Raw genomic sequence first — 54,282 nt, 5'->3', positions numbered from 1 at the left:
TCGCGGACCTTGGACAGCGCGAGCAGCTCGAACTCCCAGCCGTCGAGGTCCTCGCCCGCGAAGGACCGCGGTGCCGGGGTCGCGAGGCGCACCCGGTCGCAGTAGAAGAACGACGACGCGGTGACGTCGACGGCGCGCCAGATGAACGCGAACTCCTCGCCGTCGCCGACTTCGTACTCGAACACGCCGGAGCCGGAGCCGACCTCGGTGATGGTGCCGCCCTCGAGCGCGGTGAGCAGCGTCGCCTTCGACCGGTCGACGGCCTTGAACTTGAAGCGGTTCGACTTCGGGCCTCGCGTCACCGCGTAGGCGGAATCCCGCTTGTTGAAAACGTTGTGTTCCTTGGTGTCCTGCTTGGGCGCGAGGTCGAGGCCCTTCTGCAGACCTCCGTACGGATCCCAGGTGACGCCGGGGCTGGTGCCGGTGACCAGCGCCGCGGCGGTCAGATCGGCGGGCAGCAGGGTGCCGGCGGGCGCGCGGAACGCGTCGCCGTCCTGGTAGACGGTGGCCTTCTTCGGATCTGCGTAGTCGCTCACGAGGTTTCTCCTTCGTCAAATGAGGGGGTGCCCGGAGCTGTGTCCGGGCACGGTGGAGTGCCCCTATCCCCGGGTCCGGCAGGACACCCGGGGGTAGGGGCGATCAGGGGCCGGGACTCAGCCCGGTGGGGGACTGGCTGTCAGAGCCAGGGGAATGACGGCAGTTCGGTCATCGACATGGTCAGCTCGACACGCACCGGAGACCGGTACAGCGGGCTGTCCGGGCCGCGGGTGGTGTCGACCATGTTCATCGGCCCGTCAACCCACCGGCCACGCCACGAGCAGTTCCGGAACGGCACCGCCCTGGCCCGGCCGATGACCTCTCCGGCGAGGCCCGCAATGTCCCACGCGACCTCCTCCGGGTCCGCCGTGATCTGCATCGGCCCGGCAGCGAGGATCTCCGACTTCGGCACCCACACGTCGATCTGCACGAGCGGAGTGCGCACCATCGGGTCACCCGGGCCGCCGGTGCTCGACGATCTGCACGTGACGAACGGTCGATCGATCGTCAGCGGGACATCGCGGGTGGTGATCAGCGCGGCCGGTACCACCGCGGTGAAGTCGGCGTCCTGCATGAGGTGGTCGCGAACAGCGCCGGGCGCGAACGGGATTCGGGTCTTTCCGCTCACCGTGGCCTCCAACCCGAGTAGCGGCCGTGTTGGCTGGCCGCGTTCGTCATCACGGCATGCGGCGGGGTGTCGACGGTGCCGTACTCCTTGAACACCGCGTCCTCGTCGTTGTCGACGAGCAGGACCCGGTCGCCGTCGACCTCAACCGCGATACCGTCGCGGTACTCGCCGGTGAGCACCGGCGCGGTCGCCCGCGCCGCCTGCGCCGCCTCGTTCGCGATATCGACGCGGTCGTCGAACGAGATCGCGCGAGCTTCGGCGCGGGCCCTGTCGTGGTAGACCGTCACCCGCGCCGACACGTCACACCTGCTCGGGTTCGGCGGCGTGGTCCGGGTCGTCGACCCGGTCGGGCGGCGGCGCGGCCTTGAGGGACGCGAGGTAGGCGGGGGAGTCGATCGCACCCCACCGGCGCACCCCGTCCGCGTCGACGAACTCGACACTGTTGGACGGCAGCGCTTCGGCCTTCTTGATCCTGGCCATCAGTCATCACTCCTTCATGTCGGAGACCTGCCGCACGATCGCGGCGATGTACGCGGGACGGCGAGATCCGCGCGCGGGGCGACGAGCGCGTGGGGTGCCGACGACCTGGTAGACCAGGCCGTCGGCGTCACGGAACCGGTCACGGCGCGACGGAAATGGAGTCAGCCCCGGGTCGAGCAGCAACACGAACCCGGACACCTCGTGCCCGGCCTCGAACTCGGTGTTACCAATGTCGACGGAGGATGAGGACAACTGCCGCTGTTGCAGCAGGCCCGTCCACGGGTACTCCGTCGGCACCACCGGCACCCGGTTGCCCGTGGACGGGTCCTGCAGCGGTTCGTTCTCCCGCAACAACGTCCAGCGCTCCGGTAGCCGCGCCATCAGCCGAGACCGATCACGTAGGCGCCGCGCGAGGGCACCTTCGGCGACAGCTTCGCGATCTGCGCATCGGACATCGAGATCAGCTCGTCGGAATCGACATCGGCGTACGAAGTGGTCACCTCCGGGTACTGCACCGACCGCGTGCGCAGCCCCGTCCGCATCGCCTCGAGTGCGCCGATGACCATGTCCACACCGACGCCGATGGCGAGGGTTTGGTTCAGGTCGCCGTTCGAGAGCCGAGCATCCAGCGTCGGGACCCGGTCGCGCATCTCGGCGAGGGCCCGCGCGATGAACACGTTGGCCTGTGCGAGTTCGGGTTCGACGAGGGTTTCACCAAGCTGAGCCTGCACATCTTCGATGCCGAAGATGTCAGGCACCGACGACCTCACTGTCGCCGGTCTCGATGTTGCGGCGCACCCTCACGACCTTGCCGTCCGGCCGTGTCGCCTCGTACTCCTCGATCCGCTCGGAGGGCTTCTTGCTTGCTCGCGGCCGCGACGCCGCCGCGGGCTTGCCCTGCGCGGGCTGCGGTGCGGAGGCGTCGGGCGCCGCGGAGCCGTCGGCGGGTGCCGGCGCGCTGTCGGCGGCCGAATCGTCAGGGCTGGTCTTGGTGTTCTCGGGCATGGTGATTCGTTCCTTCCAGGTCAGGCGGCGAGGACGCCGCGCAGTCGTGCGGCGGCCTTGCCGCCGAACAGGGCCAGGCCGGTGTAGAACTCGATCCGGGTGCGGTAGGCCGGCTTCTCCTGCAGCTGGCCCAGGTCATCGACCTGAACGCCGCCGTTGGTCAGGCCGGTGACGGCGCGGTCGCCCTCGTCCTGGCCGAACTTCACGGCGTAGATCGAGGACGCGGCAGACGAGCTGCCCTGGGTCTCGGTCTGCGCGAGGATCGGCGCGCCCGCCGCGGTGGAGCCGGGGTCGAGGATCGGGATGCCGTTCCACTGCAGGACCCGCTTGCCGGTCAGATCCTCGCGGACCATCTCGACACCACCGATGCGGCGGCCGGCCGACCGGATCTTGCCCTGCACCGCGGCGTTGGCGTAGATCGCTCCGTTGGTGCCGTTCAGTCCGGGGACCTGAGCGACGAGGGAGTCGAGCAAGTCGAAGAACGCGTGGCGGGTGGTGTCGTCGGTGTTGATCGCGGCGCCATTGGTGGCCGCATCGAGGACCTGTGCGCCGACGAGTCGCTTCTTCAGGCCGTCGAAGCCCTTCGAATCGACCGCGGTGTCGCCGTTGAAGAACGTGTCCGAGAACTTGTAGGACGCGGCCTTGACCTTCATGCCGGTCTGGACCGCCCGCTGGTCGTTGAGGTCGCCGCGGGTCTGGACGATGAACCGGTCGACGTCCGCGTCGCCACCGAGGATGACCAGCGACTCGGTCTTCTGGTTCACCGTGCCGGTCGACTCGGTGTAGGCCTCGTTCACGCCACGGAACGCGACGCCGGGAAGCGCGGCCTCCTCGTTGTACGCGTAGGCGTTGCCCTGGATCGTCATCAGGGGGATGCGGTCGAGGATGGGGTTCTCCTGCACGAACGTCTCGATGACGCCGCGCTGGAGGTGGGTGGTGGACAGCTTCGCTGCCTCGACGAGAGTGATAGCCATGGCGTTTCCGCCTTCCTTGTAGGGGCCCGCCGGCTACCGCCCGCGGGCACAGATCAGTTGTTCTTCCAGGGCACGGCGCGCAGGGTGCCCATGCCGGGCGATGTCGCGCCGAGGCTGTCGCCGCCGGACGCACCGACCCCGGGGGTGTGGTCGCCGTCGTTCGGCCCCTTGAGCTGCGCTTTGATGGCCTTCGCGTCGGCCGCCATCTCCTCGGGCGTCGCGCCCCGGATCCGGTCGGCCCAGTCCTTCGGCAGCTCCGCATCCAGTGCGGCGCGCAGGCGCTGGTTCTCCTGCTCGAGTGAGCCGTTGCGCTCCTTGAGCTGACCGTTCTCGGTCAGCCGCTCGTCAGCGTCGCGCTGTCGGCGCTGGTCCTCGGTCAGCTTCGCGTCGTCGTGCTCACGGAGCTTGCGCTGCAGATCCGCGATCTGCTGCTCGGCTGCGTTCGCTCGGTTTCGTTCTGCGACAAGGGCCTTCTTCCCGCCCTCGCCGAGCGGCTCGTCGTCGTCGCTGCCAGCTCCGGTGGCGCCTTCGGTTCCGGCCGGGTCGCCCGTGCCGGATCCTGTACCGCCGGTGGCGCCTTCGCTGCCGCCGGTACCGGGGTCTCCCACGCCGACGCCGACGCCGGCGCCGAGGATCAGGAGAAGGGTGTTCGTGTGCATGTGGTTCCTCCATCGCGGAGTGGACCGCGGCGCGTCGCGCGACCGCGGTTGGACTGTCCCCACAGATCAGTGGGGAAGTGGTGGGCATGAGAAAGGCCCCGGGAGCGGATGCTCTCGGGGCCTTTCTCGTGTGCGGCCGCTAACGACCGGTGCTATTCGCCTTGCGTGTGCTTCGCGCGGCGGGCGCGGATTTCCTGCTCCATGTCGGCAGCCATCGCCAGCCACAGTTCACGGTCCTCGGGGCTGAGCTTCTGCAGCGATCGCGAGGGGGTGGTGTTGTACTCGATACCGTCGATGATCTCGAAGCCTTCCGGCTCCTGACTGGGCATCCGGGGTCGCGAGTCGGTCACTGCACCCAGCTCCCCTCCACCTGCACGGTTCCGTACTTGTCCAAGGTCACCGAGTCTACGCGTACGCGCCCGGTCACGATGAACTCCTCGCTGTCGATCATCCGGCCGACCGGGGACAGTGCAATCCCATCCGGCTCGGCGATGTTCCACATCACCGGCGCGCAATTCGCGCGCCGCGCGTACTCGAGCGCTTCGGTGAGCTGCGGGGACGTTGCGGCGTAGCGCCAGGTCTCCACCTCGCCGACGGTGTACCGGGCCAGCGCCTCCTGCGGTGTGATCCCTTCGAACCGCAGGCCGCGGTACACCACACCGGACGCTTTGGACGGCGAGCGCGACCAGGAAAGCAGCCGGGCGGCCGTGGCGTGCAGGTCGGCGCGGTAGTCGTCGATCCCGTACTTGCTGCCGTAGCCCAGTTCGTTGACCCGCTCGGCCAGCGTGCCGGAGGTGAAGTCCATGCTGTCGAACGGATCTCGCCCGGCCGCCAGGTTCTCGGTGACCTGCACGACGTGCGTGCGATCGCGGCGGACGTACTGCAGGATCGCCGTCGCCCGATCATCCGGATCGCGGATGTAGCGCCAGTCGTTGTCGGCCTTGCTGTCGGTGCGGTGGCCGTCGCGCCTGTCCTGCCGCGTGCGGTACGCGTTGGCGCCGAGATCGTCGAGGGCACGACCGTGATCGGGGAAGTCGCCGGCCGCAGTCGGTGTCCGCGGGCCGCTGGGCCCGCCGGGGCCTCCCGGTCCGCCCGCCACCGCGGGGGTGAGCGGCTTCGGTGTCACCTTCACGGCACTGGCACGAGCCGCGATGCTCGGCGACATCGGACGATTGATCGCGACGTACCCGTTCATCTGCAGCAGCCGCAGCGCCTCCTCGCGAGACTCCGCGATCTCGTAGATCGCCTCCGGCATCAGCCTCGGCGTGGTGCGGGCATTACGCCCGCGGGCCCGGATCGCGCCCCCGGCGATACCGCGTTTGGTGACGCCCTCGGTCGTGGTCAGCAGCTCACGCCCGTACACGCTCGGCTGCGGCCGCCCGCCAGCGATGTCCATGCCGCGGCGAGCGTTGACGACCTGGCTGATATCGGCGCCATCGCGGATCGCCTGCGCCCCAGCGATCGTGAAGATCTTGTCCTGCTGCGGCACCGACAGTGAGTCGAAGTAGCCGCGCGGGTCGGTGCGCAGATCGTCCGCCGTGTCCTCCCGGGACGGGATGTGCCGACAGTCGCACTGCGGGTGCCGCCGAAACCCGGTGTTGTAGCGGTACCAGCGCCCGGCGAGCACCGCGCACCGCGCGCATGACGGCGGATTCACCATCCGCACGTACCCCACGCGATCCCGCGCTGCGATGGCCATCCCGGTCGCGGCGCGATCTGCGTCGGCGACCTGCACCTGAACCCGCTCGAGCAGCGCGTGCAGCCCGGGCCCGTTCCACGCCTGCGACGCTGCAACCGTGTTCGACTCGGACGACGCCGCGACAGCGGCCTTCGTCCGGATCACCGCTCCGTAGAGCAGCGAGCCGAGCGGGCGGCCGTCCGAGGCGACCCCGAACAGCGGTGTCGGGTCGATCTCCACGTCCGGGGAAACTGGTGTGCCCAGCTCCTCGAGCGTGGTGGCCACGTACTCGTCGGCGCCAGCCGCTGCGCGCCGTTGCCCAGCGGTCAGCAACCCGGTCAGCTGGTCGACGTGATCGTCGAACCACGAGTCGAAGTCGGCCGGCGCCCGCGTTCCCCAGATTGCTTGTGCAGCGGCAAGGACGACGCGAGTGACCTGCTGCTGTTCGCGGTAGTGATCAGCTGACGCCAGAGGCAAGGTCGACATCGCTCGCCCCCTCCATCGTCGGCTGCGGTTCGAGGGACCGCATCGCGCGTTCGACGACCGCGTGGTCGAGCTGGCGTTCGCTCTCGAGCTCGGCCATCCAGGAGTCGACCTTCGTTGGCGTGGCTCCCGGGATCATCTCGAACCCGGATCTGCGCGGGAACCCTGCGCTGATCAGCTTCACGATCGCGTCGACGATCTGCGCGAAGCTGCGCGCCTCGGTCTCCGCCCACACCACCTCGGAGGCGTAGTCGTCGCCGCCGGGTGCGCCGCGGGCGATGTTCGCCAGCCGCACCGTCGTCTCCAGCGCCTCGCCGGCTCCCAGCTTGAGGTCCCCGATCAGAGACTTCAGCGTCGATTCGGCGCCGGTGAGCGCATCGCCGGACAGGTTCGCCATCCGCGAGAGCAGGTACTGCGGCGGGATCTGTCCGGTCGCGAACAGGTTGGACAGGAACTCGGAGTACACCTCGATGTAGTTCTTGAGGTTGGACTCGGGAAGGTCGAAGACCTTCGTCGCGTCGCCAGGGAACACCAGCGCACGGTCGACACCGATGCGGCCCGGAGAGTTCAGCAGCGGGATCGGATGGCCGTTCTCGTCGAACACCACGTTGCCCGCGGGGTCCTTCTTGAGCAGCGGCTGACCGGCCTCGTCGCGGATCACCGGGTCGTAGCCGGTAAACACGCGCTGCCGGTACGCCGAGAACTGCATCGCCAGCAGGGTGTTGAACCGGATCGTGTTCAGCGCATCCTGCTGCGGTATCAGCGCGTCGAGCGAGGAGTGCGGAACACCATCGGCGTCGACGTTCGCATCGGACGCCACGAACGGCACCCGCCCCAGACCGTGCCTGCCCTCGCCCGCGGCTTCCCAGGTGCTCGTCCCGGCACCGCGTTGGGTGAACCGCATCCACGAGGTCGCGTCGTACACGTACGCGACGTGCAGCGGTCCGGTCGCGTACCCAGTGGGGAGCACCAGCTGACTCGCCGCCCGCTGGTCGTTGATCGCGACCTTCTTCACCGCGAACAGCGGCTCGAACGGGTTGTACGGGTCAGGTTCTATCCACACCCGCCGGCAGTTCTCCACAGTGATGATCGGCCGCGCCGGGTTCTTCCGATTCCGGGACACGCCCCAGATCCCGCGCCCGTGCACCATCATCTGCTGGAACACGATCGGCTGGCGGGCGTCGATCTGGTTGGGCTGGATGACGTTCTTCCACACGTCCAGGTCCACCTTGCCCGTGACACCGTCCCGGAATCCGGTGGCCTGCAGACGCTGGATGGGGGAATTCATCGCGATACCCATCCAGTTCGCGATCGCCTGCTCGCGCAGCGCCAGGTACTCCGCGTTCACTCCCTCCGGCGCGAACGGCAGATCCTGCTTGCCCTCGAGGTAGTTCTGGCGACGCTGCCACTGCGGCTCCTGCGCGAGCAGCTTCGCTTCGCCGACGCGCAGGTAGTGACGAGCAGTGTTGATGTCCACGCGGCCACCACCTTTCAGTTGAATCCGTACATCGCGGTCGAGATCTGACGGCGCGGCGACTCCGACTTCCAACCCTCGGCCCGGGCATCGCACGCTGCGGTGTGCGCGAGCACCGACGCCATCGAGGGGTCGATCTTGCGGTGCTGCTCACCACCCGGCTTCCCGAGCACGTACCGCTGATGGGTGTGCGCCACCTTGACCGCGTTACCCATGGCCGTCGCGGTCAGCGGACAGCCATCGTGTGTGATCGCCCGGGTGTGCAGATCCACCAGGAACCGCTCGAGCTCCTCATGCATCGGCTTGATCCGGTACGTCGGCCACTCGACGACCCGCTTCTCGCCGTACTTCGCGGCCCACTCACCGATCTCGGTGCGCCAGTCCGGCGGGTCGAAGTAGCCGCGGTGCACGTCCCACCGCGTGTAGATCTCGTCGATCGCGGCGTGCACCTCACCGCGGGGGATCTGACCGCCCCACTCCTCGGGCTTCCAGATCGTCGGCCGGTTGCTCGGCCCGTACCGCGGCGTGAACAGCCGTCCGGACCGGGTCTCGCACCGGATCGCCGTCCAGTCGTCGCTGTCCGAGCCGTCGAACCCGACACAGATCTGCGTGCCCCGGGCGGGATTCGGCAGCCACTTGACTTCAGGCGCGGGCATAGCAGCTGTCCCACAATCCGACCGGGAGCCACGCACCGAGACCGGAGACCTCGATGTTGCCGTAGAACCGTTTGGCCTGAGACGGGTCCTTCTGCATCAGTTCCTCGATCTCCGCCTCGAGTGCGTCGAGGTCGACCCAGGTGCACCCGTCGTAGACGTACCGCAGGATCCGCCGGCGCTCGCGCTTGTTCTCCCACGACAGGCCCGCCGGTGGGCGCCGCAAAAACTTGAACACGTCCTTTGCCGTGTTCTCGAAAGTCTGTTGCGCATCGGAGTTTTCGGACGGATCCCACATGTTCGTGGTGGCGATCGAGCGGCCCTGCATACCGGCCAGGCCGCGGCGCTGCGTGTCCGCGACCTTGATCATCTTGTTTTCCTTGGTGTACAGCCCGTTCTCGTCGTGCAGCGCGAACGTGATCGGGTTGCCCAGGCGCGAGTTCGCCGACGCGGTGACCACGTCGATGCGGCACTCGTCACCCGGCAGGCGGATGAAGCCTTCGCGGATCAGCATCTGCTCCGACAGTGGCCCGTTCCGGATCATCGTCTTGAGCGGGTCGTAGACGTTGTCGACCTGGTCTTCCGACGTCGCGGTCAGCTGGATCAGCGGCGACGGGTGCGGGATGCCCTTCGGCTCGCCGGCGTGGTACTCGTGCTCGAATCCACAGCCGCAGCCCCAGTCCGCGCACAGGTACGCCTCGCCGGCCTCGGCCCAGCCCGCGAAGAGGGATGGACCGACCGCCTCGACGCACACGATCGTCGCCGTCCACGGACCTTTGCCGCTCTTCTGCGGGCCGACAACCAGTGAGCGCCGGTTGACGAACGCGGTGCCTCGCAACGGCTTGTCGGGGTTCCACTTCGCGGTCTTCTTCACCCGGTAGTGCTGAGCGGTGCAGTAGAACTGCCAGTCCGCCGACACGAAAGGCTTGCCCTTGTCGAAACCTGTCGGGACCGAGCAATGTGCCTGGATCCACGGGTCCTGCAAGTGCGCCAGCGTGGGGAAGTCGACGAGGTACTCAGTCGGCATCGGGCACCGACGACAGACGGCGACCCGAGCTCGACTTGCGCACGTTCTTCCGCTTCGCCGACTGCGCTCTGGGTGTATCCGACGAGGCGGGGTCGTCGACGAGGTCCTCGGGGACGATCACCCAGCCGTTCTCCCTCAGCCCGGCGGGGGTGAGGCCGATCTGATCGGCGAGGCGCACCGCGGCGGCGGCCGTCGCGGCCGGCGCGTCCGGAGCTTCCATCTTCACCGACCACCGCGTCCACAGCGCGATCGTCCGCCACCGCCAGGACTCCCGAATCCACTGCGACGCCTGCGGCGTCCGCCATGCCTGCTCCCACACCTCGACCTCGCGGTCCGTGGGGTCGGCGAGTGGGAACGTCGGGATTGCACCCTGGTACCCGTGCACGTCGAGCTGTCGGGCCTTCAGGTTCCGCGTATCCGAGCGCCCGGACAGCGGGTCCGCGTGCGGGCCGCTGCGATTCCGGGCACCACCGTGTGTAGTCATCGTCATCTCCTCCAGCGGCATCGCGCCGCGCTCGGGAAGTGGGGCCGGCATCGCGCCGGGTACCCGGAATGGGGGTTCGACCCCGCCCGGTTTCACGCTCCGAACTCCACCTCGCGAGCGGTGGCGGTGTTATTCCCTGGGCGGGGTCGAAGATTCAGTGGCAGTGGCCGAGGAACATCCGGATGAGTGCGGCCAGGAGCCACAGTGCGCCGATCACGCAGACCTCCGATCTGCCGATTTCGGAGTCACCTTCGACATCAGCGCTCGACTGAACTCGACTCGGCGTTTATCTCGGCGAGAACGCGCCGACCGAGCCGGGCGGTCACCTCGGGCGGGAAGTACCGGTCATGCGGGTCCAGCCTCACCATCACGCGGTCGTGTGTCGGGGCCCGCACGATCCCACCATTTTCGAACTGCATGGCGGCACTCCTCTCGGCTGAACTTCCTGCGCGCCGATGCCATATCGGCAGGTCGCGGAACGTTTTGAACCCTCCGCACCATTCAGAGCCCTCCCCCGCGGGCAGGCGCGCGCACCCCGTTTGGGGGTACCCCCCAGGGGGTGGGCTCGGCGCGTCCGGGGCGTTCGAACGCCCGTTCGAATCAGGCGCGGCGGCGGGCGGCGGTGGCCCGGTTGCAGGCCTCGTGCTCGGGGCCGGCGTACCGGCGTCGGTCCTCGTCTCGGTGTCCGAGGTCCCATGGCGAGCCGGTCGCGATCGGGCGGTGGCAGCGGGCGCAGCGGACGCGGCCCGCCTCGACCGCTGGACGCCAGCGCTCGCGCAGCTGCTGGTGGGTGTGGCCGTAGCCTCGCTCGGTCGTGGTGCCGCGGACCCTCTCGTGCTGCCGTCGGTGCTCGAGGCACATCCGCTCGGGCTGCAGTCGCGGGCAGCCATGCTGGGCGCACACTCGCATCGGCGCTCTCGGCATCGCTCACCTCCGACCCGTGAAACGACTTCGATCCGCCTGCCTGAGGGCATGACGGATCGACGAAGGACAGTATGCCTGTGGATAACTTCCGAATCAAGTCATCCTGCGACGGGAGTGTCGTCGTCGCGATCGTTGAGATCATCGACCCCGCTGTCAGCCGAGACCCCAAGCTGTCGGAGCACGCGGTCAACCTGGTCGGAGTCGGCCTGCACTTCGGCGCTCACGTTGAGTCGGCGCTGCTTCAGTGCGTGGAAGTTCCCGATCTCCTTCTTGATCGCGTCTAGGCTCTTTGCCGCATCGTGGATTGTCTTGACGTTCACCCAGGTCCGCTGCATCGTCTTGAAGTCGAGAACAGCTGGAGTCGAGCGGAGTTCCCCCTTTTCGTTACGGAAGGTCACGACGCCTTCGTGACTCTCGGAAAGGTCCGACTTCACCCGGCTCAGTCCCGAGTCCCAGAACGTGCGCCACTCCTGGCCCGGGGCGAGGTAGGCGATCGGATCTGGAATCGCGAGGGCTTTTGCCGGCCCGCCGCCCTCTGGCGCTACCTGCGGCTTTGGAGTCAGGCTCAGTCGAACAGCTGATGCGCCGGTCTGCCCAAAGTTCTTGATGACGAGATCGATCAGCTGGGCCGACGCGGCGCTCGGCTCGATGTACGCGACAACGTACGGCTGCGCGACCTCGTCGGCCAGGTCGCGGGCTTGTCTACGTGCGTGCGATGCCTCCGACAACTGGCCTTTTGCGTAGACCAATGCGATCAACGCGATGAGTGCAGTCACGATTGCTCCGGCACCCGACAGCCAGTCGGTGACCTTTGGCGCCTCTGCAGCGAGTATCAAGTTCTGTTCGTCCTCTCCTGATCGCAATGCCGATCAACCATCGCGCACTGGCAGTAGGTGTTACGCGCCGAGGGGTACATCCGCCTCATCCAACTCGAGCGGCACCCGCAGCTGGGTTGCGAGCCAGTCCCATTCGCGGCGCGCCCAGGCTGGGTGTCCGTCGTGGCGCATCCCGCACGCGGACCGGGGCGGGTTGCAGTCGACGCCGAGGCACACGATCAGCGGTTCGTCGTCCTCGTCGTCGGTGACGGGGTAGTGGATCTGCAGTGTGCGGATGCCGGGCCCGGATGCGGTGAAGCCGTTGCACCACGGGCAGATGCCGTTGAGCGCCTGGCCGTCGCGAACGTCGCCGAGCAGCCTGGCGGTGCGGTGGACGAGCGGCTGCAGTTGGCCGGTGATCCACGGGACCGTACGGTCGTCGAGTTCGTGCGCGTACCGCAGCCAGCCGGGGATGAGGTCGAGCCAGGGCCGGGGGTCGTGGCTCGCGGGGTTCGGGGGGAGCGCCTGGTCGGGCGGCGCCGCGACGACGGTGATGACGGTGCGGGCCATGTCGTCGGCGGAGGTGGCGATAGAGGCGAGCAGGTCCAGCACGCTGACGTCGGCCGGCGCCGGACGGGGGATTCCCTTCGGGCCCATCCGCTCGAGATCCTGCTCGGTGAGGACGCCTGTGCGCCGGGGTGTCTCGGCCCAAGGACGCGGCGGTCCTGGGATGCGGAGTTCGATGAGGTGGGGCCAGGCTTCGGTGAGGTAGGTCAGGTCGTCTCGGATGCGGGAGAGCTGCAGGGCAGGGGTGAGCATGCGGGCTCCTTCGAGCGGGATGTCCTGCGGTGGGCGTGTGTTCACGTGCGGGGTCGGCGGCGGCGTCCTCTGCGGCTGCGTGGGGTGTCGCGGTCACGTTGGGTGCCAGGTGGGTTCGGGTTACCGACCCGACCCGACCCGTCCCGCCCCGGCCCGGCACTTCCAGAAGCCGGAGACTGGGCTTCTGCTGGATCTGCTGTATCCGGCAGGTCGGGTGTTTGCGCAGGTGGTGGGGTGTATTTTGGTGCGCGTTCCCGGGCTGGTTGCTCGGTCGCTGCGGTGGCGCGTTCCCCGGCGGGCTGCTGGGTCGCTGCGGTGGTGCGCGTTCCCCGACTGGTGGTCGGGTCGCTGTGGGTGTTGTGGTGCGCGTTCCCCGGCTGGGTGTCGGGTCGCTGCGGTGCGCGTTCCCCAGCTGGCGGCTGGGTCGCTGCGGGAGTGGGGTCGGTCGGCTGGGTGCCGGCCGCGGCTCGGTACTGCTCGACGATCGCCTTGCGGTCGTCGGGGACTGTGCCGCGCGGGATGGCGCGGCCGCGGCGGGTGGTGATGGTGTACCCGTTGGCGCGGGCCCAGTCGTGCTGGGCGATCCAGTCGCGGGTCTTGGGGGAGAAGTAGGGCTTCGATGGCGCGGGTAGCGGCGGGTAGCGGCGGTCGGCGGTCGGGTCGTTGGAGCGGCCCGCGTTGCAGCCCTGGCAGGCGACGACCATGGTTTCGACTGTCGCGGCCTTTCCTGGGTTCCGGTGGTCGTAGGTGCCGCGCAGGCGGCCCTTGCGGGCAGTCCAGTCGACGACCTGCCCGCAGTACCGGCAGGCATCACCGTCGCGCAGGCGGACCGGGACGATCAGTTCGTGGTTCGAGTTGTCCGTTTTGCGCTGGCGCTCCCACTCGATCTCCTCGCGGCTGCGCATGTGCAGAAACTCGGGATCGTCGGTGATCTTCCACTGGCGAATACCCCCGACTGTGACCTCTTCCATCAGGCCGGCGCGCACGCAGATGTCGAGCAGGAGCGGCTCGGCGCCGTGCCCGACCGATGCGGCGACGCCGTAGGTGACGAGGTAGTCGGAGGTGTGCTGTGCGGCCAGTGTGGCGCAGAGGGAGACGAACCCGAATGCGGCGATGCGGGTCATCGCGTCGACGTCCTCGAGTTCGAACAGGGCGAGGTAGCGGGGATGGGTGGCGGCGGTGTCACCGGTCCGGAGCCACGGCATCAGCAGGCCCGTGCGTGCGGGTCAAGGTCGTTCGGGTGGTGCATGTGGCCTCCGGGCAGGTGCGCGGTGATCTGGTGCGTGGGATCGCGTGTCGGGTCCGGTTAGCGATGCTCCTGCGACGCGGCGCGCATGACAGCGCGTGTGGCACAGGGGAAGACGACGCCACACGCCTTGCAGTAGCCGTCCACATCGGCGTGCAGTCGGTTGACCGCGACGAGCTGGACGGCCATCCGCTTCATCTTCCGCGTCTTGCGGTACTCCGGGGTCGCCATCACGACTTCTCGAATCGTGCGGTGAAGGAGTCGTGCTCGAGGACGTACAGGCCGTTGGGCCCGCGGACGAGCCATTCTCCGAGTGCAACGGTGAAGTCGCGGCCGTCGACGTGGAAGGTGGCGTGCTCGAACTTGGTGACCTGGGTGGCGTTCCGGTAGACGCGGTTGACGGTGCACCCGAGCCACTGGGCGATCGTTGTTGCTTCGGAGGGGGTTTCGAGCCTGATCGCGGTGACCTTGATGGGCCTGGTGATGAACCTGGTCAGTTCCGACATGTGTTCTCTCCCTACTGGTGTGACTGGGTCGTGGCGCGGTCGCGTTCGACCGTGCGGATGCTGACGCCGAGCCGGTCGGCGATCTGTGGCGCGCTGAGGCCGGCGCGGGTGAGATCGGCGACGCGGCGGCGGCGTTCGAGGACGTCCTCGGTGACGGCGGCCTGGAAGCGTTCCCCGGCGGGGCGTTTCAGTGCCTGCGGAGCGCGGCGGGGGTCGTCGATATCGACGCCTTCCCATTCGAGCGGGGGGAGGTAGCCGAGGGTGGCGACCTTCGCGATCGTCGCCATCGATGGGCCGGGGGTTCCGGACAGTTCCTCGTAGACGTCGCGGATGGCGGCCCACTTGCGGTATGCGATGTGGCGGCGGTCGGTGAGCCCGCGGATGTCGCGGTGCGCGATGCCGACGCGGTCGGCGATGGTGGCGGCGGGCCAGCCGAGGGCCTGCAGGGCGTGCACGCGGCGGACGGCGCCGATCGGGAGGACGAACTGCTGCCGGGGGTGCGGGATGTGGTTGGCGCGCATGATCGCGGCGGCGACCCGGGGCCGGGTGTGGGTGGTGCGGCCGTCGCGGATGTCGCGGACGGTGGTGGCGGTCAGACCGATCTGCCAGGCGACCATCGCGGCGGAGACGCCGATCTTGTTGAGTTCGCGGAGGTGCTTGCGAACCGGGACGGCCGATACCAGTGAGGGCACGCCGGCGCGGGCGAGGGTGATCCGTCGGTGCTCGGCGTCCTTGCGGTTGCGGGCTGGGGTGTGCGTAGTGCGCGCGTAGGTGCTGGCGGTCATCGCAGGCTCTGCTCGTCGAGTTTGGCGCCGCGGGACTTGTTGTAGAGGCGGACCAGGACGAGGGCGACCAATGCGGCGACGGAACCGGTTTCGAACTCGCGGAGGGACTGGGCCTGCGCCTTGACCTGCCTGGGGGCGAGGTCTTCCATCGCGTCGGCGAGTCGGCCGGTGTTGAAGGTGGCGTTGACGTTGTAGGTGTCGAGCAGGATCGAAACGCCGCGGACGATCGAGGCTTCGAGCGCGTCCTGCTGTTTCCCCCAGGTGTCGACGATCAGGGAGAGGGTGTCGGCGAGGAGTTTCTGGTCGCCGGCGGCGAGGATTTGCTCGAGCGCGGACGGGCAGCGAAGGTGTCCCTCGCCGGTGCGTTCGGACACCTGTAGCCCGAACCCGGAGGCGATCCGTTCGATGGTTTCGACGTCGCGGTCGCCGGAGGCGCGGCGGGCCTTCCACCGATCCCACGTGGTCAGGGCGCGGGTCTTGCGGTCGATGTCATCGAACAGTTTCGCCTCCTCGACGACGGTGAGGCCGGTGTGGACGTTGGCAACGAGGTGCATGGTGGGGTCGACGATCAGCGCTGCAGCGGCGCGGTGCTGGCCGTTGACGATCGCGTACCGCGGGTGGGTGGTATCGCCGCGGTCGGAGACGTCGAGGACGCCAACGAGGCGGGGATCCCACTGCGCGGCCATCTTCTTCGCGCGGCGAAGGTCGCAGTCGCGTTGGTAGGTGGGGTCGACGAACAGGTCGACGACGGCGATCGCCTGCACGTAGGTCTCAGGGGCCGCAGTGGTGGTCATCGGGTTCCCTTCCGTGGCGTGGTGCGCCACTGGTCGGCATCGGGGCAGTCGACGTGGTGGCTGAGGTAGAGGTCGACGCCGGCGGCGCGCATCGCGCGGGCCTGGCGGGGTGGGACGACACCGGCGTGCAGGACCGTGCCGGCTTTCTGGATGGCGACGTTCCCGGCGTTCGAGGGGCGGGCGTTGACGGGCATCAGGTTGCCGTCGCGGGTTGTGGTCCAGACGATCTCGGCGCGGCAGGACCGGCAGGGCTCGGTGCGGTCGCCGAGGTCGAGGGCCGTCATGCTGCGGTCTCGTTCAGTCGGTCGTACCAGCGCTTGACCCAGCGGGCGTCACCGAGGGCTGTGTGCCGGTCCACATCGCTGGGTGGGTTGACTCCGCAGGCCCTGGAGAGGTCGTCGGATCGCCACGGTGGCGCCACCTTCCTGTCCTCGAGGCGGAGCGGGAACCCGAGTGCTGTCGCTTCGCGTTCGCGGCCGGCGATCCAGCCCGCGGCGAGGGTTTCGACGTCGACGAGCTGGTAGTGCCACGCCGGGCAGAGCTTGTGGCGGCGGAGCATCGCGGCCAGGACCTCAGTGTCGAAGTTCGGGACGGCGCCGACGATGATCGCGCCTGCAGTCGTGATGTACACGAGTTCGGCGGCCTCTTTCTCGGTCACGATCTCGATGTTGCTGTCGGCGCCGATCGGGTTGTGGCCGACGTACCGTTCGAAGAACCCGCCGATCTGCAGGCCCTTGAGTTCGGCGGTGGTGAGGTCGATGTCGATGACCTGGATCAGCTGCTCGATCTCGATGCCGTTGGTGTCGCGGCGGATCATCGCGATCTCCCACGGGCGCCGATCGTGGTGCAAGCCGGTGGTTTCGGTGTCGAGGAACACGATTGGCCGGGCATCGGTGTCGGTCATGCGGACACTCCGGCGGCGCGGGCGGTGCGGCACGGGTGCTGTTGGCCGCACTCGTGGCAGAGGCCGCAGCGGTTGCGGCATTGGCCGTGGAGGTCGAGGACGCGGCCGAGTGCGCGGGCGGTGGTGGCGGAGTGTGCGATCTGCTCGGCTGAGTTCTCGGGTGGGGTGGAGGGCTGGGGCATGACCTTCTCCTGTCGGTGGTTACGGGCGGTGGGGGCCGAGGAAGACGTGGACGGGGCGACTGGGGCCGTCGACGGTCGCGATGTACTTGCCGCGGGCCGGGAGGAATCCGGTGTCGTCGGGGACGACGTGCACAGCGATGGTCATCGGGATCGTCGCGGTGACGCCGTGGATAACGACCAACTGCAGAACACCGGTGTCGGTGCAGCGGCGGGCGCTCACGACGTCGGAGCCGAGCGGGACCCGGATCGATTGCCCTTCGGGCAGCTCGTCGTAGACGGAGACGGTGCGGATCGTCTTCTTCACGCGGTGGTCTCCTGGCTGGTCGGTGCGGGGAGTCGTCGGGTCCAGGCGTCGCGCCAGGCGGCGATCTTCTCGTCGGCGTCCTTGTCCCGAGGGATGGGCATGATCGCGCCGAGGAACGACTCACCGCAGCGGATGAGCAGACCCCTCGAGGTGGTTGTCGCTTCGACGTGCACCGGTTCCTTGTACGAGGTCGAGGCGACTTTGAAGCGGGCGAGGTACACGCCGGCGAACGCGACGTTCTCGAGCAGTGCGGGGTGTCCGCTGTGGATCTTGGCGATCAGCTGTTCGATCACGGGGAACGCGTCGTCGGAGTCGAATCGGGGCAGCGTCAGGGCGCGGCCGTCGATCAGGCCGGACGAGTCGGTGATGGTGACATGCTCGGGGGTGGAGTCGATGCGCAGCAGGAACTCAGGCTCGTCGCCAACGTCTTTGCCTCCCTTGAGGACCGACAGGATCTGTTTCGCGTCGTCGACGTGAAGGTCGATGACCTCCACCCACGGCAGGTCGGTTTCTTCGCGGTCGGAGGTGTTCAGGTGCGCGACGACGGACACGATGGACAGCCCGGCGGTGAACCGGTCGGTCGCGGTGATGGTGACGTTCTCGGGTCCTATGTCGATGCGTACCCGGCACAGCGAGGGGAGCTTGTCGCTGGTGCACGCGTGGATCAGCACTGAAGCGAGTCCGGCTCGGAAGTCGTTGGTACCGACAAGGATCGATGCCATCTAGCAGTCCTCCAAGGGTGGGAGTGGGAGTTCGTACTGGCCGGGTGTGGCGGGCTGCCCTATGGGCGGGTCGACCCAGCGGTGGATCTGGTTGCGACGGTCCGGGGAGAGGGAGTGCCACCAGTCGTCGGCGCTCGCGCACGGTTGGGTGGTCACCAGAGCGTCAGTTCTTCTGCCGCCGTGGGTACGTCGGTGTGGGCGATGATCCGGGCCGCGAGTGCGGCCTCGACGTCCCTTTCTGCCTTACGGTTTCGGCGGGCTTCGGCACGCAGCTCGGTGGGCAGGGATTCGACCCATCGGGTGATCTGGGCCCAGGTGACCGTCGCGGCGTGTGCTGGGTCGTCGCGCTTCCGATCCCGTAGGTAGTCGCCGCTCGAAGTGATGGCGATGCCCCACGGGTAGGTCGACCGCCATGTGCCGGCGGGCCAGTCGCCCAGGACGGACCCGAATCCTTGGCCTTCGCGGATGTGCTTGCACCAGTACTCCGGCATGTCGGCGAGGGCGAGGATCTTCCAGGCATCCAGTTCGGCGAGCAGGCGACGCTGGTCGTCGGTGATCACAGCCGCATGGCAGGTGGCGCTCAACGGGTTCTCCTCGCAGCGGGGCGTGATCGACCGAGGTCGAGGGTCAGGTGGGCTGGCTTCGGGTTGTGGGGGCGGAAGGCGTTGCAGGAGTCGCGGTGCCGGATCCACAGCAGCTCGCCGTCTGCGATCGCTGTGTGCAGCGCAGCACCGGTGAGGATCTCGCCGTAGATCGTGGGGCGAGCGGTGGGGCCGTTCTCGTGGACCGGGTGGCGACGGACGGTGCCGAGGCCGGGATCCGGGGACGGGTCGAGTGGCATCCAGGAGTCGTGGGTCATGGACTTCGCCCAGACGATCTGCTGCTGGCAGTGCCGGCACCGCGACTCGCGCATCAGTGGGCCGCCGACACCGGTGCGCGTCGGGCGAGCTTCGCGGCCTCGCAGGCGCCGCAGAGCCCTGTGAGGACGGTGTGCGGGTTCAGCCCGACGTACCGGCCGCAGACGATGCACTCGACTGTTGCGGGGTGCGCGGCCGGGACGTGGCGGTAGCGGCGGGGGCTCATTCGGCGCTCCGTGGCGCGGGGGTGGCAGCGTCGACGAGGGGGAGCAGGCGCCGCTCGAGTGCCTCGATGGATTCGGTGAGGTCGTCGGCGGCCTGGCTGACGCAGAGCAGCCCGGCGTACAGCATTCCGTTGCCGTCGAGGTGCTCGAGGTTCCGGAGCGTGGCGACGAGCTGGTCGGCCCGGCGGATCGCCTGGTTGATGACGGCCCGGTTGCGGTTGCTCGCGTCGACAGCAGCGGACATCGTCTCGGTGTCCTTGCGCTGCTCGGGCGTGAGCCGGACCTGCGGGTCGAGGAGTCGGCGAAGGGACCGGGCCGCGGCGACCGCGCTCTCGTACGAGTCGGCCGGGGCCTGGGTGGGGGTGTCAGGTTGGGTGCTCACATCGCACCGCCCGAGACGATGCGGCCGGCGGGAAGGTCGAAGGGGTGCGCGCTGGCGAACTCGGCGCGCTTCGCGGCGATCGTCTCGCACCATTCGCGGGCACGGCGGGCGATGTCATCGAGGACGACGTAGCCGACGACATCGACGGCGGTCATGTCGGTCGTGTTGCGCCGCACGGGGCCAGGAGACTGCGACGTTCCTGGTGTACGGCGTACAACGCTGGGCGCACGTAGGCTCTGGATGCTCATCTGGGGTGCTCTCTTCCTGGTGAGTGGACGGGCCACACGTGCAAGGTGTGGCCCGTCATTCCCTTTTCGGGGGGCTGGGGTGGCCCCCGCGCGCCGTAGCTACGAAGCCGTCGCAGCGGGGGCCGCTCCTTCCCTCGCTGCGACAGCGGCGCCGTGAGCAGCGAGGGAAGTGGGTGTCGCCCACCTGCGCCGGGGGGTGGAGCGCAGGCAGTCGACGGTCTCAGGGGCGCAAGTCGGGGCAGTACGCCGCGGTTGCGGCACCGGTGAAGTACCCGGCCCGTGAGGGCAGCCACCCGGCGACGCCGGCCGCTGCGCGGTACGCGCCGAACTCGGCGCCATCGGAGCGCAGCAGGCACACCGCCAGCGCCGTGGAGACCGCGGTGTGGGGGGATAGATATTCGATGCCCTCGTGGTCGAGCGCGCCGAGGAAAAGTTCGTCCCGTGCAGTGAGGTCGTCCCACGTCATCGTCGGGAGCGTGAACTGTGTTGCCGGCGCCGCGAGCACCGGGGCACTGCAGCTCGTCGCGGTGAGTGCTCCCAGCGCGGCCACGACAGCCGCGATCCGGGTTGCCGAATGCCTTCGAGTCAGGTTCATCGGGAGCCTCCTGGGTGTCGGGTTGGGGAGTCACGCCGCGCGCGAAGCGGCGAGTAGATCGGTCACGGGAACCTCGAAGATTTCCGCTAGTCGGAGCAGCTCGTCGACCGTGAATGGGGACTCTCCGGAGAGGCGCCGTGACATCGACGATTGAGAGATCCCGAGTCGACTCGCCAGGGCGGACTGGGAGATCCTGCGGCGTGCCATCAGCGCCCGTACCTCTTCGCCGATCCCGCCTTGGTGGGTTGTTTGACTCACGAGAGAAACTGTTACCCATGTGTGGGTAAGTGTCAAGAACATTTGCCCACACGCGGGTAATTTCTTCGTCAGTCGGGCGCGGCTATGCGCTTACGGGTAGACGTACCCGCTGGGTGCATATATCGTCTTCCGCATGACCACGGTTGTAGAAATGCCGGACCGCACAACGGTCCGAGGGCGAGTGGCGATGGAGGTGCGCGCCCAGATGGGGCGCGTGCGAATCAGCGCGAACCGACTGGCGTCTCTCGTGGGAATGTCCCAGTCGACGATGAGTCGGAGACTTGCGGCCAAGGCGCCGAAGGATGCCTTCACGGTCGAGGAGCTCGAGCACGTCGCGGCGGCGCTGCACACGTCAGTGGAGGCGTTCTTCGGAATTGAGAACCCCCGCCAGGATGGACCTGACGGGGGAGTTGGTGCCCCCTCTCGGGCTCGAACCGAGGACCTGCGGATTAAAAGTCCGTAGCTCTACCAACTGAGCTAAAGGGGCAGTGCTGCTGAAGTCTAGTGCGCGCGTAGTGAACGCGAGAACAGCACCCCCGCCAGCAGGACCGCACCGATGGCCGCGATGGCCGCCCCGGTGCGGTGCAGGCCCGGGTCGGTGGCGCCGCCGTACATCGTGACCTCGATGACGACCGCGGCCAGGTTGGCGCCGACGTACTGGACCGTCCGGTACATCCCGATGGCCGTTCCGACGTCCCGGACACCGGTCGCGGCGTTGACCAGGTTCTGGTTTCCCATGTTGTTGAAGCCGTTGGGGATGCCGACGATCGCGGCGACGACCAGCATCAGCCACACCGGGGAGTTCGAGTCCTCGACCAGCGCGAGCAGCAGCCCGCCGGCCAGCAGCCCGGTCGTGCCGACGAGCAGCGTGCGGCGGGCGCCGTACCGGCCGTAGACGCGCGAGGCGGTCATCGTCGCGAACACCCCGACCCCGGCGACGGGCAGCATCATCAACCCGGCCTCGGCCGGCGAAAGCCCGCGGCCGCCCTGTAGCCACTGCGGCAGCCCGAAGAAGACGCAGTAGAACGCGGTGTAGGTGACCAGTGTGCGGGCGAGGGTGGCGCTGAGCACGCCGTTGGACGCCAGCGCCCGCACGTCGATGAACGGTGCCGCGCAGTGCGCCTCCCAGCCGACGAACGCCACCCACGCGATGGCCGACACGCCCGCGGTCCACCACCGCGGGGTCGTTGTCAGCGACAGCAGGAACAGCATCAGCGTCGACGTGCCGATCACGAACAGAACCGTCCCGGCCGGGTCGAGCGACCGCAGGACCTCGGCGGCACCGTGGCCGGCCCGGCGCGGGCCGTCGGGTGGAGCGACGGTGAGTACCCAGATCGCGCTGATCGCGACGACCGGAAGGTTGACCCACATGATCGACTGCCAGCCGAACGCCCCGACGAGCAGACCGCCGAGCGTCGGCCCGAGCGCCACCACGACCTGCGCGCAGGCCGCGAGCGTGGCGATGGCCGTCCGAGGCGCGGCGCCGTGCCGGTCGGCGTACTCGCGGACGATCGTCATGGCGGTCGGGTACTGGGTGGCGGTCCCGAGTCCGAGCAGCACCCGGGCGGCGATCAGCCAGCCCAGGCTCGGTGCAAGCGCCCCTGCGATGGCGCCGATCGCGATCAGTGCCAGGCCGGCGAGGTAGACGCGCCGCGCACCGAACAGGGCGCCGAGGCGGCCGGCGGTCGGTGCGGCGACGGCGGTCGCGATGTACAGCGCGGAGATCACCCACGCGGTGCCCGCCGTGGAGCCGAAGTGTGCGCCGATCCCGACGATCGCGACGGCGATCATCGACGAGTTCAGCGGTTGCAGAATGGTGCCGGACCCGAGACCGATGCTCAGCCGGCGGGGGACCGCGCGCTCGCGGACGTCGACGGTCGAGGTCACGAGCGTTGCTCTCCCAGTCTGCCCAGGATCCGGCCCGCGATGTACAGCAGTTCCCGCTCGGCTTCGGTGCAGTCCGCTTCCAGGGCGTCCGCGAGCCAGCGGGTGCGGCGCTCGCGGTCCGCGGCAAGGACTGCCCGGCCGTGGTCGGTGAGGCTGATCAGGCTGGCGCGCGCGTCGGTGGGGTCGGAACGGCGTGCGATCGCGCCGGCGTCCTCCAGCAGTGTCACGGTCCGCGAGATCGACTGTGGGGTGACCTGTTCGTGCGCGGCGAGGGTGGACGCCGTCATCGGTCCGCCGCGTTCGAGGTGCCCGAGGGCTTGCAGCTGGGACGGCGTGAGCATGTGCTCGGCGCGTTGCGCGCGGAGTCGGCGGAAGAAGGTGGCGATGTTCTCGCGGAGTTCGATCGCCGCGTCTCCGGTGTCGGTCATCGATCGCCTCGGTCCGTGTTGGTGTGTCCAGATCAATTCAGGTTAGCTGAATTGTTCCGAGCCAAATTCTGCCGATTTTCTGGACTGTATCGAAAGAAGTAGAAAGCAAGACTGAGTATATGCGTCGCGGGCTCGGATCGGTTCCGCCGGCACCCCGCGGGCACGGGCGAAGATGGGGTGGATCGACGATGCGGAGGGCCGATGGAGTCAACTGGGGTGCAGGTGTCGTGCGGGATTCGCAACCGTCTGTACGTCGACGGAGTGCTGTCGGGCACCGATCTGCCGCTGGACGAACTCGCCGCGCATCGCGCCGACGAGAACGCGCTGATCTGGGTGGACCTGCTCGCGCCGTCGGTTGCGGACATCGTCGCGCTGTCGCCGCTGGTCGGTGGTGAGGTCGAGTTGCATCCGCTCGCTGTCGAGGGCGCGATCTCGGGCAGGCAGCGGCCGCGGCTGGTCCGGTTTCGCGACCACAGCCTGCTGCACACCCGCGCGGTGCACTTCGACGCGACGACCGACCGCCTCACAGGCACCGACATCTCGGTCTTCATCCTGACTCGGGCTCTGATCACGATCCGCGGCGACGATCGGTTCTCGCTCGACCCGATCCTCGCCGACTGGGACGACAACCCGGACCTGACGACATACGGCGTGGGGTTCCTGCTGCACAGCGTGCTCGACAATCTGGTCGACGGCTATTTCGAGGCGATCGACGCCCTCGACGACCGGATCCAGTTACTGGAGGACGAACTGCTGCTCGGCTCGGGGCGGAAGAACGCCGTGCAGTTGCGGAGCTTCGTGTTGCGCAAGGCGGTGGCCCAGCTCGGCCGGGCGGTGCTGCCGATGAACGAGGCGTTCAGTGCCCTGTTGCGGCAGGGGGTCCACGTGCTGGACGGCAGTCTGGTGCCGTACTACCAGGACGTCTACGACCACACCCTGCGGGCGACCGAGCGGATCGACGGCTTGCGCGACACGATCGAGTCGATTCTCGCGACTCATCTTGCCATGCAAGGAAATTCGCTCAACGAGATCATGAAGAGGTTGACGGCCTGGGCGGCGATCATCGCGATTCCGACCGGCGTCACCGGCTACTTCGGGCAGAACATCCCGTTCCCCGGGTACGGCGAGCCGTCGGGCTTCTGGTTCAGCGTCGCGCTGCTTTTGGGATTGGGGCTCGGCCTGTGGTGGAACTTCCGGCGGAGGGGCTGGTTGTGACCGCCTCGGTGGTTGGGTAACTCGGGTGCGCACCCCCCTCCGGCGCACCCGAGTCACTCAAAGCGTACCACTCGGTGTGTTATCGCTCGGCCAACCCTACTGGCCGGTAAGGAGCATACCTGTTCGACCCCCGTGCGGCGATGTGTCCAATCCGCCGTGCCCGGGGTTAGTGTTGTTCGAGGTCTTCTGTGGCCTGTCGGGGCGCACTACACGACTTGCAGGTTTCGGAGGCGAGACAAGCTCACATGGCACGTCAACAGGAACGCGCGCGACGGACCCGCGCAGCGATTGTCGAGGCCGCGGCGGTCGAATTCGCTCGGCGCGGCTATGCGGCGGCATCGGTGAACACCATCCTCGAGGGCTCACACGCGACCAAGGGCGCGATGTACTTCCACTTCGAGTCGAAGGAGGATCTCGCGCGGGCGGTGTTGACCGCTGCGCTCGAGAAGTACACCGAGTCCACCGACCGCTGGAGGAGGGTCGACGCGGATCCCTTCCAGGTGCTGCGCGCGATCATCGTCGAGCTGGCCGATCGATTCGCCGCGGAGGTGATCGTCCAGGCCGAATTCCGGCTGATCATCGAGCCGGAGTTCTACTCCGACGTGCGTGCCGGAGGCAGCCAGGTGTGGGGGCACACCGCGCACGAGCTGGTGTTGCGGGCTCAGCGGGAGGGGCACCTGCGGCCGGGTGCCGACCCGGTCGTGTTCTCGCGTGTGCTCGGGGCCTGCCTGGCCGGCCAGCGCTACATGCTCGACATGTCCACCGACAGCACCGGCCTGCGGGAGCGGTTCGAGGAGGCGTTCGAGGTGCTGCTGCAGGCCATGGCGTCCGAGGAGTGGCTGGAGAACTGGCGTCGCGAAGGCTGGCAGGACCTCACCCCGCTGGCCGAGGCGGCTGCCGAGAGTGTCGAAAACGAGCCGAAAACCGGCGATGACCAGCCGATTTGAGTTCTGCGAAAGATGTGTCCTAAGCTATGCGAGCTCCCAACGGAACAGCCGTTGAGGGTACTTGCCGGAGAGATTCGGCGGGCCCCCTTCGTCTAGCGGCCTAGGACGCCGCCCTTTCAAGGCGGTAGCGCGGGTTCGAATCCCGTAGGGGGTACGGATTTTGGAAGTAGCGGGTTCGCCTGCTAGGTTTCAAACCGAGCAAGACCGAGAGCCACAAGCCAGTGGTTCTCAAGAAAAAAGAGGTACAGCAAGGCCCTGTGGCGCAGTTGGTTAGCGCGCCGCCCTGTCACGGCGGAGGTCGCGGGTTCGAGTCCCGTCAGGGTCGCTTCACAAGCGATGGCATTCGGTTCGGGTGCCGCCCGGCCAGGTAGCTCAGTTGGTACGAGCGTCCGCCTGAAAAGCGGAAGGTCGCCGGTTCGATCCCGGCCCTGGCCACGAGGTCATGAAAACGGCCACCAGGTCATGAAACTCCCAACTCGTTTCGAGTTGGGAGTTTTCTGCATTTCGGGGTTCCGCCGCACCCATCGGTTTATGCGCATAGAAGTCTTTGACAATGATTTTCATGAGCGGCGAAGCTGTTGGCATGACGAAGACACTCCACACCCTCGCCTCGGTGACGGTGCTCACAGCCGTGTTGTCGGGATGCTCCGCCGCCGCCGACGAATCCGGACCCGTGTCGGCCACCGCCACGTCGGCACCCGCCGAGCAGCCCTCGCCGCAGCCGCGACTGGCACTTTCCTACGAGGGCGGGGTGATGGTGGTCGACGCGACCACCCTGCGGGTCGTCGACACCCTGCCCGTCGACGGGTTCACCCGCCTCAATCCCGCCGGAGACGGCCGGCACGTGCTGGTCACGGCCGGGTCGCAGTTCCGGGTGCTCGACACCGGAACCTGGTCCCAGACGCACGGTGACCACGCCCACCACCGCACCGCCGCGCCCGGGGTCGCGGACTGGGCGTTCGACGCGGACGAGCCGGGGCACGTCGTCCGCCACGCCGGGCGCACCACCCTGTTCGCGGACGGGTCGGGCGAGGTCGTGTCCTTCGATCCCGCCGACCTCGCCGCGGGCAGGCCGGACGTCGACGAGTACTCGGTCCCCATCCCGCACCACGGGGTCGCGGTCACCCTTCCCGACGGTGGGCTGATCACCACGATCGGCGACGACAAGGCCCGCACCGGCATCGTCGTGCTCGACCGCGACCGCCGCGAGATCGCGCGCAACGAGCAGTGCCCGGGCGTGCACGGGGAGGCGGCGGCCGCCGACGAGACGTTCGTGTTCGGCTGCCAGGACGGCATCCTCGTCGTCCGGGACGGTGTGATCACCAAGGTGCAGAGCCCGGACGCGTACGGACGCATCGGAAACCAGGCCGGCAGCGAGGCCTCGCCGATCGTGCTGGGGGACTACAAGACCGACCCGGGTGCCGAGCTGGAACGGCCGCAGCGGGTGATGCTCGTCGACACCGTGGCACATCGAATGACGCCGGTCGATCTCGGGGCCAGCTACAGCTTCCGGTCGCTCGGCCGCGGGCCGGACGGCGAGGGCGTGGTGCTCGGCACCGACGGGGCCCTGCACGTGATCGACCCCGAGTCCGGCGCGGTGAGCCGCCGGATCGCGGTGGTCGACCCGTGGACGGAACCGGAGCGCTGGCAGGATCCGCGGCCGACCCTGTTCGTCGAGGGCGCGACCGCCTACGTCACCGACCCGGCCCGCAACGCGCTCACCGCGGTGAACCTGCACACCGGCGAGGCGGTCGCGACGACGGAGCTGCCCGAGACGCCGAACGAGATGACCGGCGTCACCGGCTGACGGCACGACCGGGCCCCCGGCTGAAGATCGAACCGGGGGCCCGGCGAGCACGTGCCGATCAGGCGAGGTCGAACCGATCGAGGTTCATCACCTTCGTCCAGGCCGCGACGAAGTCCGTCACGAACTTCTGCTTTGCGTCGTCGGCGGCGTACACCTCGGCGAGCGCCCGCAGCTGCGAGTTCGAGCCGAAGATGAGATCGACGGCGGTTGCGGTCCACTTCGTCTCTCCGGTGGCACGATCGCGACCCTCGTACACGTTTTCCCCGGACTCGGCGGCCGACCACTCCGTTCCCATGTCGAGGAGATTGACGAAGAAGTCGTTGCTCAACGCCCCGGGCCGGTCGGTCAACACGCCGTGCTTGGTGTCGCCGTGGTTGACGCCGATGCCGCGCAGACCACCGACGAGCACCGTCGCCTCGGGGGCGGTCAGGTTCAGCATGTAGGCCCGATCGAGCAGCAACCGCTCCAGCGGGGCCTTCTCCCCGGTCCGGGCGTAGTTGCGGAATCCGTCCGCCCTGGGTTCCAGCACCGCGAACGACTCCACGTCGGTCTCGTCCTGGGAGGCGTCGGTCCGGCCCGGTGTGAAGGGGACCGTGATGTCGAACCCGGCGTCCTTGGCCGCCTTCTCGACGCCCGCGGATCCGGCCAGCACGATCACGTCGGCCAGTGAAACCTTCTTGCCTCCGGAGGCCGAGCCGTTGAAGTCCTGCGCAATCCGCTCGAGTACGGGCAGCACGTCGGCGAGCCCGGCCGGGTTGTTGACCTCCCAGTCCTTCTGCGGCGCGAGGCGGATCCGCGCACCGTTGGCCCCGCCGCGCTTGTCGGTGCCTCGGAAACTGGCCGCCGCGGCCCATGCGGTCCCGACCAGTTGCGCGACCGACAGGCCGGACTGCAGCACCTTGCCCTTCAGGTCCGCGATGTCCTTGTCGTCGATCAGCGGGTGGTCGACGGCGGGAACCGGGTCCTGCCACAGCTGGGGCTCCGGAACCCAGGGGCCGAGGTAGCGGGTGACCGGTCCCATGTCGCGGTGCAGCAGCTTGTACCAGGCCTTGGCGAATTCCACGGCCAGCTCTTCGGGATGATCCAGCCAACGTCGGGTGATCTCCCCGTAGATCGGGTCCACCCGCAGCGTGATGTCGGTGACCAACATCGTGGGGGCGCGTCCCGGACCGCCGAACGGATCGGGGATCGTGCCCGCGCCGGCGCCGTCCTTCGCCACGTATTGCCAGGCTCCGGCCGGGCTCTTGGTCAGCTCCCACTCGTAGCCGTAGAGCGTTTCGAGGAAGGTGTTGTCCCACTTGGTCGGCGTCGGCGTCCACACCACCTCGATGCCGCTGGTGATCGCGTCCTTGCCCACTCCGGTGCCGTAAGCGCTCTTCCAGCCGAGTCCCTGCTGCTCGAGCGGCGCGGCCTCCGGTTCCGGTCCGACGAGGGCGGCGTCACCGGCGCCGTGGGTCTTGCCGAAGCTGTGACCGCCGACGATCAGCGCGGCGGTCTCGACGTCGTTCATCGCCATTCGGCCGAAGGTCTCGCGGACGTCCTTGCCTGCGGCGAGCGCATCGGGTTTCCCGTTCGGCCCCTCCGGATTGACGTAGATCAACCCCATCTGAACCGCGCCAAGGGGATTGTCGAGGTCGCGTTCGCCGCTGTATCGCTCGTCGCCGAGCCACGTGTCCTCCGGCCCCCAGTAGATTTCCTCCGGTTCCCAGATGTCCTCCCGACCGAAGCCGAAGCCGAAGGTCTCGAAGCCCATCGACTCCAGCGCGCAGTTGCCGGCGAAGACCAGCAGGTCGGCCCACGAGATCTTCTGGCCGTACTTCTGTTTGACCGGCCACAGCAGCCGACGAGCCTTGTCCAGGCTCGCGTTGTCGGGCCAGCTGTTGAGTGGGGCGAAGCGTTGGGCGCCCTGACCGCCGCCACCGCGGCCGTCCGCGATGCGGTAGGTGCCCGCGGCGTGCCAGCTCATCCGGATGAAGAGCGGTCCGTAGTGTCCGTAGTCGGCGGGCCACCAGTCCTGGGAGGTGGTCATCACCTCGAAGACGTCACGTTTGAGTGCGTCGACGTCGAGGCCGGCGAATGCCTCGGTGTAGTCGAAGTTCTCGCCGAGGGGATTGGCGCCGGGCGTCTGTCGGTCGAGGACGCGCAGGTCGAGTTGGTTCGGCCACCAGTCCCGGTTCGTCTGCGGTCGGTGCGCCTGGGGGGTGGGAGACGCGATCGCCGGATTCTCGCTTTCGCTGCGATCGGCGCGGGGTTCCTCGGCGATGGGCTTGGTTTCTTCGGACACGGCATTCCTTCCGGGAGGGGGTGAATCGACGTGTGCTCAGGTGTGCGGTCTCGACGAGAACGAACCTTCGAGAAGCGTGTCCGCATAGGCCGGGTGTACCGGGGCCGCCTCCATCGCCGCGACCCGTGGAGGGGCCGTCCGTGGACCTGCGTCACGCAGCGGTGCTGCGTGGTCCGGCATCGAGGACACATAGTCAATATGGCACTTTTCTGGAATCAGTCAACACTTTGACGGGCCACGAATTGGTCGTGTCACCGGCGGAAAGCGCCGCGGCCCCCGGCTCGAATAGAGCCGGGGGCCGCGGGAGTTCACCGGCGGGGTCTCGCCGGATGGAGCGTCAGATCGAGGCGGTCCAGCTGTCCGGACCGAACACCTCGTAGTGGATCGACGCCGCCGGCACCTGCCGCTCGAGGAGCGATTCCCGCACCGCGAGCATGAACGGCATGGGGCCGCACAGGTACACCTGGGTGCCGTCGGCGATGTCCACCGACGCCAGGTCGGCCAGCCCGAGGTGGAGGGTGGCGTCCTGTTCGCGCTGCCCGAGGTCCTCGTACCAGCGGTGCATGGTGGCGAACGGGATCCGCTGCACGAGCTCGGTGAGCTCCGCCCGGTGGGCGTGCCGGCTGGGGGAGCGGTCCGCGTGCAGGACCGAGACCTGCCGTTCGTCGGCGGTGGTCGCGAGGTGGTGGAGGATGCCGATCATCGGAGTGCACCCGATGCCGGCGGAGACCAGCAGCAGCGGGGCGTCGCTCTCCTCGAGCACCAGGTCGCCGAAGGGTAGCGAGACCTGCAGGACGTCGCCTTCGAAGACGTTGTCGTACAGGAAGTTCGAGACCTCTCCTGCCGGCGAGGTGGCGGTCGCCGCGACCGCCTTGACGCTGATCTGCCAGTCGTCCGCGGTGGGAGATCCGACCAGGCTGTACTGCCGGATCTGGCGGGCTCCGTCCGGGAGTGTGACGCCGACCGAGATGTACTGGCCGGGAAGGTAGTCCGGCAGTGGGTGGCCGTCGGCCCGGCTCAGGACGAACGAGGCGGTGTCGGCGGACTGCAGGACCCGCCGGCTCACCACGACCTTCCGCCAGACATCCCCGTCTTCCACCCCGGCATCGGTGTAGAGGCCGTGTTCCATCGCGATCAGGGTGTCGGCCATGAGCCAGTAGAGCTCGTCCCAGGCCGCGGCGACCTCGGGGGTGACGGCGGCGCCGAGCACCTCCACGATCGCCTCGAAGAGGTACTTGTGCACGATCTGGTACTGGTCGGCGGTGATGCCGAGCGAGGCGTGCTTGTTCGCGATGCGCGACATGATCAGGTCGGTGCTCGCGGCGTCGCCGCCGACCTGCATCGCGGCGAAGGCGGCGATCGAACCGGCCAGCGCCTTCTGCTGCTGGCCCTGCTGCTGGTTGCCGCGGTTGAACAGGTCGCGTTCGAGCTCCGGGTGGGCCGCGAACATCTTCTTGTAGAAGAGCGGGGTGATGTCCTCGATGGCTGCCCCGACGACGGGAAGGGTGGCTCGGATGACTTCGGTGGACGCTGCGGAGAGGCTCATGACCTGACGGTATTAATCTTGCATTTGAGATGCAAGATAGTGTGACGCAGTCCACTACGGCATGTAGTAGTCGATGACGGTACTGGTCAGCGCCACGCGGCGAGGCGTCGGCGGCTGGTGAAGGTGCGGGGGCGTCCGCTCAGGGGGTCGGTGAAGGTCAGCGACCGGGCGAGCAGTTGGAGCGGGTTCGAGTAGTCGTCCGGGGCGATGTCGTGCAGCGTCGGATAGAAGTTGTCCCCGACGATCGGGATGCCGAGCGAGTTCAGGTGCACCCGCAACTGGTGCATCTTCCCCGTGTGTGGCAGCAACCGGTACCGGGCCAACTCGCCGCGGGACTCGATCAGATCGACCCGGGTCTCCGCATTCGGTTCGCCGGGTACCTCGACGCACCGGAGCTCGCCGTCCGGCTTGACGATGCGGCTGCGGACGGTCCGGGGAAGGGCGAGGCCCGGATCGAACCCGGCGATCGCCTCGTACTCCTTGCGAATCTGCCGGTGCGCGAACAACTCCTGATAGGCGCGGCGCACCTGTGGACGGACCGTGAACACCAGTACTCCCGCGGTCGCCCGGTCCAGTCGGTGTACGGGCGTCAGGTCCGGCAGGTCGAGGTCGCGGCGCAGCCGGACCAGCGCCGACTCCACCACGTGCCGGCCACGGGGTGTGCTGACGAGGAAATGTGGCTTGTCGACGACGAGGAGATCCTCGTCGCGGTGCAGGATCTCCACCTCGAACGGCACCCGCGGCTCGACGGGTGGGTCTCGGTACAGGTAGACGAAAGTGTGTGCCCGATAAGGAGTGTCGCAGGTTATCGGGGTCCCGTGCTCGTCGACGACCTCGGTGGCGTCGACCTTCTCCCGCAGTCGGGTCGTGTCATCCGGGAACCGGTCGAGGAGGTAGTCGAGCACCGTCGGCCAGGTGCCGTCGGCGGGCAGCCGCAACCGCGTCGGGTTGAGGCCGTCGCGCACGGGCAGTGGAGCGGAGGACACGTGAGAACCGTATGCGGCTCCGCCACCCTTGCGTGAATTTCTCCCCAGAGGGCTCCACCCGACCGGGGTGAAACATGCACGGACCGGAGGCATTGACGCTGTAACCGGTCACCGCTACCCTCCGGTAGGTTTGTGGCGCCGGTCACCGGTCTGGGTGGGCCGGGTCGCCTTCCTGACACGAGGGGGTTGTCGGTTGCGCGTGCGTACGAGGTTCCGATGGGGGTCGTTGATCACCGTCCTCGCGGTGGGGGTGGGCATGGCGGTGAGCCCCGCCGTCGCCGCCGCCGATCCGTCCGGTGGCACCGCCGCGCAGCGGTGGCAGGCCACCGCTGACGAGGCGCCGCAGTATCCCGGGATCGCGATCGAGTGGGACGTGCCGATCACGATGAGCGACGGCACCGTGCTGCGGGCCAACGTCTATCGCCCCGCGGACGCGCAGGGACGCGCCGTCGACGAGAAGCTGCCGGCGATCCTCAACGTCACCCCGTACACCAAGCTCATGAGCGCAGTCTCCGACGCGGGCCTGTCGCTTCCCGGGGTGGACGCCACGCTGGTGCCCTTCCTGAACCAGCTCAACCTGACCGGTACTCCGCTCGACGGGCTTCCGGAGCTGACCGGGCTGGTCGCGAGCGGCGGCATGAAGGCGTTCGGCGTCAACCGGCCCCTGGTGCAGAGCGGGTACACGCAGGTCGTCGTCGACGCCCGCGGCACCGGATTCTCCCAGGGCGTGTGGGACGTGCTCGGGCCGCGCGAGCAGCAGGACAGCGTGGAGATCATCGACTGGGCGAGCAGGCAGCCGTGGTCCAACGGTGCGGTCGGGATGGGTGGGGTCTCGTACTCCGGTATCAACTCCGTCCAGGCCGCCGGACACCGGCCGCAGGCACTGCAGGCGATCTTTCCCGTGGAACCGGGCAACGATCTCCTTCGCGACATCGTCGGTACCGGCGGCGGGCTCGGCGTCGGTTTCATGCCGCTGTGGCTGACTCTGGTGAACGGAACGAAGCTCATTCCCAACGCGCAGGACATCCTGCACGGCACCATCGATCAGAAGTGGCTCGCCGATCGCCTCGCCGACCCTGCCGTCAAGATCCCCGAGCTCGTGCAGGCGGTGACGGCGCCGACCGTCGACGAGGTCACCCCGTCCACCCTCGACGTCGCGCAGGACGGGCCGTTCTATCAGCAGCGGCTGGCCGACCTGGACAACATCACCGTGCCGACCATGGTGTTCGGTGGCTGGCACGACATCTTCGCCAACAGTGAGCCGCGGATCTACAACGGCATCAACCTGCCGCCCGGCCGCAAGCAGCTCGTCATGGGCGACACCTATCACCTGAACCCCGGCCAGGGCTTCGGCACCGCCGGCGCGCCGCCCCGGATCGACGTCCTCGAGCGGGCCTGGTTCGACAAGTGGCTCAAGGGGATCGACAACGGCATCGACGAGTACGGCCCGGTGACACTGTGGCAGCAGGGCGGCGGCTGGACCACCACCGACCAGTTCCCCCGTGCGGGATCGGATTACCAGCGCCTGTATCTGTCGGCGGCACCCAGCGGAACCGCCGGGCACAGCGTGCACGACGGCAGCCTGGTCGCGCAGGCGCCCGGTGACAGCACCCGGCTCACGGTCGCGCCCGGCGTGCGTGGTTTCTGCTCGCGGGACTCCGCGCAGGGAACCGCCGGAGTCACCGTGATCCTGGGCAGCGTGTGCAGCAAGGACTCCCGGATCCAGGAGGGCGACGGTCTGACCTTCACCGGCGCGCCGGTCACCGAACCGACCGCGATCTCCGGCCCGATCAACGTGCACCTCAACACCGTTCACGACGCGCCGGACGGATTCTGGGCGGTGACCGTCAACGACGTCGCGCCCGACGGCACCTCGACCGTTGTCACCAGCGGTGCCCTCACGTCGTCGCTGCGTGCGGTGGACGACGCGAAGTCCGGGAAGGCGCCGAATGGCGACTACACCGACACCCGTCATCACCTGACCCTGGCGCAGCGGCAGCCGACGGTGCCGGGGCAGCCCACGGTCCTCGACGTGAACATGGTGCCCACCGATGCGGTCCTCGCGCCGGGGCATCGGCTGCGCGTGGACGTGTACGCACTCAGCGTGCCTCGGTACCTGCCGCTCGGTCCGATGCGCGCCGACGGCGGGCTCCTCCCGCAGCACCTGCAGTTGGACCCGGCGCAGCCGAGCTTCGTGACCTTCCCGACCCTTGGTGTTGAACACTAAATCCTCTGCATCGGAGTTCCTTTCGTTTCGGTTCTGTGATCGGGCGATCTGCGGTAGCGTCCTCCGGCAAAGCCGGTGCCGACGGGCGGCAACGGCCACACGAAATGGAGATGGGTATGGCCCTGGGTTTCATCGCCGACGAGACCACCGACGAGACCGGGGGCGGCGGTTCGTCCCTCACCACGATCATCGACCTGCTCAACTGGATCGCGAGCATGACCCAGGCCGGTGGGGTCACCGCCCCCCAGATCCCCGTGTAGACGGGCTGGGGGAAGCCGATCGTCGCAGGGGCGCGGAGTGATCCGCGCCCCTACCGTCGTTTTGTGGACGGCTTCCGCGTCAGTCCAGGTCGGTCAGCCGCACCGAGCGACGCTCGGCCGCTGAGATCCGAATCGCATCCAGGACAGCCTGCCCGGCCACTCCGTCCTCGAAGGTGGCCGGTCGCGGCTCGCCCGCGCCGACCGGCTCGCCGAGGATGCGGCGCCGGAAGGCGTCCGCGAGCCGGGTGTACGGCGCGCGGTCGATCCCGGAGGCGTGAAGCCAGTCGTACGTGGTGGAGAACAGGTCGAACGGCGGCGGTACCGGTGCCCCGGACATCAGGTCGTCCGGCATCGGTACTTCGTGGTCGCCGCTCGCGTCGGCGCGGCGGACCCGGTCCCCGTCGAGCCACAGCGTGCCGGCCGTTCCCGCGACCCGGGTCGTCATCATCATCGGTCCCCAGGCGCCGACGGTGCTCTGCAGTACCCCGTCCACACCGGTGACCGTCCGGAAGTGGACCGTGAACGAGTCCTCGGCGGTCTGTCCGCGATCGGCCACGACCGGAAGCCCTGCGCTGACGGTGTCGAATTCGCCGAGCGTGCAGCGGATCTGGTCGATCATGTGGGTGCCCTGCGCCCCGAGCCACCCGCCGCCGGAGGCTCCGTCCGTCCACCAGTCCGGCGCCTCGGCGCCGTCGGCGGCGAACATCGGCAGGTGCAGCAGCAGAGTGGCCAGTTTGGGCGTGCCGATCACCCCTGCCTCGATCTGCCGGGCCAGTAGCGCCTGGGGCTGCGCGTACCTGAACTCGGTGCCCACCTGGTGCACCACGCCCGCGCGTTCCGCCGCGTCGAGCATCTTGCGTGCCTGCGACAGGTCCGCGGCGAACGGCTTCTCGCAGACCACGTGCAGGCCGTGGCCGACCGCCTCGATCACCAGGTCGGCATGGGTGTGTGGGGGAGTGGCGACGGTGACGGCGTCGATCTCGGTCAGCGACAGCGCCTCCTCGAGCGAGGTGGCCGCATGCGGAATGCCGAACCGCTCCGCCCGCGCGGCGGTGCGCTCCCGATCGCGGCCGATCAGGACTCGAACCTCGAAGCCAGCGTCGCGGAAGGCGGGAACGTGGGTGATGCAGCCGAATCCGGTGCCGATGACGGCGAGTCCGAGTGATCGACCAGGGCTGAGCGGTCCGGTTGTCCGGCTGTCTTGGGCGTCGGTCATGCGAGGGGACGATAGCCGCTTCGTATCCCGCTCGGAGGAACTTCCCGTCTCCCGGGACGGGTCACCGACGTAGGCTGGCGACATGGGGAAATGGACCACTCGCGACATCGCCGACCAGACCGGCCGCACGTTCGTGGTGACCGGTGCGAACAGTGGGCTCGGGGCGGAGGCGGCGACGGCGCTCGGTGCTGCCGGTGCGACCGTGATCCTGGCCTGCCGCAACGTGGACAAGGCCGCCCCGGTGGCCGCGCGCATCGGCTCCAACGCACAGGTCAGACGCCTGGACCTCGCCGACCTCGCGTCGGTGCGCGAGTTCGCGGACGGCGTCGAGCAGGTCGACGTGCTGATCAACAACGCCGGCATCATGGCGGTGCCGAAGTCCACCACCGTCGACGGCTTCGAGTCGCAGTTCGGCACCAACCACCTCGGACACTTCGCCCTCACCGGACTGCTCCTGGACCGGATCGCCGACCGGGTGGTGACCATGTCGAGTCTCATGCACCGGATGGGCGCGATCAACCTCGACGACCCGAACTGGCGGCGCCGCCGCTACAACCGGTGGGCGGCGTACGGACAGTCGAAACTGGCGAATCTGATGTTCGCCTACGAACTCGACCGTCGGCTGACGGCGTCGGGATCGAAGGTGAAATCGCTTGCCGCGCATCCCGGGTACGCGGTGACCGGGCTGCAGAGCCACACCAAGTCGTTCTGGGACCGGTTGATGGTCGTCGGAAACCTGTTCGGGCAGAGCGCCGCGATGGGTGCCCTGCCCGAGTTGTACGCGGCGACCGACGGGTCGGTGACCTCCGGCAGTTACGTCGGCCCGAACGGTCCGTTCGAGCAGCGCGGGTACCCGAAGGTGGTGGGTTCGTCCGGCCGGTCCCACGACCGGGCCGTCGCGGCGTCGCTGTGGGGCGAGTCGGAACGGTTGACCGGCGTCACCTACCGGTTCGAAAAGTAAGAGGAGCAAAGTGATTCGTCGTCTGAACCATGCCGTCCTGTTCGTCTCCGATCTGCAGCGCAGCCTCGCGTTCTACCGCGATGTGCTTGGCTTCCGTCCGCTGCCGGGCGGGTTCGCCGGGGCGGCGTTTCTGCAGGCCTCGGATTCGGCCAACGACCACGACCTCGGGCTGTTCCAGAGCCCGAACGGCCCCGGGGTGCGCCGGCCGGGCGACGTCGGTCTCTACCACCTGGCGTGGGAGGTGGGCACTCTGGCCGAACTCCGGACGATGGCCGAAAAGCTCGGTGCCGCAGGTGCACTGACCGGTGCGAGCAACCACGGCTCGACGAAGGCGCTGTACGCGAGCGATCCCGACGGCATCGAGTTCGAGGTGTGCTGGCTGGTTCCCGACGACCGGATCGAGGAGGAACTGGTACCAGGGATGCCGCCGACCCGGCCGCTGGACTTCGCCGCCGAGATCGATCGCTACGGAGCCGACACCCTCGGCGGACCGCGCGAAGACCCGGCCGTGTGGCAGCGAATCTTCGCGGGCCGCTGAGGGCCGACGAGCTCAGTCCTCCGTGACGAGGACGGTGACGTCGATGTTCCCGCGGGTGGCGTTCGAGTACGGGCACACCTGGTGTGCCTTGTCGGCGAGCTCCTGTGCCTGATCGCGCGACAGGTGCGGCAGCGACACCTCGAGGGTCACCGCGAGTCCGAAGCCGCCGCCCTCGATCTGGCCGATGTCGACGCGGGCGCCGACCGCGGAGTCGGTGACGTCGGCGCCGGCCTGGCGGGCCACCATCCGCAGTGCGGAGTGGTAGCAGGCCGCGTAGCCGATCGCGAACAGCTGTTCCGGGTTGGTGCCCTCGCCGGTGCCGCCCATCTCGACCGGGATCGCGAGGGTCAGGTCGAGGCGCCCGTCGGAGCTGCGGCCCTGGCCGTTGCGGCCGTCGCCGGTGACGAGGGCTTCGGCGGTGTAGATGGCTTCCATTCGATTCTCCTTGCGGTGTCGGGTTATTCGGGTGAAACGTTCGGTTGCGCCGCTTCGCGCAGAGCGGCGGTGAGGCGCTCGAGGGTCGACCGCAGTGCGATGGCCTCCTCGGCCGGCAGTCCGATGCACCCGGCGAGGTGCCGGGGTATGCCCAGTGCGCGTCCGCGCAGCGCCCGCCCGGCGTCGGTGAGGTGGATCTGGACGCGACGTTCGTCCTCCGGCAGCCGGCGCCGCTCGATCAGATCGAGCGTCTCCATTCGCTTGAGCAGCGGGGAGAGGGTGCCGGTGTCGAGGTCGAGTGCGTCGCCGATCTCGCGCACACCGCGCCCGTCGCGCTCCCAGAGCACGAGCAGCACCAGGTACTGCGGGTAGGTGATGCCGAGTTCGTCGAGCAGCGGGCGGTAGACCGCGGTGGTGGCCCGCGACGCCGCGTACAACGCGAAGCACAGCTGATTGTCGAGGGCGAGTTCATCGGTCACCCGCACAAAGGTAGTGCACAGTTTGATTGTGCACAACCTTTCTGCGCGAGGGCATCGGTCTCCGTAGGGGCGCGGACCGCCACTCCCCGGGCAACCGACGACTCGGCCCGCCCCTGACCTGGGACGGGCCGAGTCGCGCAAATGCCTCAGACCGTGGTCGGCTTCCAGGTCGACACGGCCCAGATCACCACGATGTCGAGAGCGATGATCAGGATCGACCACCACGGGTAGTAGGGAATCCAGAGGAAGTTCGCGATGATCGAGATCGCGGCGACCACGATCGCCGACACCCGCGCCCACCCAGCGCCCGTGAACAGTGCGAAGCCGACCCCTGCGACGATCACACCGAGCACGATGTGGATCCAACCCCAGGTGGTCAGGTCGAACTTGTAGACGTAGTCGATGCCCACCACGAACACTTCGTTCTCGGCGACCGCGGCGATCCCCTGGAAGAACTGGACGATGCCGACGGTCACCATGATGATGGCCGCTCCGAGCGACGTCCCCGCCGCCCAGCCCTGCTTCGTTGACATAGTTTCGGACATGACCGTCCCCTTCCGTAGGACTGATCGATCCTGAGCGCGGGCGGGCGCCCGACGCTCCCATTGTCGGCGACAGTTCGCCAATCCGCCTGTTGGCGAGTCCGGTTCGTGTCCTGACCAAGGTCACGCCCAGGGGACACGCCTGTCCCACCACGGCAGGGTGGCGGGTGCCTCGACTTCGACCGTCGCGTCCCGGTACCGCTCGTCGAGGCGGGTCACCGCCGCGCGGAGACGATGGGCGCCGCGGCCGTCGCGTTGCATGAGGCTCTCCAACCGGTCCCGGGGACCGTCGCCGAGGAGTCGGGCGTCGCACGCGGGGCAATCGGTGAGTTCGCCGCTGATGACGGTCCTGGCGGCGATCGCGTTGTCGATCACCGGTCCCCGTCGCGGGCCGCGTGCGACGGAGCGTTCGGCCGACTCCACCCGTTGACGCCATTGCGCCAGGTAGCGGATCGCCGCGCCGTCCTGACGCGCGGCGCGCGTGCGGTGCCGGTTCACCGGCGAGGAAGGGACGCGGCCCTTTCGTCGAGAGGAGCACGTACTGTGCGCGTGGGTGTGTCGGTCACGCTGTTGCGGTGGCAGCCCGCATCGTCCGGGATGCGGCGTGCGCGTTCGGAGTTCATTTTTCAGCCCCGCACACTCGGCAAGGTCCGAGCGTCGACGCGCTCGGGTGCGGGGTCACCGTGACGGGCAGCGTAACAGGCTCGCCGGAGAATGATGTGGTGTGGCTGCCGGCGGTGAACCCGGTGTTTGCGAAGCCTAACGACCAGTGACAACCGCACATCCGGGAGAGCAGGATGAACGCACCTGCCTTTCAGGGGTTGTCGCCCATGGAGATGGGGATCCGGCAGTCGACGGCCCAGGTCCACGACGGCTTTTCATTACTCCACGGATCTGTCCACTTTCCGGTAGGGGAGGTCGAACGATGCGTCGTCTCGTCATGTGCTGCGACGGCACCTGGAACACGCCGGGCCAGTTGGCGCCTTCGAATGTGCGCCGCTTCTACAGCGCACTGGTGGATACCGCGACGGACGGGGAGGCCGCGACCGACGGGCACGAGCAGTTGACGCAGTACCAGCCCGGGGTGGGGACCACCGGTGGTGGCCTGTTCGGCTGGCTGCTGGGGGGAGCCGCCGGGGTCGGGCTGTCGAGCGACGTGATGGACGCCTACCACTGGCTGACCACCATGTACCGGCCCGGGGACACCATCGCGCTGTTCGGGTTCAGCCGCGGCGCGTTCACCGCGCGGAGCCTCGCCGGGATGATCGCGGCGTGCGGGCTGATCGACACCACCTGCCTGGACGAGGCCGCGACCTGGCGTCAGATCCGGCACGCGTATCTGCGGCGGTACCGGCGCGGACGGGACGCCGATCCGGGCTGGAGCGACGGTCTCCGCTTCACGTACAGCGCCGAGCATCCGGATCGGATCCCGGTGGACTTCATCGGGGTGTGGGACACCGTCGGAGCGTTGGGTGTCCCGGACACGCTCGGGTGGACCAACCTGCTGGACCCGCCGACCCGGTACGCCTTCCACGACGTCAAGTTCAACCGGCATGTGCGGCACGGAAGGCACGCGGTGGCGCTGGACGAGCTGCGGGCACCGTTCACACCGACGTTGTGGTCCGATCTGGAGCCGGGTCAGGACGTGAAGCAGGTGTGGTTCCCTGGCAGCCACATGGATGTCGGTGGCGGGCACCCGCAGACGGGGCTGAGTGATGGTGCGCTGCAATGGATGATCGACGAGTCACACGAGGCGATCGAGCTCGCGTTCCGCGGTGCGGTCGAAAAACAGATCCAACCCGACCCGCTCGGCATGCTGCACGACGACAACCAAGGTATCTACGGCCTGCTCGAGCCGCTGTACGAGCCTGTCCTGCGCTCGCTGATCGAGCCGTTCATGCAGCCGCGGCCCCGCGCCATCCCCAAGATCGACGCGAGCGAGAGAAGCCCATCGGTGCACGAGTCGGTGTACGACCGGCAGGATGAACCACCGATCACCAGCGGCCCGTACCGGACCACCCGGACTCTCGCGCCCGGCGCGTCCGCCACGGTCGCCGTATCCGCCCGCGATCCGTGGAACTGGACCGGCCTCTACCTCGACGCCGGCGAGTACACCTTCGCCGCCACCGGCGAATGGACGGACCAGAACGTCGCGTCCGGCCCGGCCGGCACGACCGGCTGGGCGCGGTTCCATCCCCGGGAGGCCCTCCGCCTGGCCGGCACCGTGCTCGGTCAGGGCGAGCGGTTGTTCCGGCGCGTGACCGGGAACCCGCAGGCCGACTTCCTGCTGGCCCGCCGGGACGAAGACCAGCCGTGGATGTCGCTGATCGGCGTCGTCGCCAACGACGCGATCACCCTCAAGGGTGCGCAGGCCCTGCACGAGCGCATCGCCATCGGTGCGGGAACCAACCACCGGGTGTGCCGCTCCGGATACCTGTACGCGTTCGCCAACGACGCGTGGGGCTTCTACGGCAACAACAGGGGCGGTGTGCACCTCACGGTGACCAGGACGCGGTGACGGCGGTGGTCCCGCGGGGCGACCGAAACAAAGGCCGGCGCGACCACCTCGACCCAGTGAATGGCAGGGTCAGCCGAGAGCCTGCAGGCGGCCCTGCTTCCGGGCCTGCGCCAGTCCGCGCCGTGCCAGAAAGCCGTTGGCCAACAGGATGATCGTCTTGTTCGCCGGTGCCCGGAATCCGGACTCGGTGTGCGGCGCGTACACCGCCCCGTCGTCGGTGACCTCGATCCAGCCGGTGTTCTGGCGGGACTCGAGGCCGATGAGCTGGGCTCCGTAGGAATGCGCGAGCAAGCCGGCGCGGCGGCCGCCGTGAGGAACCCAGGTGGGCACCCGCAGGTGCACACCCGCGGAATCCGCCGACATCACCTCGACCGGGGCGACGGCGGGATATCCGTCTCCCTGCCGGTACGCGAGCAGCACGTGCGGCAGCGTCGCTGCACGTGCGCCGGTCCGTGCGGCATCCACTCGTGGGCCGGTGCCCTTCTTCGGCGGGGTCTGCGGTTCGGCGGGACGGTCGGGCAGCGGCTCACCGAACATCTCCGGTTCGCCCGCCGCGCGTAGGTCCGGCCAGGAGACGACCCGGGACGCCGTCACCGTCACCAGTACCCGATCCTCGTAGTAGGCGTGTAGCCAGCGACTCCAGAACCAGCCCCGTCGCGGTGCGCCCAGGTACGGCTCCGAACGCCGGCCGATGTCCTCGACGGTGGTGGGGTCGGCGTGGGCGTCGAAGTTCGCCTCGCCCTGGACGAGCACGAACCGTCGATTGCTGGTGTCGCCGAGGCCGTGTTCGCGTGCGTGGTAGGCCAGCGCGACCCGGGGATTGTCCCTGATGCGTTCGAGTTTGCGGCCGAAGCCGAGGGAGGTGGTGAAACTGACGGTGCCGCGTTCGCGGTCGCGCGGACCGAATGGCGAGACGCTCGTCACCACCGCACCCCCTGTCGGGGTCAGGCAGGCGAGACCGCAGGTGAGATCGCCGCCGAGGATGTCGTCGACGCCGTCCGACCAGGTGACCGGCATGATGCGAGCCTACCCGCCCCCGATCGGCAGCGGACCGATGCGCAGCTGTTGGGAAGGATTTGCCCCGTACGGTGGAGCGATCCTTCCCGATCGACCGCGTTCGCTGCGTGGGCCTCGACGCGGGTAGTGGTTGGGGTGAGTTTCCTTCCAGCACCGGTGACTTCGCAGGGTATGGGGGTGGTGGAGTTGGCGCCTGGCGAGCAGAGGTCACCCCTGGAGTATTCGGCGGGACAGGAACTCGATCTGGTCGTGCAGGACGGTCGTCTGACAGGGATCGCGGTACACGTCGAAGTGGTCCACGGGATAATTCCGCAGTTCGCTCGGAGCGGTCGCCTTGCGCGCGGCCCGCTCGGCAGCAGGTGACGAGACGACCGTGTCGAGGTCGCCGACCTGTATCAGCAGTGGCACAGCAATCTTGCGGACACTGAGCACCGGGCGGTTGAACGCGACGTCGAGGGTGCAACGGGCGCGCACCTCGTTGCGCCACGACGGACCCACCACTGCGAGAAACTCCTCCAGCGCACCGTCTTTGGCGATCACGGCCGACGATCCGGCCGGTCCCACCGCGGGAAGCATGTGCGGGCGTCGACCGACGCGGTCGCGCAGGCCGGCCCAGGTGAGTGCGAGAATCTTGCCGATCCCCTCAGACTTGACGACCATGCCGAGCACCGGCACTCCGTCGACCGCGGGTGTGAGCGAGAGGACCGCGGCGATCCGCTGGTCGTGCGCGGCGACGTCCAGCACGTGTCCACCGGAGTACGACGTACCCCACAGGACGATCCGGTCGGGGTCGACCCCGGCCAGTCGCCGGGCGGCAGCGACCGCGGCACGGTAATCGGCCCGCTGGCCGCGGTAGTCGACGTGCTGGCGCATCTCACCATCGGACCCGCCGAACCCGCGATAGTCGAAGAGCAGTACGTCGAGGCCTGCCGCGGCGAGCCCCTCGGCGTAACCCTCGAGGCCGGCATCCCGTGTGCAGCTGAAGCCGTGGGCCATCACGACACACGGGCGACCGGCCTCGGTTTCGAACGCTGCGCCTTGCCCGGTGTAATGCCATGCGGCACAGGTGGTGCCCGCGCTGCGGAAGGTGATGTCGGTGCGGCTCATGCGACATTCCCCGCCGCGGTCGGCCGCACGCGGTCGGCGCTGCGCCCGAAGTCCAGGGTGCCGTCGTCGATCGGACCCGCGAGGCGTTCGAGGTCGAAACCGTAGTGGCTCTTGAAACTCCACGGCCCGTCCTTGACCTGGCGCGGGAAGGCGGTGATGCTTCGGTTCACGTAGTTGGCCTTGAGATCGTCGATCATCGGCTCTCGCTCGGCGTCGGCGTCGTCGAGCCGAGGTACGACGGTGTCGAAGCCTCGAGCGTCCATCAGCTCGAGCAGCCGTGCGAGGTAGTCGCTGGCGAGGTCGATCTTGAGGGTCCACGAGTTGTTGGTGTAGCCGAATCCGAAGAAGAAGTTCGGTACGCCACTGAGCATCACCGACTTGTGGGCGACGGTATCGGACCAGTCGATAGGCTCGCCGTCCACCTCGACCGCGATGCCACCGAAGGGCAGCAACTTCAGGCCGGTGGCAGCGACCACGATGTCGGCGGCCAGGAACTGACCCGACGTCAGTTCGATGCCCTCCGGGACGAACCGCTCGATCGTGTCGGTGGCGATCGTGGCGCGTCCGCGCTTGATGGCCCCGTAGAGGTCGGCATCGGGGACGAAGCACATCCGCTGTTCCCACGGGTTGTAGGAGGGGTTCAGATGGGTGTCGACGTCGAAGCCGCTCGGCAGGAACGCCTTGTTGATCTGCCGGACCAGCTTCCGCATGAGACGCGGATAGCGTCGGCTGAGGCTCACCACCGTGCGCAGTCGCTGGATGTTGGCCTTGCGGGTCAGCTCGAAAGCGGTGGTGGTGGGCAGGAAGCGCCGCAGCAGATCGAAGACCACGTCCTTGGCCGGGAGCGGCAGGATGTAGCTGGGCGAGCGCTGCAGCATCGTGACGAACTCGGCCTTCTCCGCCAAGGCGGGCAGCAGGGTCACGGCCGTGGCGCCACTGCCGATCACCACCACGCGCTTGCCCGCGTAGTCCAGGTCCTCGGGCCACTGCTGTGCGTGGACCAGTGTTCCGGCGAAGTCCTGCTCGCCCTCCCACGTCGGGCGGTGGCCGCCGGCGTGATCGAAATACCCTGTGCCGGAAACGATCCACCGCGCCCGTAGTGTATCCACCTCTCCGGTGGCGACGTCGCGCAGCGTCACCGTCCACTGCGACTCCGCCGACGACCAGGCCAGTGATTCGACGCGGGTGCCCAGGCGCAGTCGGTCGGCGAGGCCGAATTCGTCGACCGTCTCGACGAGGTACTCCTTGATTTCGGCGCCCGGCGCGATGGCCTTCTCCTTGGTCCACGGCTTGTACTGGTAGCCGTAGGTGATCAGGTCGGAGTCCGACCGGATGCCGGGATAGCGGAACAGGTGCCAGGTGCCTCCGACTTCCTCGTGGGCGTCGACGATCAGCACGGACTTCTCGGGCTTCTCGACTTTCAGGCGCGACGCGAATCCGAGTCCGGTGAGGCCGGCGCCGATGACGAGCAGATCAACCTCGGGGGCGCCCGAGGGGTGCGCATGTGCTTCCGCGGTGCGAGTGGGGACGGGTCGCGTTGTCTTCGTCACGACAACTCCTATCTGGTCGATATGCCCATCGTCACGTGACGTAGATCACCATGCAACGGCGATATGCACAGAAATTGGAGAAGGAATGGGCAGATGCACAAGAGGGGTAGGGTTCAGTCGTGCCGACCGGTAACGAACCGAATCCTCGACAGGCGTCGAGCGCACAGCGCCGGGGCGTCGAGAATCTTGTGCGCACAGTGGCGACCTGGTCACTCGACCCGGACAGCGGAGCGCTCTCTCGCGTCGAGGACGCAGCGCTCACCGGGGTCGGCGATCCGTTCAACACCGATCCCGTGATGGTGCAGGAGGTACGGGAGTCGACCCGCCTCAACGTCCAGCACTGGGCGACGACGATTACGGCCAACCCATACGATCCCGTGATGCCGACGCTCGCACTGCCCGTCGTCGGCATCGCCCGAGAGGTGATCCGGCGGGGCGCCGATCGCGCGATATGGAAGGCGTACCACGTCGCGAAGGAGGAGGCCTGGCGGCTGTGTATGCAGCGAATCTTCGAACTGGAAGCGGATCCGGCGATCCTGGCCCCGGCGCTGGATCTGATCTCCCGCTCGCTGGAATCGTTGATCGAAACCACCCTCGACCAGCTGACGGCGCTCGTCCAGCGGGAACGCGAGGACTACCTGTGGCAGTCGCACACCGAGCGACTCGCGACCGTCACCCAACTCCTGGACGAGGACCCGACGGATATCGGTGTCGCCGAGCGCCGCCTGGGCTACCGACTGGGCGGCAACCAACTCGCCGGTGTGCTGTGGACCGTCGCCTCCATGCCCGACCAAGCCGCGCTGATGAGAACGGCGACCGAACTGATGCGGCGCGCCGGGGCGACGCAGGTGTTGGCCGTGCCCGCCAGTTCATCCTCGCTGTGGCTCTGGCTGGGGTCCCACGAGCCACTGGACCCGCGGGTCCTCGCCGACGCCTTCGGCGACGGCTCTGTTGCGCCCGAAGAGCGTGCGGTGCGTCTGGCGGTGGGGGGCACCGGCATCGACGTCGAGGGCTTCCGGCGCAGCCATTTCGAGGCGGTGAGCGCCCAACTGCTCCTGCTCCGCACGCATCAGGTGCGCGCGGCGGCCTTCGACGACGTCGCCCTGGTCCACCTCGCGACCCAGAACGAGCAGGCGGCTCGCGCTTACGTCTCCCGGGTCCTGGGGCGGCTGTCCACCGCCGACCCGGACCTGCGCAAGACCGTGCGTGTCTACGTCCGCGAGGGCCACAGCGCCGCTCGTGCCGCCCGTGCCCTGTTCACGCACCGGAACACGGTGCTCAATCGTGTGCAGCGCGCCGAGCAGCTGCTGCCTCAGCGTTGGGCCGCAGGCTCATTGGAGGTCGGCGTGGCCCTCGAGATCGACCACTGGCTCGGACCACGAGGCTGATTCACCTGGCTCGAAGGCCTCGGAGCCGCGAGGGTCGTGGCTGGGCGTTCGCCGGTCACAGTGCGGTCGGAGATCGGTGCCCTGCCCGACGGGCGCGGCAGCGGCCTTTCATCGTTGTCGAGTCTGAACGTGCTCGTCGAGGAATCGCTGTGTCATCTCGGCAATCGCGCCCGCGTGGGCGTGGAACAGGTAGTGGTGGCCGTTCATGATCGTGATCTGTTGGATTGCCGGGTTGCTGATCGCGGCGCGGTGCGAGGGTTCCCACTCCGGTTCCACTTCGAGGGAGGAGGCGGCGAGGATCGACAGGGCGGGCAGAGTCGGTGGGAACATGGCGCCCTCGGCTGCTCGCACGTTCTCCGCCCCGCGGGCCATTTCGTCCAGCACGGTTGGGTTCAACACCCACGCGTACGCACGCAGGTACAGGTCCTGCTGGTCCGGGGTGTATTCGGCCGTGTCGCCGAGGCTGTCCCGGTAGTCGGCTACCAGCCCCAGGTAGTCGGTGCTCTTGTCGAGGGCGATCAGGTCCCGGGTTCCGCCGATGGCGTTGACGCCGGCCATCCATCTCGGCCAGTCGGGGGAGTCCTGGGCGCCGTCGGGGGTGTAGCGCTCGTCATCCAGGCCCACCACTGCGGCGACCTCGTCCGGGTGGCGGGTGGCCCACCACATCGCATACAGACCCGAAATCGAGTGGGGCATCAGGACGTAGGGACCGTTGAGTCCCAGTTCTCGGAGCGCGGACCGGGTCTCGTCGACGATCGCCTCGCTGGTGCGGGGGTTGTCGGTGCCGTCGCTGAGACCGAGCCCGAACGGCTCGATGGTGACGACCGTGTTCTGCGCGGCCAGGTTCCGGGCCAGTGGGGTGAAGCCGAGGATCGGTTCCGGTGTGGCCAGGCCGGGCATCAGGACGATGGTTCGCGGTCCTGAACCCTGGACCGCGACGCTCATCCGGTGCCCGTTGACGTCGACGTACCGGTGCTCGGGGCCGATCAGGCGTTCGATGGCCTGCTTGTCACGTGGCGTCTGCCACCAGTGGACCGTCGTTGAAGTTGCAACGGCAACAACGACTATCGAAACAAGTCCGATGAACATCCATCGCATGACACGTAACAGCATGCGTCGCGGCTTCAGGATCGGTGAATCTGTCTCTGCGCCTGGTTGATCGCCATCCGCTCGCTCGCCTGTCTCCGCATCGGCGGCAGACAGATCAGACCTCCCCGGTATCCCCATTCGCCCAACCTAGCCGACGTCGCGTTCGCGGCCGAGAGGTTTACTACAATTCGTAGTAGACAAGTCTTCGCGCCAGGCACCGGGTGCAAATCGCTCGAACCTGACCGCAACTGCGTCGACGGGCGGTGGCCGCCTCAGAAGATCCGGGTCGGCCACCGACCGTCAGGGTCGCGGCGATCGACGGGTACAGGGCACGTTCATGGGCGCAGAACGCAGTGCGCCCCACCATAGATGGTTGTGATGCATTTGTTGCAGTGGATGCACAACGACTGCCCGCCGCCGCTGGACTGAATGGTGTTGACGAGGTCGGGATCACTCAGCAGCGCGCGTCCCATCTCGACGAACTCGAAGCCCTCGGTCATCGCCCGGTCGATCGACTCCTTGCCGGTGACCCCTCCGAGCAGCACCAGCGGCAGATCGACCGCCGCCCGGACCTGACGCGCGTAGTCGAGCAGATACGTGTCCTGGTACGGGTAGGTCCGCAGGAAATGCTTGCCCACCAGCTTGATTCCAAGCTTCTGGGGCTGCTTCATCAGTGCCCCGAACTCCCGCAGTGGCGCATCGCCGCGGAACGTGTAGAGCGGGTTCTCGAGGGAACTGCCGGCGGTGAGGACGACCGCATCCACGGACCCGTCCTGCTCGAGCCACTTGACCAGTTCGATGGCTTCGGCGAGCCAGAATCCGCCGGGCGCACCGTCGTCCATGCTGACCTTCGCCATGATCGCGATCCGGTCGCCCACCGCGGCGCGGACCGCGACGGCCGTCTCCCGGGCGAACCGGGCCCGGTTCTCGAGGCTGCCGCCGTACTCATCCGTGCGGTGGTTGAGCCGGTTACTCAGGAACGAGCTGATCAGATAGCCGTGGCCGAAGTGCATTTCGATGGCGTCGAATCCGGCCTCGACTGCCTTGAGAGCGGCATCGACGTGTGCCTGTCTGATCCGTGCGATGTCCGCTGCCGTTGCCGCCTGCGCGAAACTCAGTGTGGTCAGGTGGAAGTGGCGGCTGGGTGCCAGGGAGGCGCTCCCGAGTGCCTTCGGTGGCGCCACCGCACCGGCGTGGCCGATCTGCGCGGACACCGCCGTACCCTCGGCGTGCATGGCGTCGGTGAGGCGGCGCAAGCCCGGCATGGCTTCGTCGGTCCACAGGATCTGGCCCGGCGACGTGCGGCCCTCGGGAGCGACAGCGCAATACGCCACCGTCGTCATTCCGACTCCGCCCGTGGCGAACTGGCGATGGAACTCGATCAGTTCGTCGGTGACCAGACCCTTGGGGGTTCGCCCTTCGAACGTCGCGGACTTGATGATGCGGTTGCGCAGGGTGATCGGGCCGAGCCGGGCGGGTGCGAACGCGTCCGGGACAACGGTTTCCGTATCGGTGCTCATGGAACTCCTTCTTGGGTTGGTCATCCGGCCGTCGTCGCCGTCGATTCGAGCTGCTGTTCGAGCAGGCCGATGCGATGCGTCAGCCATCCCGATTCCCAGAAGTTCTCGGCCGTAACCGGATCGGCGAGAAGTGCACGGTGGCAGTCGAGGAGGAGCGCGGTCGCCGCCGAGTCGTCCGGCGCATGCGCCAGCACCGCCTCCGCGAGTGCGGTCGCCTCCTCGGGTCGGCCCCCGTCCAGATGTGAGCGACCAAGGTCGAGGACGGCCTCGTTGCCGGCGAGGCGGACCAGGTCGGCAAGCGTCCGCTCGCGCGGAACGGCGTGCAGTTCAGAGGTCGCCTTGTGGTGGAACCAGCCCAGGTAGGTCTCCCAGATCGTCTTCACACCCCACTTGACCTGACCGTAGCCCTGTCCGACGTACAGGTGGTCCGGCAGCGTCACTTCGCGAACGAGAGTCTCGACATCCTTGCCGGCGTTGATGCCGTCGAGCGTCGTCTGGTGGATGTAGGACACGGCGTCGTGCATTCGCTCGAGCACCGCGTCGATGAGGTCCTCTCCCTCGATCGGCTCGCCGCGTCCGGTGATCAGCATTGCGGGTCGCAGATCGCGCAGCTTGGTGATCGTTGCGAGGTACGGCTCCGCGAAGCGGTAGCGCTGCCCTCGAATGGTGTTGAGGTTCGGGAAGTGTCCGAACAGCGGCCCGAGCAGGTTGCTGATCAGCGCGATGCGGTGCTGGGGAAGCCAGACCATCGCCCCGTCGACCGTCTCGCCGACGCCGGAGTGCAGTTCGATCTGCAGCCCGCCGACGTTGAGTTCGAGACGCTCGTCGAACATCAGGTCGGGGGTGGGGATGTCCTGCGCGGGCGACACGTCGGGGCGGGCCTCGATGAAGCCGCGGACAGTCTCGGCGTCGCGGCCGAACCACACCGGCGCCCACTGCCGCATCCGCGTGATGACACGTTCGTCGTCGTGCTGCACCGCCGGGTTGAGCGCATTGGCCACATAGATCGCGCCGGGCTCACGGAATCCGGCGACACCGCCGACATGGTCGGTGTGCCCCTGAGTTGTGACGATGTAGCGAGTGGGCCCCGCGTAGACGTCGTCGAACAGTTTGCGGTGGTGCGGCGCCTCGTAGCCGAGCCCGGTGTTGACGATCACCCGTCCTGCCGGTGTGACCAGCATGTAGGCGGCGCTCGAGCCCGGCGACATGTAGATGAAGTCGCCCAGGCGGACCGCCTCGGAGGCGTAGACGTGGTCGAGTAGGACCTTGCCGGGACGATTCTTGATGAACTCGTCGATCTGGGCGGCGGACACGGGGCTCACTGGACCTCCACTTTCACGGGAAATGTTTCGCAGTACTCGGTGAATCGGGTTCTGAGCTCGGCCGGCTCGCGACCGAAGTCGGCGCGCAGGTCGTAGACGACCTGACCGTTCGCGCCGCGCGGATGATGTGCGATGTGATCGTCGACGGCCGCACGGGCCTCGTCGGTGAACTCGATCCCGCTGTGCGCGTAAATGCGTTCGACGGTGCCGACGTCGTCGGCCATGAACCTGTCGAAATACACGTCGACCCGACGCTCCGCGGGAATGAGTGCGAGGTCCCGGGTTCCGGCGTCGAGGAGGCGGCCGACGCGGTCGGTCCAGTAGTCGCACACGGCATCCATGTCCGGCACGAGGAAGTTCGAGCGGGCACCGTATCCGACCATCGTCGCCGCAGACTGCACCACCGACACCGGATCCCGGTGAGTCATCACGACCGTCGCGTCGGGGAACGTATCCATCAGCGGACCGAGCTGCTCGAGATGTTGCGGGCACTTGAGGATCCATCGACTCGGTCCCCGCTGCCACTGCAGGACCTTGAGCATCGTCGCCATGAAGGCGTAGTGCGGGCGCTGGTCGTGCGACAGGTAGTAGTCCCGCCACCGAGGCGCCATCGACGATCCCCACTCGAAGTTGTAGCTGGAGAAGTCCAGACACTCGAGTTCGAGTTCCTCGTGGATGTGGTCGGGGTTCATCGGGTGCATGGCGGCGACAAGCGGGCTCTTCGCCCGCATCTGGTCCCACCTGCGCTGGGAGCGGACGATGCGGGGGTCGATCCCGTCCGGGCCCACCACGTCTCCCGCGAACGGCACCGGCTCCTGGCTCTCCCACAGCGGCAGCGACCGGAAGCGCGTGTCCGCCGCCAGTAGATTCACCAGGTGCGTCGTTCCCGAACGCGGCAGCCCGACCACGACGATCGGTGCCTCGATCTCGATATCGCGGATCTCGGGATGTCTCTTGAGCAGGTCCAGCACACGCAGCCGGTTGGCCGCGTAGCGCACGCTGCCTGCAAACGTCACCATGCGCGAGACCGGGGAGCGGTTGGGATCGGAGTCGATCTCGTCGAGCTGCAAGGCGAGGCGCTCGTGGAAGTCATCAGGTCCGAAGTCGTCGAGACCGGCCTGCTCCGCGGCCGCCGCGAGGACCGCATCGACGCTGAGTTCCACCGGATTCGCCTCGGCGTACGCCCAGGTCTCGCGTTGGGAGTCGGTCAGGACCGGGTTGCGCAGATCGGTGATCCGGATCCGCCCACCGGTGGTAGTGGTCACCGAGATCAGCCCTGGATCGAGAAGCCGCCGTCGACCGGCAGAGTCTGGCCGGTGACGAATCGGGCGGCCGGACTGGCCAGGAACAGCGCCACCGGCGCGACGTCGATCTCGGGATCGGCCCACCGGCCCATCGGGGTGCGATCGAGCGACGGCTTGCTGTGCTCGGGTCGCTGCTGCAATCCGGATGTCATGTTCGTGGCGGTCAGGCCGGGGGCGATCGCGTTGACCCGCACGTTCTCGGTCGCCCACTGGGCGCCCATGGTCTTGGTCATCTGCACGATGCCGGCTTTCGACGCGCCGTAGCCCGGCACCATGCCGACCGCGAAGAAACTCGCCATGGAGGCGACATTGACGATGGCTCCGCCGCCGTCGAGTTCGCTGGCCGTCAGGAGCGGCAGGCATGCGGTGGCCATGCGGAAACCGCTCACGAGGTTCACCGAGAGCGATTCCTCGAAGACTTCCGGGTTCCATTCGCCCTTCTGTGTGAGGGTCTGCCCCGCGTTGTTCACCAGGACATCCAGCGCCGACAGCCCTGCCGCGACGTCGGCGATCTGCTCCCGGTCGGTCATGACGCACTGCCGGTATCCGAAGTCGTCCAGATCGTGCTCGTAGTCGCCGGCTGCGGGTCGCGTACCGGTGATGGTGACCTTCGCCCCGGCTGCCACGAAGCTGCGTGCGATCGCCAGGCCCAGCCCGTTGGATCCGCCGGTGACCAAAACCTGTGATCCTGAAAAGTTGTATGTCACAACACTGTTCACATCATGCGTCGTCATGGGTGTGACTGTAGGCACAGATTGATCATTGGTCAATCCATATTGACCATTGATCAATCTGTGCCTACAGTGGCTCCATGAGAGCAACGAACGGCGGCAATTCGGCCTACGGAGACGCCGAGGCGCGACGTCGCGGAGTCTTGGATGCCGCGGCTGAACTACTCGACGAAGGCGGCTACGGCGCCCTCACGAACCGTGCGGTCGCCAAACGGGCCGGCATCAGTCCCGGGCTGATCTACCAGTACTTCGTCGACAAGCAGGACATCTTCATCGCACTGCTCCACGAGAGCCAGGTGGAGTTGGCCGAGTTCATCGCCGCGTTGCCTCGCGACAAGGGTGTTTCGGCGCTCATTGCCGGAATAGTGCCCGCATCGACCCGACAATGGGCGCGCGTGGGACATCTCGTGGGGACCTGGCGCGACGTCGACGGCGAGACGGGTGAGCGTGAATCGGTTCACGTGTTGCGTAAATCGACAGATCACCAGTTCGCCGAACTGCGGCGCGCACTGATGGAAGCGGCCGCAGCCGAAGGGCTCCGACTTCGTGACGACCCCGCGCTCATCCCCTTCGTCTGGTCCGGCTTGATGGGCCTGGCCGACACCCTCGTCAACAACTGGGCCCGAGACGTCGAATCGGACGCGTTGATCGCGTACTCCGCTGACACCGTGGCGAGGGCCATCACCGAATGACTGGAGCTGTGAATGAACAGAGCAGACAACCCCGCCCGCCCCCGGGCGGGGTCGGGCAGTAGTGCCGCCGCGGCCACGGAGTTGGCGACCGAGGCGGGGTACCTGCTACTCGCCCATCGCGAAAACCTCGCCGCAGGAATGGGTCCCGCCGAGCTGAGGAAATCTGGCGATCGACTCAGTCACGAACTGCTCGCCGCGCTGTTGGCCGAGCGATTCCCCGGCGACGCTGTGCTCTCCGAGGAGGGCGCCGATGATCTCGTCCGCCTCGGCGCCGACCGCGTCTGGATCGTCGATCCGCTCGACGGCACTCGGGAGTTCGGCGAGCAGGGCCGGACCGACTGGGCTGTGCACGTCGCGTTGGTCGAGGGCGGTGAGCTGACGGCCGGTGCGGTGGCGATGCCGGCGCTCGGCGTCACCTACTCGAGTGACGGGCACCTCGACGCCACCGCGCAACCGATCCCGTCTGTGCCGCGCGTCGTCGTCAGCCGCACCCGCCGGCCCGAGCCGGTGATGGCGATGGCCGCCGCGCTCGGCGCGGAACTGGTCGAGATGGGCTCGGCGGGTGCGAAGGCGATGGCTGTGGTCCGTGGTGAGGTCGAGATCTACGCCCACACCGGCGGTCAGTACGAGTGGGACTCGGCAGCCCCCGTCGCCGTGGCCCGTGCTGCGGGACTTCATGTTTCCCGCATCGACGGCTCCGCGCTGATCTACAACCAGGAGAATCCCTGGCTTCCCGACCTACTGATCTGCCGGCCCGAACTGGCCGGCGAAGCCTTGGAGGCACTTCGGCGATGAGCAGTCCCACGACGAGCAAGACCTTGACCCATCTCGAGAGGCTTGAGGCCGAGAGCATCCACATCATGCGGGAGGCCGTCGCGGGGAGCGAGAACCCCGTGATGCTGTACTCGGTCGGCAAGGACAGCGCGGTGATGCTGCACCTCGCCCGTAAGGCGTTCTACCCGTCGCGGTTGCCGTTCCCGCTGCTGCACGTCGACACCACCTGGAAGTTCCAGGAGATGTACAAGCTGCGTGACGAGTCCGCTGCCGCAGGGGATTTCGATCTGCTGGTGTACCAGAACCCCGAGTGCGTGGAGAAGGGGATCAACCCGTTCACGCACGGGTCGTCGACGCACACCGACATGTGGAAGACCGAGGGCCTCAAGCAGGCACTCGACCTCCACAAGTTCGACACCGCGTTCGGTGGTGCGCGGCGCGACGAGGAGAAGTCCCGCGCCAAGGAGCGGGTCTTCTCGGTTCGCTCCGCCGAGCACCGGTGGGATCCCAAGCGGCAGCGACCCGAACTGTGGCACATGTACAACGTCCGCCGGTCGCCGGGGGAGACGCTGCGGGTGTTCCCGCTGTCGAACTGGACCGAACTGGACGTCTGGGAGTACATCCGGCAGGAGAACATCCCGATCGTGCCGCTCTACTTCGCCGCCGAACGGCCGGTCGTCGAACGGGACGGCACCCTGATCATGGTCGACGACGACCGGATGCCGTTGCGGCCCGGTGAAGTTCCCGAACTCAAGAGCGTCCGCTTCCGGACCCTCGGCTGCTACCCGCTCACCGGGGCCGTCGAATCCACGGCCGCAACCCTGACCGACGTCATCCAGGAAATGTTGCTCACCACCACGTCGGA

General features: G+C 68.0%; 65 protein-coding genes and 4 tRNA genes (1 of these 69 only partly in view). 15 read left to right on the top strand and 54 right to left on the bottom strand.

The genetic code is table 11. The annotated features are described in order from the left end of the window. The 38 genes from ACWDU4_RS17285 to ACWDU4_RS17100 all read right to left on the bottom strand — a co-directional run. A protein-coding gene (locus ACWDU4_RS17285) for a hypothetical protein (RefSeq protein WP_450115134.1) crosses the window boundary here: on the bottom strand, positions 1-536 show its 5' portion. The gene continues 31 nt to the left of window position 1, outside the view; the window shows 536 of its 567 coding nt (coding positions 1-536); its start codon is at positions 534-536; the stop codon falls past the left edge of the window. 140 nt (positions 537-676) lie between these two features. Further along, on the bottom strand, positions 677-1,165 hold the full coding sequence (locus ACWDU4_RS17280; protein WP_450115133.1) for a hypothetical protein: 489 nt from the start codon (positions 1,163-1,165) through the stop codon (positions 677-679). Then, positions 1,162-1,464: an HK97 gp10 family phage protein gene (locus tag ACWDU4_RS17275; protein WP_450115132.1), complete on the bottom strand. Its 303-nt coding sequence runs from the start codon at positions 1,462-1,464 to the stop codon at positions 1,162-1,164. The genes ACWDU4_RS17280 and ACWDU4_RS17275 overlap by 4 nt, the downstream gene beginning before the upstream one ends. Before the next feature lies 1 nt (position 1,465). Further along, a complete protein-coding gene (locus ACWDU4_RS17270; protein WP_450115131.1) occupies positions 1,466-1,645 on the bottom strand; it encodes a hypothetical protein in 180 nt (59 codons plus the stop codon). Positions 1,646-1,651: 6 nt separating this feature from the next. Continuing rightward, positions 1,652-2,026, bottom strand: coding sequence for a hypothetical protein (locus ACWDU4_RS17265; protein WP_450115130.1), 375 nt, complete (start codon positions 2,024-2,026; stop codon positions 1,652-1,654). Next, positions 2,026-2,403, bottom strand: coding sequence for a hypothetical protein (locus ACWDU4_RS17260; protein ID WP_450115129.1), 378 nt, complete (start codon positions 2,401-2,403; stop codon positions 2,026-2,028). Before ACWDU4_RS17260 ends, ACWDU4_RS17265 begins: the two co-directional genes overlap by 1 nt. Then, complete coding sequence (locus ACWDU4_RS17255) at positions 2,396-2,650, bottom strand: hypothetical protein (RefSeq protein WP_450115128.1); 255 nt, start codon at positions 2,648-2,650, stop codon at positions 2,396-2,398. The genes ACWDU4_RS17260 and ACWDU4_RS17255 overlap by 8 nt, the downstream gene beginning before the upstream one ends. 20 nt (positions 2,651-2,670) lie before the next feature. After that, a complete protein-coding gene (locus ACWDU4_RS17250; RefSeq protein ID WP_450115127.1) occupies positions 2,671-3,624 on the bottom strand; it encodes a major capsid protein in 954 nt (317 codons plus the stop codon). Positions 3,625-3,677: 53 nt separating this feature from the next. Beyond that, positions 3,678-4,283, bottom strand: coding sequence for a hypothetical protein (locus tag ACWDU4_RS17245; protein WP_450115126.1), 606 nt, complete (start codon positions 4,281-4,283; stop codon positions 3,678-3,680). Between the two features lie 152 nt (positions 4,284-4,435). Then, positions 4,436-4,633, bottom strand: coding sequence for a hypothetical protein (locus ACWDU4_RS17240; protein WP_450115125.1), 198 nt, complete (start codon positions 4,631-4,633; stop codon positions 4,436-4,438). Beyond that, positions 4,630-6,447 (bottom strand): VG15 protein, encoded by a 1,818-nt coding sequence (locus ACWDU4_RS17235; protein ID WP_450115124.1) that lies wholly within the window; start codon positions 6,445-6,447, stop codon positions 4,630-4,632. Before ACWDU4_RS17235 ends, ACWDU4_RS17240 begins: the two co-directional genes overlap by 4 nt. Then, the gene (locus ACWDU4_RS17230) at positions 6,419-7,921 is read right to left on the bottom strand and encodes a phage portal protein (protein WP_450115123.1); all 1,503 of its coding nucleotides are present in this window, start codon (positions 7,919-7,921) and stop codon (positions 6,419-6,421) included. Before ACWDU4_RS17230 ends, ACWDU4_RS17235 begins: the two co-directional genes overlap by 29 nt. 14 nt (positions 7,922-7,935) lie before the next feature. After that, positions 7,936-8,574 carry a terminase gene (locus ACWDU4_RS17225; RefSeq protein WP_450115122.1) on the bottom strand — a complete coding sequence of 213 codons (639 nt, stop codon included), beginning with the start codon at positions 8,572-8,574 and terminating at the stop codon, positions 7,936-7,938. Further along, on the bottom strand, positions 8,561-9,598 hold the full coding sequence (locus ACWDU4_RS17220) for a terminase (RefSeq protein WP_450115121.1): 1,038 nt from the start codon (positions 9,596-9,598) through the stop codon (positions 8,561-8,563). The genes ACWDU4_RS17225 and ACWDU4_RS17220 overlap by 14 nt, the downstream gene beginning before the upstream one ends. Continuing rightward, on the bottom strand, positions 9,588-10,082 hold the full coding sequence (locus ACWDU4_RS17215; RefSeq protein ID WP_450115120.1) for a hypothetical protein: 495 nt from the start codon (positions 10,080-10,082) through the stop codon (positions 9,588-9,590). The genes ACWDU4_RS17220 and ACWDU4_RS17215 overlap by 11 nt, the downstream gene beginning before the upstream one ends. Before the next feature lie 257 nt (positions 10,083-10,339). Further along, positions 10,340-10,501, bottom strand: coding sequence for a hypothetical protein (locus ACWDU4_RS17210; protein WP_450115119.1), 162 nt, complete (start codon positions 10,499-10,501; stop codon positions 10,340-10,342). 181 nt (positions 10,502-10,682) lie between these two features. Further along, positions 10,683-11,006, bottom strand: a complete 324-nt coding sequence (locus ACWDU4_RS17205) for a hypothetical protein (protein WP_450115118.1) — start codon at positions 11,004-11,006, stop codon at positions 10,683-10,685. Between the two features lie 98 nt (positions 11,007-11,104). Continuing rightward, positions 11,105-11,782 carry a hypothetical protein gene (locus ACWDU4_RS17200; protein WP_450115117.1) on the bottom strand — a complete coding sequence of 226 codons (678 nt, stop codon included), beginning with the start codon at positions 11,780-11,782 and terminating at the stop codon, positions 11,105-11,107. Positions 11,783-11,902: 120 nt separating this feature from the next. Next, positions 11,903-12,640: a hypothetical protein gene (locus tag ACWDU4_RS17195; protein ID WP_450115116.1), complete on the bottom strand. Its 738-nt coding sequence runs from the start codon at positions 12,638-12,640 to the stop codon at positions 11,903-11,905. Positions 12,641-12,681: 41 nt separating this feature from the next. After that, complete coding sequence (locus tag ACWDU4_RS17190) at positions 12,682-13,845, bottom strand: hypothetical protein (RefSeq protein WP_450115115.1); 1,164 nt, start codon at positions 13,843-13,845, stop codon at positions 12,682-12,684. A 101-nt stretch (positions 13,846-13,946) separates the two neighbouring features. Next, a complete protein-coding gene (locus ACWDU4_RS17185) occupies positions 13,947-14,117 on the bottom strand; it encodes a hypothetical protein (RefSeq protein ID WP_450115114.1) in 171 nt (56 codons plus the stop codon). Continuing rightward, on the bottom strand, positions 14,117-14,392 hold the full coding sequence (locus ACWDU4_RS17180; RefSeq protein ID WP_450115113.1) for a hypothetical protein: 276 nt from the start codon (positions 14,390-14,392) through the stop codon (positions 14,117-14,119). The genes ACWDU4_RS17185 and ACWDU4_RS17180 overlap by 1 nt, the downstream gene beginning before the upstream one ends. An 11-nt stretch (positions 14,393-14,403) precedes the next feature. Beyond that, positions 14,404-15,177, bottom strand: a complete 774-nt coding sequence (locus ACWDU4_RS17175; protein ID WP_450115112.1) for a helix-turn-helix domain-containing protein — start codon at positions 15,175-15,177, stop codon at positions 14,404-14,406. After that, the gene (locus tag ACWDU4_RS17170; RefSeq protein WP_450115111.1) at positions 15,174-15,971 is read right to left on the bottom strand and encodes a DUF6551 family protein; all 798 of its coding nucleotides are present in this window, start codon (positions 15,969-15,971) and stop codon (positions 15,174-15,176) included. Before ACWDU4_RS17170 ends, ACWDU4_RS17175 begins: the two co-directional genes overlap by 4 nt. Next, complete coding sequence (locus tag ACWDU4_RS17165) at positions 15,968-16,255, bottom strand: hypothetical protein (RefSeq protein WP_450115110.1); 288 nt, start codon at positions 16,253-16,255, stop codon at positions 15,968-15,970. The genes ACWDU4_RS17170 and ACWDU4_RS17165 overlap by 4 nt, the downstream gene beginning before the upstream one ends. Then, complete coding sequence (locus ACWDU4_RS17160; protein ID WP_450115109.1) at positions 16,252-16,875, bottom strand: hypothetical protein; 624 nt, start codon at positions 16,873-16,875, stop codon at positions 16,252-16,254. The genes ACWDU4_RS17165 and ACWDU4_RS17160 overlap by 4 nt, the downstream gene beginning before the upstream one ends. Before the next feature lie 201 nt (positions 16,876-17,076). After that, positions 17,077-17,361, bottom strand: a complete 285-nt coding sequence (locus tag ACWDU4_RS17155) for a hypothetical protein (RefSeq protein WP_450115108.1) — start codon at positions 17,359-17,361, stop codon at positions 17,077-17,079. Further along, entirely contained in the window at positions 17,358-18,083 is a 726-nt protein-coding gene (locus tag ACWDU4_RS17150) for a hypothetical protein (protein WP_450115107.1), read from the bottom strand. Before ACWDU4_RS17150 ends, ACWDU4_RS17155 begins: the two co-directional genes overlap by 4 nt. A 152-nt stretch (positions 18,084-18,235) precedes the next feature. After that, positions 18,236-18,667 carry a hypothetical protein gene (locus tag ACWDU4_RS17145; protein WP_450115106.1) on the bottom strand — a complete coding sequence of 144 codons (432 nt, stop codon included), beginning with the start codon at positions 18,665-18,667 and terminating at the stop codon, positions 18,236-18,238. Then, positions 18,664-18,996, bottom strand: a complete 333-nt coding sequence (locus ACWDU4_RS17140; protein ID WP_450115105.1) for a hypothetical protein — start codon at positions 18,994-18,996, stop codon at positions 18,664-18,666. The genes ACWDU4_RS17145 and ACWDU4_RS17140 overlap by 4 nt, the downstream gene beginning before the upstream one ends. Continuing rightward, positions 18,996-19,166 carry a hypothetical protein gene (locus ACWDU4_RS17135; RefSeq protein ID WP_450115104.1) on the bottom strand — a complete coding sequence of 57 codons (171 nt, stop codon included), beginning with the start codon at positions 19,164-19,166 and terminating at the stop codon, positions 18,996-18,998. The genes ACWDU4_RS17140 and ACWDU4_RS17135 overlap by 1 nt, the downstream gene beginning before the upstream one ends. After that, positions 19,163-19,546 carry a hypothetical protein gene (locus ACWDU4_RS17130; RefSeq protein WP_450115103.1) on the bottom strand — a complete coding sequence of 128 codons (384 nt, stop codon included), beginning with the start codon at positions 19,544-19,546 and terminating at the stop codon, positions 19,163-19,165. Before ACWDU4_RS17130 ends, ACWDU4_RS17135 begins: the two co-directional genes overlap by 4 nt. After that, a complete protein-coding gene (locus ACWDU4_RS17125; protein ID WP_450115102.1) occupies positions 19,543-19,722 on the bottom strand; it encodes a hypothetical protein in 180 nt (59 codons plus the stop codon). The genes ACWDU4_RS17130 and ACWDU4_RS17125 overlap by 4 nt, the downstream gene beginning before the upstream one ends. A 292-nt stretch (positions 19,723-20,014) precedes the next feature. Beyond that, complete coding sequence (locus ACWDU4_RS17120; RefSeq protein WP_450115101.1) at positions 20,015-20,389, bottom strand: DUF732 domain-containing protein; 375 nt, start codon at positions 20,387-20,389, stop codon at positions 20,015-20,017. A gap of 30 nt (positions 20,390-20,419) precedes the next feature. Next, on the bottom strand, positions 20,420-20,689 hold the full coding sequence (locus ACWDU4_RS17115; RefSeq protein ID WP_450115100.1) for a helix-turn-helix domain-containing protein: 270 nt from the start codon (positions 20,687-20,689) through the stop codon (positions 20,420-20,422). Between the two features lie 369 nt (positions 20,690-21,058). Then, positions 21,059-21,134: transfer RNA gene (locus ACWDU4_RS17110), tRNA-Lys, on the bottom strand. Between the two features lie 14 nt (positions 21,135-21,148). Next, entirely contained in the window at positions 21,149-22,534 is a 1,386-nt protein-coding gene (locus tag ACWDU4_RS17105; RefSeq protein WP_450115099.1) for an MFS transporter, read from the bottom strand. Next, entirely contained in the window at positions 22,531-22,962 is a 432-nt protein-coding gene (locus ACWDU4_RS17100; RefSeq protein WP_450115098.1) for a MarR family winged helix-turn-helix transcriptional regulator, read from the bottom strand. The genes ACWDU4_RS17105 and ACWDU4_RS17100 overlap by 4 nt, the downstream gene beginning before the upstream one ends. Before the next feature lie 201 nt (positions 22,963-23,163). On the opposite strand from ACWDU4_RS17100, the gene ACWDU4_RS17095 reads away from it, so the two are divergent. The 6 genes from ACWDU4_RS17095 to aztD all read left to right on the top strand — a co-directional run bounded on the left by ACWDU4_RS17095 (position 23,164) and on the right by aztD (position 26,931). Further along, on the top strand, positions 23,164-24,177 hold the full coding sequence (locus ACWDU4_RS17095; RefSeq protein ID WP_450115097.1) for a magnesium transporter CorA family protein: 1,014 nt from the start codon (positions 23,164-23,166) through the stop codon (positions 24,175-24,177). Positions 24,178-24,422: 245 nt separating this feature from the next. Beyond that, positions 24,423-25,124 carry a ScbR family autoregulator-binding transcription factor gene (locus tag ACWDU4_RS17090; protein ID WP_450115096.1) on the top strand — a complete coding sequence of 234 codons (702 nt, stop codon included), beginning with the start codon at positions 24,423-24,425 and terminating at the stop codon, positions 25,122-25,124. Between the two features lie 81 nt (positions 25,125-25,205). Further along, a tRNA-Glu gene (locus ACWDU4_RS17085) sits at positions 25,206-25,278 on the top strand. 97 nt (positions 25,279-25,375) lie between these two features. Then, positions 25,376-25,449: transfer RNA gene (locus tag ACWDU4_RS17080), tRNA-Asp, on the top strand. Between the two features lie 36 nt (positions 25,450-25,485). Next, positions 25,486-25,559 (top strand) — tRNA-Phe (locus ACWDU4_RS17075). A 148-nt stretch (positions 25,560-25,707) separates the two neighbouring features. Further along, positions 25,708-26,931: a zinc metallochaperone AztD gene (gene aztD / locus ACWDU4_RS17070; RefSeq protein ID WP_450115095.1), complete on the top strand. Its 1,224-nt coding sequence runs from the start codon at positions 25,708-25,710 to the stop codon at positions 26,929-26,931. A 58-nt stretch (positions 26,932-26,989) separates the two neighbouring features. On the opposite strand, the gene katG is transcribed toward aztD, so the two are convergent. The 3 genes from katG to ACWDU4_RS17055 all read right to left on the bottom strand — a co-directional run bounded on the left by katG (position 26,990) and on the right by ACWDU4_RS17055 (position 31,747). Then, the gene (katG, locus tag ACWDU4_RS17065) at positions 26,990-29,215 is read right to left on the bottom strand and encodes a catalase/peroxidase HPI (RefSeq protein ID WP_450115094.1); all 2,226 of its coding nucleotides are present in this window, start codon (positions 29,213-29,215) and stop codon (positions 26,990-26,992) included. A gap of 337 nt (positions 29,216-29,552) precedes the next feature. Beyond that, positions 29,553-30,761: a globin domain-containing protein gene (locus ACWDU4_RS17060; protein WP_450115093.1), complete on the bottom strand. Its 1,209-nt coding sequence runs from the start codon at positions 30,759-30,761 to the stop codon at positions 29,553-29,555. Positions 30,762-30,847: 86 nt separating this feature from the next. Then, positions 30,848-31,747, bottom strand: coding sequence for an RluA family pseudouridine synthase (locus ACWDU4_RS17055; protein ID WP_450115092.1), 900 nt, complete (start codon positions 31,745-31,747; stop codon positions 30,848-30,850). A 256-nt stretch (positions 31,748-32,003) separates the two neighbouring features. Here ACWDU4_RS17055 and ACWDU4_RS17050 point away from each other — a divergent pair, with 256 nt between their 5' ends. Both ACWDU4_RS17050 and ACWDU4_RS17045 read left to right on the top strand, forming a co-directional pair. After that, complete coding sequence (locus ACWDU4_RS17050) at positions 32,004-33,974, top strand: CocE/NonD family hydrolase (protein WP_450115169.1); 1,971 nt, start codon at positions 32,004-32,006, stop codon at positions 33,972-33,974. Positions 33,975-34,090: 116 nt separating this feature from the next. Next, positions 34,091-34,234 carry a hypothetical protein gene (locus ACWDU4_RS17045; RefSeq protein WP_450115091.1) on the top strand — a complete coding sequence of 48 codons (144 nt, stop codon included), beginning with the start codon at positions 34,091-34,093 and terminating at the stop codon, positions 34,232-34,234. Between the two features lie 79 nt (positions 34,235-34,313). On the opposite strand, the gene ACWDU4_RS17040 is transcribed toward ACWDU4_RS17045, so the two are convergent. Continuing rightward, complete coding sequence (locus tag ACWDU4_RS17040) at positions 34,314-35,450, bottom strand: Gfo/Idh/MocA family protein (RefSeq protein ID WP_450115090.1); 1,137 nt, start codon at positions 35,448-35,450, stop codon at positions 34,314-34,316. Positions 35,451-35,532: 82 nt separating this feature from the next. On the opposite strand from ACWDU4_RS17040, the gene ACWDU4_RS17035 reads away from it, so the two are divergent. Both ACWDU4_RS17035 and ACWDU4_RS17030 read left to right on the top strand, forming a co-directional pair. Beyond that, positions 35,533-36,411, top strand: a complete 879-nt coding sequence (locus ACWDU4_RS17035) for an oxidoreductase (protein ID WP_450115089.1) — start codon at positions 35,533-35,535, stop codon at positions 36,409-36,411. A 13-nt stretch (positions 36,412-36,424) separates the two neighbouring features. Then, positions 36,425-36,949 (top strand): VOC family protein, encoded by a 525-nt coding sequence (locus tag ACWDU4_RS17030; RefSeq protein ID WP_450115168.1) that lies wholly within the window; start codon positions 36,425-36,427, stop codon positions 36,947-36,949. A gap of 12 nt (positions 36,950-36,961) precedes the next feature. On the opposite strand, the gene ACWDU4_RS17025 is transcribed toward ACWDU4_RS17030, so the two are convergent. The 4 genes from ACWDU4_RS17025 to ACWDU4_RS17010 all read right to left on the bottom strand — a co-directional run bounded on the left by ACWDU4_RS17025 (position 36,962) and on the right by ACWDU4_RS17010 (position 38,903). Further along, on the bottom strand, positions 36,962-37,384 hold the full coding sequence (locus ACWDU4_RS17025) for an organic hydroperoxide resistance protein (protein ID WP_450115088.1): 423 nt from the start codon (positions 37,382-37,384) through the stop codon (positions 36,962-36,964). Positions 37,385-37,407: 23 nt separating this feature from the next. Continuing rightward, entirely contained in the window at positions 37,408-37,863 is a 456-nt protein-coding gene (locus tag ACWDU4_RS17020; RefSeq protein ID WP_450115087.1) for a MarR family winged helix-turn-helix transcriptional regulator, read from the bottom strand. Positions 37,864-38,009: 146 nt separating this feature from the next. Then, the gene (locus ACWDU4_RS17015) at positions 38,010-38,408 is read right to left on the bottom strand and encodes a DUF7144 family membrane protein (protein ID WP_450115086.1); all 399 of its coding nucleotides are present in this window, start codon (positions 38,406-38,408) and stop codon (positions 38,010-38,012) included. A gap of 120 nt (positions 38,409-38,528) precedes the next feature. Beyond that, positions 38,529-38,903 carry a hypothetical protein gene (locus tag ACWDU4_RS17010; protein ID WP_450115085.1) on the bottom strand — a complete coding sequence of 125 codons (375 nt, stop codon included), beginning with the start codon at positions 38,901-38,903 and terminating at the stop codon, positions 38,529-38,531. A 427-nt stretch (positions 38,904-39,330) separates the two neighbouring features. Between ACWDU4_RS17010 and ACWDU4_RS17005 the strand changes: the two genes are divergently transcribed. Then, entirely contained in the window at positions 39,331-40,923 is a 1,593-nt protein-coding gene (locus tag ACWDU4_RS17005) for a DUF2235 domain-containing protein (protein ID WP_450115084.1), read from the top strand. Between the two features lie 69 nt (positions 40,924-40,992). Here ACWDU4_RS17005 and ACWDU4_RS17000 read toward each other — a convergent pair whose 3' ends face one another. From ACWDU4_RS17000 to ACWDU4_RS16990, 3 genes are all read right to left on the bottom strand, one after another. Continuing rightward, positions 40,993-41,940, bottom strand: coding sequence for a hypothetical protein (locus ACWDU4_RS17000; protein WP_450115083.1), 948 nt, complete (start codon positions 41,938-41,940; stop codon positions 40,993-40,995). Between the two features lie 207 nt (positions 41,941-42,147). Beyond that, positions 42,148-43,047, bottom strand: coding sequence for an alpha/beta hydrolase (locus ACWDU4_RS16995; RefSeq protein ID WP_450115082.1), 900 nt, complete (start codon positions 43,045-43,047; stop codon positions 42,148-42,150). After that, entirely contained in the window at positions 43,044-44,597 is a 1,554-nt protein-coding gene (locus ACWDU4_RS16990) for a flavin-containing monooxygenase (protein ID WP_450115081.1), read from the bottom strand. Before ACWDU4_RS16990 ends, ACWDU4_RS16995 begins: the two co-directional genes overlap by 4 nt. Before the next feature lie 197 nt (positions 44,598-44,794). Between ACWDU4_RS16990 and ACWDU4_RS16985 the strand changes: the two genes are divergently transcribed. Beyond that, positions 44,795-45,985, top strand: a complete 1,191-nt coding sequence (locus ACWDU4_RS16985) for a PucR family transcriptional regulator (RefSeq protein WP_450115080.1) — start codon at positions 44,795-44,797, stop codon at positions 45,983-45,985. Between the two features lie 108 nt (positions 45,986-46,093). Here ACWDU4_RS16985 and ACWDU4_RS16980 read toward each other — a convergent pair whose 3' ends face one another. From ACWDU4_RS16980 to ACWDU4_RS16960, 5 genes are all read right to left on the bottom strand, one after another. Next, the gene (locus tag ACWDU4_RS16980) at positions 46,094-47,074 is read right to left on the bottom strand and encodes an alpha/beta fold hydrolase (protein WP_450115079.1); all 981 of its coding nucleotides are present in this window, start codon (positions 47,072-47,074) and stop codon (positions 46,094-46,096) included. Positions 47,075-47,409: 335 nt separating this feature from the next. Further along, positions 47,410-48,594 (bottom strand): NADH:flavin oxidoreductase, encoded by a 1,185-nt coding sequence (locus ACWDU4_RS16975; RefSeq protein WP_450115078.1) that lies wholly within the window; start codon positions 48,592-48,594, stop codon positions 47,410-47,412. A gap of 20 nt (positions 48,595-48,614) precedes the next feature. After that, complete coding sequence (locus tag ACWDU4_RS16970) at positions 48,615-49,916, bottom strand: alkyl sulfatase dimerization domain-containing protein (RefSeq protein ID WP_450115077.1); 1,302 nt, start codon at positions 49,914-49,916, stop codon at positions 48,615-48,617. Further along, positions 49,913-51,181 (bottom strand): sulfotransferase family protein, encoded by a 1,269-nt coding sequence (locus ACWDU4_RS16965; RefSeq protein WP_450115076.1) that lies wholly within the window; start codon positions 51,179-51,181, stop codon positions 49,913-49,915. The genes ACWDU4_RS16970 and ACWDU4_RS16965 overlap by 4 nt, the downstream gene beginning before the upstream one ends. A 5-nt stretch (positions 51,182-51,186) precedes the next feature. Next, a complete protein-coding gene (locus ACWDU4_RS16960) occupies positions 51,187-52,011 on the bottom strand; it encodes an SDR family NAD(P)-dependent oxidoreductase (RefSeq protein WP_450115075.1) in 825 nt (274 codons plus the stop codon). Positions 52,012-52,031: 20 nt separating this feature from the next. Between ACWDU4_RS16960 and ACWDU4_RS16955 the strand changes: the two genes are divergently transcribed. From ACWDU4_RS16955 to cysD, 3 genes are all read left to right on the top strand, one after another. After that, positions 52,032-52,643, top strand: coding sequence for a TetR/AcrR family transcriptional regulator (locus ACWDU4_RS16955; protein ID WP_450115074.1), 612 nt, complete (start codon positions 52,032-52,034; stop codon positions 52,641-52,643). 12 nt (positions 52,644-52,655) lie between these two features. Beyond that, on the top strand, positions 52,656-53,438 hold the full coding sequence (locus tag ACWDU4_RS16950) for a 3'(2'),5'-bisphosphate nucleotidase CysQ (protein WP_450115073.1): 783 nt from the start codon (positions 52,656-52,658) through the stop codon (positions 53,436-53,438). Continuing rightward, positions 53,435-54,282: sulfate adenylyltransferase subunit CysD (gene cysD / locus ACWDU4_RS16945; RefSeq protein WP_450115072.1), on the top strand; the 848-nt coding region annotated here is incomplete at its 3' end. The genes ACWDU4_RS16950 and cysD, both read left to right, overlap by 4 nt.

This window comes from Rhodococcus sp. NPDC003348, from assembly GCF_053589375.1.
This window is presented reverse-complemented; position numbering and strand designations above follow the sequence as displayed.

Coding starts and splice junctions, on each gene's coding strand:
- ACWDU4_RS17270 (WP_450115131.1), bottom strand. CDS start 1,645: ATGGCCAGGATCAAGAAGGCCGAAGCGCTGCCGTCCAACAGTGTCGAG.
- ACWDU4_RS17265 (WP_450115130.1), bottom strand. CDS start 2,026: ATGGCGCGGCTACCGGAGCGCTGGACGTTGTTGCGGGAGAACGAACCG.
- ACWDU4_RS17255 (WP_450115128.1), bottom strand. CDS start 2,650: ATGCCCGAGAACACCAAGACCAGCCCTGACGATTCGGCCGCCGACAGC.
- ACWDU4_RS17250 (WP_450115127.1), bottom strand. CDS start 3,624: ATGGCTATCACTCTCGTCGAGGCAGCGAAGCTGTCCACCACCCACCTC.
- ACWDU4_RS17245 (WP_450115126.1), bottom strand. CDS start 4,283: ATGCACACGAACACCCTTCTCCTGATCCTCGGCGCCGGCGTCGGCGTC.
- ACWDU4_RS17235 (WP_450115124.1), bottom strand. CDS start 6,447: ATGTCGACCTTGCCTCTGGCGTCAGCTGATCACTACCGCGAACAGCAG.
- ACWDU4_RS17225 (WP_450115122.1), bottom strand. CDS start 8,574: ATGCCCGCGCCTGAAGTCAAGTGGCTGCCGAATCCCGCCCGGGGCACG.
- ACWDU4_RS17220 (WP_450115121.1), bottom strand. CDS start 9,598: ATGCCGACTGAGTACCTCGTCGACTTCCCCACGCTGGCGCACTTGCAG.
- ACWDU4_RS17215 (WP_450115120.1), bottom strand. CDS start 10,082: ATGACTACACACGGTGGTGCCCGGAATCGCAGCGGCCCGCACGCGGAC.
- ACWDU4_RS17210 (WP_450115119.1), bottom strand. CDS start 10,501: ATGCAGTTCGAAAATGGTGGGATCGTGCGGGCCCCGACACACGACCGC.
- ACWDU4_RS17205 (WP_450115118.1), bottom strand. CDS start 11,006: ATGCCGAGAGCGCCGATGCGAGTGTGCGCCCAGCATGGCTGCCCGCGA.
- ACWDU4_RS17195 (WP_450115116.1), bottom strand. CDS start 12,640: ATGCTCACCCCTGCCCTGCAGCTCTCCCGCATCCGAGACGACCTGACC.
- ACWDU4_RS17190 (WP_450115115.1), bottom strand. CDS start 13,845: ATGCCGTGGCTCCGGACCGGTGACACCGCCGCCACCCATCCCCGCTAC.
- ACWDU4_RS17185 (WP_450115114.1), bottom strand. CDS start 14,117: ATGGCGACCCCGGAGTACCGCAAGACGCGGAAGATGAAGCGGATGGCC.
- ACWDU4_RS17180 (WP_450115113.1), bottom strand. CDS start 14,392: ATGTCGGAACTGACCAGGTTCATCACCAGGCCCATCAAGGTCACCGCG.
- ACWDU4_RS17175 (WP_450115112.1), bottom strand. CDS start 15,177: ATGACCGCCAGCACCTACGCGCGCACTACGCACACCCCAGCCCGCAAC.
- ACWDU4_RS17170 (WP_450115111.1), bottom strand. CDS start 15,971: ATGACCACCACTGCGGCCCCTGAGACCTACGTGCAGGCGATCGCCGTC.
- ACWDU4_RS17165 (WP_450115110.1), bottom strand. CDS start 16,255: ATGACGGCCCTCGACCTCGGCGACCGCACCGAGCCCTGCCGGTCCTGC.
- ACWDU4_RS17160 (WP_450115109.1), bottom strand. CDS start 16,875: ATGACCGACACCGATGCCCGGCCAATCGTGTTCCTCGACACCGAAACC.
- ACWDU4_RS17150 (WP_450115107.1), bottom strand. CDS start 18,083: ATGGCATCGATCCTTGTCGGTACCAACGACTTCCGAGCCGGACTCGCT.
- ACWDU4_RS17140 (WP_450115105.1), bottom strand. CDS start 18,996: ATGCGCGAGTCGCGGTGCCGGCACTGCCAGCAGCAGATCGTCTGGGCG.
- ACWDU4_RS17135 (WP_450115104.1), bottom strand. CDS start 19,166: ATGAGCCCCCGCCGCTACCGCCACGTCCCGGCCGCGCACCCCGCAACA.
- ACWDU4_RS17120 (WP_450115101.1), bottom strand. CDS start 20,389: ATGAACCTGACTCGAAGGCATTCGGCAACCCGGATCGCGGCTGTCGTG.
- ACWDU4_RS17115 (WP_450115100.1), bottom strand. CDS start 20,689: ATGTTCTTGACACTTACCCACACATGGGTAACAGTTTCTCTCGTGAGT.
- ACWDU4_RS17100 (WP_450115098.1), bottom strand. CDS start 22,962: ATGACCGACACCGGAGACGCGGCGATCGAACTCCGCGAGAACATCGCC.
- ACWDU4_RS17095 (WP_450115097.1), top strand. CDS start 23,164: ATGGAGTCAACTGGGGTGCAGGTGTCGTGCGGGATTCGCAACCGTCTG.
- ACWDU4_RS17090 (WP_450115096.1), top strand. CDS start 24,423: ATGGCACGTCAACAGGAACGCGCGCGACGGACCCGCGCAGCGATTGTC.
- aztD (WP_450115095.1), top strand. CDS start 25,708: ATGACGAAGACACTCCACACCCTCGCCTCGGTGACGGTGCTCACAGCC.
- ACWDU4_RS17060 (WP_450115093.1), bottom strand. CDS start 30,761: ATGAGCCTCTCCGCAGCGTCCACCGAAGTCATCCGAGCCACCCTTCCC.
- ACWDU4_RS17050 (WP_450115169.1), top strand. CDS start 32,004: ATGGCGGTGAGCCCCGCCGTCGCCGCCGCCGATCCGTCCGGTGGCACC.
- ACWDU4_RS17045 (WP_450115091.1), top strand. CDS start 34,091: ATGGCCCTGGGTTTCATCGCCGACGAGACCACCGACGAGACCGGGGGC.
- ACWDU4_RS17040 (WP_450115090.1), bottom strand. CDS start 35,450: ATGACCGACGCCCAAGACAGCCGGACAACCGGACCGCTCAGCCCTGGT.
- ACWDU4_RS17035 (WP_450115089.1), top strand. CDS start 35,533: ATGGGGAAATGGACCACTCGCGACATCGCCGACCAGACCGGCCGCACG.
- ACWDU4_RS17025 (WP_450115088.1), bottom strand. CDS start 37,384: ATGGAAGCCATCTACACCGCCGAAGCCCTCGTCACCGGCGACGGCCGC.
- ACWDU4_RS17015 (WP_450115086.1), bottom strand. CDS start 38,408: ATGTCCGAAACTATGTCAACGAAGCAGGGCTGGGCGGCGGGGACGTCG.
- ACWDU4_RS17005 (WP_450115084.1), top strand. CDS start 39,331: ATGCGTCGTCTCGTCATGTGCTGCGACGGCACCTGGAACACGCCGGGC.
- ACWDU4_RS17000 (WP_450115083.1), bottom strand. CDS start 41,940: ATGCCGGTCACCTGGTCGGACGGCGTCGACGACATCCTCGGCGGCGAT.
- ACWDU4_RS16995 (WP_450115082.1), bottom strand. CDS start 43,047: ATGAGCCGCACCGACATCACCTTCCGCAGCGCGGGCACCACCTGTGCC.
- ACWDU4_RS16980 (WP_450115079.1), bottom strand. CDS start 47,074: ATGTTCATCGGACTTGTTTCGATAGTCGTTGTTGCCGTTGCAACTTCA.
- ACWDU4_RS16975 (WP_450115078.1), bottom strand. CDS start 48,594: ATGAGCACCGATACGGAAACCGTTGTCCCGGACGCGTTCGCACCCGCC.
- ACWDU4_RS16955 (WP_450115074.1), top strand. CDS start 52,032: ATGAGAGCAACGAACGGCGGCAATTCGGCCTACGGAGACGCCGAGGCG.
- ACWDU4_RS16950 (WP_450115073.1), top strand. CDS start 52,656: ATGAACAGAGCAGACAACCCCGCCCGCCCCCGGGCGGGGTCGGGCAGT.